The following is a 54,693-nucleotide window of genomic DNA, read 5'->3' on the forward strand; positions in this document are numbered from 1 at the left end:
CGTCGGGCCGGGTGTCGTCGGTCCGGGTGTCGTCGGTCCGGGTGCCGCCGTACGGTGTCCTGCGGGCCGGGGCGGCGATGACGCAGCCGGATTCGCGGGCCTTCTTCTCGGCCTCGTCCGCCGCCTCGTCGGCCTCCTTCGCGGCCTTCTCGGCGCCCTTGACGTCACCCGCCCCGGCGGCCTTCCGTGCGTCCTCCGCCGCGTCGGCCGCCTTCTTCGTGAGCCTGCCCAGATCACCCAGCTTGCCGAGTTTGCCCAGCTTGCCGAGTTTTCCGGCGAGCTTGGCCTCGCCGTAGCCGGGGATGAAGAGGGAGCCGACGTTCCATACGACCGTGGTGACCGCGCGGGTCTCGTTGCCCTGGTTCCACTGGTCGCGGACGTCGTCCCCGATGAACACGTCGTCGAGGATCTTGCCGCCCGAGTTCACGGTGGCGCCGCCCCAGTCGGTGAGCGCGTCGAGGTAGTCGCCCTTGGCCCACTTGTCGCCCGCGTCCTTGGAGTCCTGCGACCACTGGTCGGCGATCACGCCGCCGTAGTCCTTCAGGCCGTCCAGGGTGTCGAGAGGGCTGGTGACGGTGTCCCAGATGCCCTTCAGGTCCCCGCCGATGCCGTCCACGACGAGGCCTTCGCCGACCTGCTTCAGCTGGTCGCCGGCGCAGCCGAAGAAGGCGCCGACGCCGGAGAAGCAGCCGTCGTCCTGGTCATCGGGGGCCTTGGGCTCGCCGTTGTCGTCACCGTCGTCGGCGGTGTCGCCACCGTTGTCGCCACCGTTGTCGGCGCTGTCGTCGTTGTTTGCTTCGGTGTTCTTCCCGCCGGTGCCCTGCGGCTTCGGGTCGCTCCCGGGCCGGTCGCCCTCGCCGGCTTCCGGCTGGGTGCCCGGGCCGTCCGCGGTGTCCGGGCGGGTGGCCGTCACGTCCGTACCGCCGTCGGCGGCCGGGGACGGGCAGGCCGTCCCGGTGACCTTGCAGACCGCCGCCTGGAGCCCGCCGTAGATCTGGGTGCCCAGGCCGCTGACCAAAAGGGCTGTGATGACCGCCGCGACGACCGCGATCAGGCCCGCGTACTCCACCGCCGTCTGGCCCTCGTCGCGGCGCCAGCGGATCATCCGGGGAAGCGAGAAGGGGCGGCGCTCGGCACGGTCGAGGGCCGGGAGGCGGTACCAGTCGCGGCTGTCCGTGCGGGTGAGGAAGTAGACGATGAGGAGGGGGAGGAAGAGCTGGCTGTAGCCGCGCGTCGATCCGTCGGTGATGTTGGAGATCGCGCCGGCGATCAGCCAGGCCTGTACGGCGATCAGCCCGGCCCGGACCCCGTTACCGCCCTGCCATGTGCGCCGGGCGAGCCACCAGCCGAGAGTGCCGGGGGCTGCCGCGTAGGCGGTGAGGGCGAGGACGCCGCCGTCGACGGCGTCGTACGAGGACGCGGTGAGCAGGACGCCGAGTCCGCCCAGGACCGTGACGGCGAACAGGACGTGGACGAGGACCAGCGCGATGGTGAGCGAGCCGGGCATCTCCCGGCGCCCACCGTGTCCCGACGGCCGGCCGCTCCAGGCCCCCGGCACTCCCCCGATCGAGGTCATGCCCCCTCCTCCCCCTAGGTCCATGACACGGCCTGAGGTTAGGGAGGGGCCGACGGGGCGGGATGGGTCCGTGGCCCCAAATCGGGGCCCAATCCGAGAGGGCCACGCCGTGCGCGTGCCGCACGCCGCCGAGTCCGGCCGCGGGGCCGGGCTCGGCAGCCGGGCTCGGCGGCCGGGCTCGGCGGTGTGCGGTTCAGTCGCCGCGCGCCCGGAGGGCTCGGGCTCCTGCTCAGCTCTCCGAGCGGGGGAAGGAGACCTCGACCCGGCGGTTCTTCTTGCGGCCGGATTCGGTGGAGTTGTCGGCGATCGGGTACTGCTCGCCGTAGCCCCGCACCTCGTAGGTGACGTCGGAGTCGGTCAGTTCCTGGTCCAGGACGTTCTGTACGGCGTCGGCGCGCTTGCGGGACAGGACGTCGCCGTGGGCGGAGGAGCCGAGGTTGTCGGTGAAGCCGAAGACACGGATCCGTGTCGCGTTCTGCGTCTTGATCTCCTCGGCGATCGCGGCGATACGGGACTTCGCCTCGGCGCTGAGCTTCGCGCTGTCCTTGCCGAACAGGACCTCGGCCTGGAGGGCGAACTTGACGTCGGCGTTGGTGTCCTCGCGGCGTTCGTCGCCGCTCTGGTCCTCGACGACCTGCTTGATGTCGAGGACCTTGGGCTCGGCGAGGGTGGCGCCCTCGGGGAGCTTGAGATCGGGGTCGTTGCGGTCGACCTCGACGGGGGCGGAGGCGGACGTCTGGCTGCCCGGCGGGACGCCGGGGGTTTCGTCGGCGCGGGCCGAGACGGCGCCGTAGAGGTTCGTGGCGGTCATGAGGGCGGCGGTGGTGAGGACCAGGGCGAGGCGTGGTGTCGCCGTCCGGGTGCGCGTGGGGGTCGTCATGGCCGGCCTCACCCGGAGATCTTGATGGTGCCGCTGGAGAAGGTCGGTACCTGGAGAGTGACGTCGGTGGCGCTCGGCGGCGGGGCGGGGAACTGCATGAATACCGGGAGCGTCTGACCGGCATCGAGCGTCCCGAAGCCGGTGGTGGTGAGTGGCCGCCCGTCCGTGTCGCGCAGGACGTAATAGCGCTTCTTTCCCTTTGGATCCACGAGGGTAGCCCCGCCCAGCGAGGGGCCGTGCTTGATGACCTCGGTCTCGTCTCCACTCATCTGGGAGGGGATGACCACCGACTTCGCCCCGTCATTTTTCAGGTTCCCGCTCACGGTGACAAAGCCGCCGCCGTCCTTTTTGGCAGAGGTGATTTGGAGGAGCAGCCCTTCGGTTCCTTTGACCTCAGCCAAAGGCGTCTCCGCCTCGCCCTCTTGAGCACTCGGCTGGGATCCGCGATTACCGGAGGAGGGCGCCGTGGCGTTCGGCTTCTTGTCCTCGCCGTCGCCTCCGCCGCCGCAGCCGGCCACACCGAGGGCCAGTCCGGCCGCAACGGTCAGCGCGACCATCCCCCTGCGCGCCTTCGCAGTGAACCGCATGCTCATCTCTCTGCTTCCTTCATCACTCGTCGTTCGCTTGTGGGTCGGCCAGATGGACGTCGAAGAGGTCTTCGGGTTCCGGCAGGACATCGAGATCGTCCGGTGTCAGCTCCCAGTCCGTACCGTCTTCGCACCGGAGCGCGGGCAGGATGTCGGGATCGGCGTCGCCGGTGGGCAGCTCGAAGTCGCAACGAGGCTCGATCACGGCCCTGGCGGTCGCATTGGACTTCCGGTTCTCCGTGCCGGGGACGATGGACTCACCTACGGACTTGTTCGTCTCGACCTCGACCGTAAAGCTCAGCGGGCCGTCCGGAGTGCATTCGGCACCGACCAGCCGGGCGTCGTTCTGTGCGGCCAGCTCATGGGCACGCCAGCACGAGGGATCGATACCTTCCGCGGTGCCTTGGAAGATCTGCCGCCACTTGGCCGGGTCGAGCACGTCCTTCACCCACGCGCCCGCGAGTTGGTCGCGCCTGTCCTGCGCCGCCGCGAGGGCCGCCGCGTCGGCGGCCGTCTGGGCGCCGTTCCTGTTCGCCGCGGCCTGGCCGACCGCGAAGTAGGCGAACGCGAGAAAGAGCAGGCCCCCCACCACCGTGATGTAGATGGGGAAGGCCTGCCCTGCGTCGCCGTACCGGCGAGATGGCATCAAGGAGCGACCTTGGCGATCTGCGCTTGGATCTTGTTGAGAATCGTCTGACCGATGTTCGTACCGGTGATCGCCAGCACGATCGCCACCACCACCGCGATGATGCCCAGGTACTCGACCGCCGTCTGCCCCTTGTCGCCGGCGCGGCGCTGCATCGCCTCGACGGTGGTGTTCTTCCAGCCGTTCACGCGGACCTTGGTCGCGACGGCGGTCTTCAGCATCAGGTCGCTCATGGTGTTCCCCTCCGGTTTCGGCTGTGCCGTTTTCGGCACGAGGAACGTACGGCGGAACCGGCTGTCCGCCAGAGGGCCCGTGGGCCCAATTCCGGGCCCAAGCGCGCGGGTCCCGCCGGTTGCTGTCACCCCGTCGCGTCACCGTCGGTCACCCCAGTCCCCGGTGTGAGTCCGGTGCCGTCCCGATCCACTTGGCGGCGGCCTCGGAGCGGCTGGTGCTGTGGAGCTTGGCGAAGATGCGGTTGATGTGGTTCTTGACGGTCTTCTCGCTGATGAAGCACGTGGCGGCGATCTGCTGGTTGTTCATGCCGGACGCGATGAGGTCCATGATCTCCGCCTCCCTCGTGCTGAGTTGGAACCGTGCCCTGTCCGGAGCGGCCGGGCGACCGCCTGTCCACCCGGACGACGACTGTCCCACAGTCGGTTGCATCTGCGAAAGGTTTTCCGGAGAAGTGGGCGAGGGTGGGACCTGCCCGAGCGGTAAGTTCGCAGGTAGTGGCGGTCGTTGAGCTTTAATATACGGGTGGGTGGGCTCGGAAAGGTCGTATGCAGTCGCACCTGACGACTGGCCCAGGCCCTCGGGAAGAGGGCGGGCAGCGGGTTCCCGGGTCTGGCGGAGCTGGGTCAGGAGCGCACCTGCCGCCGTCGGGGTGAAGTGGGCCCTGCCCTCCTTGATGTCCCGTACGGCCTGGACCAGTTGGTCGGCGGTGAACTCGCCGTGGACCAGGTAGCCGCCCGCTCCCCGGCGCAGGGCCTCCTGGACGATCTCCGACTCCCTGCTGTACGTCAGCATCACGACCGGCGCGATCCGCACCAGGTACGGCAGGGCCGAGATGCCGTCCACGCCGGGCATGCGGACGTCGAGGAGGACCACGTCCGGCTGGTGCTGCAGGGCCGCCTCGCAGGCCTGGCGGCCGTCCGCCGCCTCCGCCACGACCGTGATGTCCGCGCGCCCGGACAGCAGGGCCGTGAGGCCCGCCCGGACCACCGGGTTGTCGTCCGCGACGACGACACGGAGGCCGGCGGTCTGCCGCACCGGCTGTGGCAGGTCGGCGAACGGGTTCTGGGGCGGTGGGCCGGGGTGGTGCGGTGTGGGGTCCGGTGCGGGTTCCGGTGTGGGGTCCGGCATGGGTGGCCTCCTCTCGGGTCGTGGGTCAGACCGTGGGCGTGGTCAGGGCTGCCAGCGGGAGTTCCAAGCGCACCTCCGTGCCCTCGGGGTGACCGCCGCGGCCGATCCGGATGCGGGCACCCACCGACGCTGCGCGTTCGACCATGCCGACCAGGCCGAAGTGGCCCGCTCGGCGCAGCTGTTCGAGCGTGGTGCCCGCGGGCAGTCCGCGTCCGTCGTCGTAGACGCTGATGCGGAGCAGGTCGCCGTGGACGCCCGCGCTGACGTCCACGCGGGTGGGCCCGGCGTGGCGGTGGGCGTTCTCCATGGCCTCCGAGGCGATCGTCAGGAGCTGGCGGGCCACGGCGGGCGGGACGGGGGGTACGGCGTGCGCGCCGGTGGGGCGGTAGACCGCGGGCAGCCCGGTGCGCGTACTGAAGTCGCGGGTGCGGGCCGCCAGTTCGACCAGGACGTCCGTCGCCTGGGACGGGTCCGACTCGCGGCGCAGGTCGGCCAGGAGTTCCCGGGACTCCGCCGCCGCCCGGCGGGCCGAACGGGCGACCAGTGCGGCCTGCTGCCTGACCAGGACCGGATCCATGCGCTCGGCGTTCGCCGAGGTCGTCAGGCCGTCCGCGGCCAGGGCCACGCCGTGCAGGGTCTTGGCGACGGAGTCGTGCATCTCGCGTGCCAGACGGGCGCGTTCCGCGCTGACCGCCTCGGTGACGGCGAGGCGGGCCTGGACGGTGGTGAGGGCCTGGGTCGCCGTGCCGAAGCGGAGCATGAGGTTGCGGAGGCTGGAGCCGACGGCACCCGCGATCACACACAGGCCGGGCAGGAGGGTCGCCTCGGCGATGCCAGGGGGCGGGTTCTCCTGCGCCGCGTGGATGAGGAGGAGCAGGAGCCCCTGCAGGGAGGCGAACCCCGCGGCTCCCCGCCAGCCGTAGACGAGCCCGGCGAGCAGCGGAGTGCAGACGCTGACGTACGCGAGGGTGCTGCCGGGGCCCGCGGAGATGAGCAGGAGGGCGCCGAAGAGGGTGTCGGCGGCCAGGAGGGTGGGGTGGCGCAGGAGGAGAGGGCCGAAGCGCTCCCAGTCCCTGAACAGGACGTAGGAGGTCATGAAGGTGACGACCACGGCGGCACCGACGAGACGCGTGGGGAGGCCCTCGTGTGCGTTGATCAGGGCGGACGGGGTGGCGAGCGCGATCATCGCCAGCCGGAAGCCGAAGACCTGGCGGCACATGGCCTGCAGGGCGTTGATCTGGATGTCCAGCGCCGGGCCGCCGGGGGATGGGGTGGCGGCCGCTGGAGGGTCGACCGGAGGGGAGGAAGCGGGGGAAGGAACGGCGGGTTCCGGGTTGGCGGGGGGCAGCGCCGCGAGGGCCGGACTCCCGGCCGCAGGGACAGCGGAGCCGGACGTGCCGGCCGCAGGGACAGCGGAGCCGGACGTGCCGGACACCGGGACAGCAGAGCCGGACGTGCCGGACACCGGGACAGCAGAGCCGGACGTGCCGGACACCGGGACAGCAGAGCCGGACGTGCCGGACACCGGGACAGCGAAGCCCGACGCAGCCGAGCCAGCGTCACCCGACGCCGATTCGGCAGACCCCGGGACCACCGCACCCCGACCGCCGGACGGCACGTCGGAGGCCCCCCGCCCAACAGGCGCCGACGCGGCGGAAGCAGCAGCCCCCCGGCCTCCGCCCCCGCCCCTGACCCCGGCACTGGCCCCGCTCCCGGCCCCGCCCCCGCCCCCGCCCCCGGAGATCCGCAACGTCGGCTCGCCGCCCACGCCTCCCCCCGCCGCCTCCCACCCGGGCGGCAGTGCGGGGGTCACGGAGGTCACCGGGACGTCCGGCGCGCCCGTGCGGACGTGGGGCGGCAGTACCGTGCCCGCCGGCGGTGTCGTGATCTCCGGGTGCCTCTCGCCGGCGCGGCGGCGGCCGCGGCCCAGCAGGCCTCTTCGTTCCCCGGTCAACGCCATGCCGTCACCCCTCTCCGTGCTTCCCTTGCTTCCGCTTGCCTGCCTGCCTGCTACGGCTTGCTTCCCCTCGCTCCCTGCCGCCGACTCACCTCACTCCCCCTCCGCCGCTCCCCCCTCTGCACTTCCCCTCCGCCACTTCCCCTCTACCGCTCCCCTCTCCGCCACTCCCCCCTCTTCCGCTCCCCCTCACTTCCCCGTCACCTCGCTGAAGTCCGTCCCCGAGCCGAGGATCAGGCCCGCGCCGAGGAGGAGCATGGTCGCGGGGACCATGAAGGTCGTGATCATCATCGTGGCCTTCGGCACGGCCCGGGCCGCCTTGCGGCGGGCGTTCTGGGCGTCCGTGCGCCGCATGTCCTTGGCGAGCGACACGAGCGTGTCGACGATCGGCGCGCCCAGTTCCTCGCCCTGCTGCAGGGCGGTGACGAACATGGCGACCTGCTCGGAGTCGTTGCGCCGGCGCAGTTCCGCGAAGGCCTGGCGGCGGCTCATGCCGAGGTCCATCTGGCGCAGGGTGATGCGCAGTTCGTCGGCCCAGGGGCCCTCGTACTTGGACGCGACCCGGTCCAGTGCCTGGCGGAAGCCGAGGCCCGCGCTGACCACGACCGCGAGGACGTCCAGGAAGTCCGGCAGGGTCCGTTCGATGACGTCCTTGCGGATGCGGATGGCCGACCAGATGCCGACCTCCGTCCAGAACGCTCCGAACGCCAGCAGGAGCAGCGCCACCAGGAGCTGGCCGCGCATGAGGAAGACCAGGAAGCCGACGCCGCCCAGAGCGCCGTAGACCGCGCGGCGTGCGGCGTAGCGGTCGATCGTCAGGCCGCCGGGGTTGCCCGCCAGGTCGATCTTGCGGCGGTACTTGGCCACCTGCTTGGGGCCCATCAGGCGGAGCACGGCGGGGGCGTACCGCATGCCCATGCGGTCGATGAGGGAGTCCACCGCTCCCGTGCGCGTCGAGCCGACCTCCAGGGCCAGCGCGAGGTCGCCGGGGAGTTTCGCCTCGGCGCGGTACATGCGGACGCCGGCGAAGACGCCCCAGACGCCGAGGGCCATCAGCAGGGCGAGAAGCAGTCCCATGGTTGCCTCCTGGCTCTCAGACGTCGATGCGGGACAGGCGGCGGATGAGGACGAAGCCGACGGCGTAGAGCGAGAAGGCGATGATGACCGCCGCCTGGCCGAAGGGGGAGCCGGTCATGCGGTCAAGGGCGCCGTCCTTGACCCCGTTCATGAGGAAGAGCGAGCCGACGCCGAGGACCGGCACCGCGTAGGACGTCATGTTCACCTGCGACAGCTGGGTCCGCACCTCCCGCCGTGTCTCCTTGCGTTCCTCCAGCGTCTCCGTCAGGTTGCGCAGGGCGCCGACCACCTGGCCGCCCGCCCGGTTCGACAGGACCAGCGTGGTGACGAGGACGACCAGTTCGCGCGACGGGAGGCGGTCGGCGAGTTCGTCGAGGGCGTCGTCCAGGGACGCGCCCACGGCCAGCTGGGCCGCGACCTTGCCCAGTTCCTCGCCCGCCGGGGCCTCCATCTCCTCGGCGGCCATGCCGATCGCGGTGCGCAGGGCGAGGCCGGCCTGGGTGGCGTTCGCGAGGATGCGGGACATCTCGGGGAGCTGGTTGATGAACTTCTCGATGCGCTTCTGGCGTTGCCAGTTGAGGAACTGGACGGCGACGCCGATGCCGAGCAGGCCGGCCAGCGGGCCGAAGAACGGGGCGAGCGCCGCCTGGCCGATCAGCCACAGTCCGGCGACCATGGCGAGCATGGCGACGAAGAACTCGCCCGGGGTGATGTCCAGGCCGGTCGCCGCCAGGCGGAGCTCCAGCTTCTTGCCCAGCCTGGTGCGGCGCAGCCGGCGGTCGATGCCCCGGAAACTGCGGCGCCGGCCTGCGACCGGGATCTGGCCGGTGGTGGAGAGGCGGTCGACGAGCGCCTGGCGGTGGGCCTTGCCCGCGGCGTAGGAGTGCAGGCCGGCGACGGCGAGGACGCACGTCAGCAGGGTGACGCCGGTGGTGAGCGAGATGAGCGTGTGCAGTTCCATCGGGCGGTCCTACCTGGCTTCTCGGGTGGCTAGCTGGTCCGCGCTCCGGGCGATGCCGAAGGCCTGCGGGATGGGCTGGCTCGCCATGTAGAGGCGGTCGGCGGTGCGGCGTGGCAGCGGGAAGTACTCGAAGGCGCCGTGGATGCGGCCGTCGGCGGCCATCGGCCGGGCCTGGAAGCGGGCGACCGTGACCAGGCGGTACGGGTCGCTGCCGTGGCTGTCCATCAGCGCGATCTCGGTGATGCGGCGGGCGCCGTCCGCGAACCGGGTCAGCTGCACGATGACGTCCACCGCGCTGTTGATCTGGTCGTGCAGCGCCACGAAGGGGATCTCCACGTCCGACATGGAGGCGAGGGTCTGCAGCCGCATCAGGGCGTCCTCGGCGCTGTTGGCGTGGACGGTGGCCAGGGAGCCGTCGTGGCCCGTGGACATGGCCTGGAGCATGTCGAGGGACTCGCCGCCGCGGACCTCACCGACGACGATCCGGTCGGGGCGCATGCGCAGGGAGTTGCGCACCAGGTCGCGGATGGTGACCTGCCCCTTGCCCTCGACGTTCGGGGGCCTGGACTCCAGGCGGATCACATGGGGCTGCTGGAGCTGGAGTTCGGCGGAGTCCTCGATGGTGATGATGCGCTCGCCCTCGGGGATGAGGCCCGACAGTGCGTTGAGCAGGGTCGTCTTCCCCGTGCCGGTGGCGCCGGAGACGATGACGTTGAACTTCGCCTGCACCAAGCCGGCCAGCAGGTAGAGCATGTGCTCGTCGAGCGAGCCGAGGCCGATCAGCTCCTGGAGCGTGAAGGAGCGCGGGAAGCGGCGGATGGTGAGGGTGGCGCCGGTCAGGGACAGCGGCGGGATGATGACGTTGACGCGCTCGCCGGAGGGCAGGCGGGCGTCGACCATCGGGTTGGACTCGTCCACGCGGCGGTTGACGGTGGAGACGATCCGCTCGATCGTCTGCATGAGCTGGTCGTTGGAGGCGAACCGCAGGGGCAGTTGCTCGACCCGGCCGCCGCGCTCCACGAAGATCGCGTCCGGGCCGTTGACCATGATCTCCGTGATGGAGGCGTCCTCCAGCAGCGGCTCCAGGATGCCGAGGCCCAGCGCCTCGTCGACCACCCGGCGGATGAGCTGCGAGCGCTCCACGGTCGACAGCACAGGGCCCTCGCGGCTGATGATGTGCCCGAGGACGCGCTCCAGCCGGGCCCGGCGCTCGGCGGCGGCCAGCGAACTCATCTCCGCGAGGTCGATCTCCTCCAGGAGCTTGGCCCGGTAGGAGGCGACCATGTGGCCGTCCTCGCCCCGGTTGCCGTTCTCCTCGGGGGAGTTGATGCGTGCTCGCAGGCTCATGAGTCCGGTGCTCCTCGCTCGTTGCTCAGTGGTCGCGCGGCATCGTGGCGGTCTTCACGGCCGGGTCGAAGTCCCAGCCCGGCACGAGGGACGGGATCCGCACGGTGGCGGTGACCGTGACCACGTCCCCGCCGTACGCGGCGGGGCAGCTGGTCCCGTCGGCCAGCCAGCCGCTCACCGCCGCCCGGCAGTCCGCCTCGTGCGGCCCGTCCAGCGAGGCGCTGCGGGCCCCCGCCCGGGCGGCGGTGCCGGCCTGCTGGGCGGTGTAGGCGATCAGCCCCAGCTGCACGGCCGCCAGGGCGACGATCAGCAGGATCGGCAGGAAGCCGATGTACTCGATGGCGACCTGGCCGCGGTCTCGGCGCTCGGTGTCACGGGGCACCCGCATCCGCCTCCTCCACCGCACCGGCGTGTCCCCGGACCTGGATGGGCACCGACAGCGTGCCCGGAAAGAGGACCGGGACGTCCAGGCGCACGTCGGCCGTGATGTAGCCGGAGCCGCCGCAGGTCACGTCGGCGCCGGAGCGCCACGCCTCCGACAGGTGCCTGAGCCCGGCCTCCCGGCACGCGGCGTCGCGCGCCCCGCCCGGTTCCGCCGCCGTCGCCTCGCGCACCGCCTCGTCCGCCGCGTTCCCCGCGAGGATGAAGGTGTAGCCCACGAGGACGGCCTGCCACAGCGCGATCAGCGTGACGATGATCGTCGGTGTCATGCCGAGGAACTCGATGGTCACCTGGCCCTTGTCCCGCTGTCTTGCGAGCACGCTCACCCCTCCCTTCGCCGTTTGAAGCTGACCGGCGCCCGGTCCCCGCCCCGGAACCGGCCCGCCTTCTGGGCGCCGCCGGGGGTCTTGACCAGGCCCAGTTCCGCCGCCAGGCCCCACAGGGCCTGCTTCACCACGCTCTTGTTCTCCAGCTCGTGGATGCGTCCGGCGTCCACGACGCTCTGCAGTTCCTTGAAGTTGGCGGGGATCGCGGTGGCCGCGACAGCCGTGCCGGTGATCTTCTGGATGAGGGCCGGCTGGATCTCCGTGCCGCGGCTGTGCCGGTTGACGACGACGGTGGTCTCCTCGGCCTTGCGGATCTGCAGCCGGTCCCACATCCGCACCGCCCGTTTGGCGCCCCGTACGGCGACCACGTCCGGCGTGGTGACCAGCAGGGCCCGGTCGGCCATCTCCACGGCCGCCGCGCCCGCGCCGCCGAGCTGGGCGCCGCAGTCGATGACGACGACCTCGTAGCGGGAGCGCAGGGCGCTGACGATCTGGCGGGCGGAGCGGTCGGTGACGTCCTCGCCGCGTTCCCCCTCGGCCGGGGCGAGCAGCAGGGCGAGGCCGCTGTCGTGGCGGAAGACCGCGTCGGCCAGGACGCGCGGGGAGATGTCGTTGATGGCGGCCAGGTCGACGACGGAGCGGCGGAACTGGACGTCCAGGTAGGAGGCGACGTCGCCGGTCTGGAGGTCCATGTCGACCAGGGCCGTGCTGCGGCCGGAGGCCTGGGCGGCCAGGGCGAGCTGGATCGCGGTGAGGGTCGCTCCGGCGCCGCCCTTGGCGCCGCTGACGGTGACGACGGTGCCGCCGACGCCGGTGAAGACGTCGCCGCCGGCGCCGAGGTGCCGTCGTACGCCGGTGGACCACTGGGCGACGGCCTGGACGCGGCTGGCGAGTTCCTCGTAGCTCAGCGGGAGGGCGACCAGGCCGCGGGCGCCGTAGTCCATGGCGGCCTGGAAGAGGCCGGGGCTCGCGTCGGAGGTGACGAGGATGACGCCGACGGCCGGGAAGCGCAGGGCCACTTCACGGATCAGCTCCAGCGCGGGGACCGGCCCGATCCGCTCGTGCACGACCACGACCTCGGGCAGCTCGTCGACGGACTCGGCGGCGAGCCGGGCGAGGGTGTCGATGAGCTGGGTGGAGTCGGCCACCGGGGCGACCGGCTCGGCGTCCGGGAGCTGGCTGAGCAGGGTGGTGACGGAACGGATCGCGTCCGCGTCACCGACCGCCGGGAGGATCCTCGTGGGCATGCGGGCCTCTCACTTGTCCTTCGCGAGTTCGTACGTCCGGTCGCGCTCCGGGACGCTGGTGTCGCTGCCGGGCGCGACGAGGGCGAGGCGGACGCGCTTGGCGAACGACTCGGCGTAGGTGATGCGCTGGGCGTCCAGGGCGGACAGCGCGAAGGTGATGGGCACGGCGTCGGTGGGCTGCTGGGTGCGGTTGCCCTCGTCGGGCCGCAGCGCGGTCAGTTCGCCGACGTCGAGGACCTTGGCGTTGGTGACGATGATCTTCGACTGGTCGGGGTCGCCCTCGCGGGCGCCCTCGAAGGTGGCGTAGACGTTGACCGAGGCGCCGGGCGTGATCTTGCCGGCCACGCCGGTCGCCGCGTCGATCATGATGGCGACCTCCTGCTGCCCGGGCTGGAGGGCCGGCCGGCTGACGATCATGTCGGACTGGAGGAGGGAGCCCGCCTTCAGGGTGGTGACGGCGATCTTGCCCTGTATCTCGCGCAGGTCGGTGACGGCGTTGTCCGACAGCCACCGCTCGGGCATCTCGATCTTCTCGAACTGGCCCGTGCTGAGCGTGGTGTAGGGCGGCACGTCGGATTTCAGCCGGTAGGCGGTGACCTCGGGGCCGACCTTGGACTTCACGTCGCTGATGACGGACAGCACGCCGGCGAAGGCGCCCAGGGCGCAGACGATCGACAGGAGCAGGAGGATCACGCCGCGGCGCTGACGGGAGTTCATGAACCGTGCAACCTCGTTCGGGATATCGGTCGAGCGGGATCGGAGCGGTGCCGGCGAGGGGTGTCAGGGCTCACCCGACGGCCGTTCGGTTCTCGAGCTGGGGCGGGCTGTCGTGGACGGGCGGGGTGGCCGAGCAGAAGACGCAGCGGTCGCCGATGACGTCGATGCCGCACCAGTGGCAGCGGCTGCGCCGCACGGAGGTGACCAGCTGGTAGAGGACGGAGAGGTCGGGCAGGTAGCTGCAGAACTCGACGAGCCTGCCGGTGCCCCACCAGTGCGGTGACGCGGCCGGCAGCGGGACCTCGCGCAGCCCCTGCACCTTCCAGGCGGGGGCGAGGGTGCCGGTGACCCAGTCGGACGGGAGCTGCCCCTTGGCGACCAGCATCCAGGTGCCGAACTCCGGTCCGGGCAGCCGCGCCTCGGGGGTGATGCGCACGAGCTGCGGCTCGGGGTGGGCGAGGACGCCGAACTGGCTGCCGGGCACCCAGGACTTGGCGTGCGACTTCAGGCCGACGGGGACGTGGTCGAGCCGGGCCACGGAGTTGAGCAGCGCCCCGGCGTGGATGTAGTGCACGAGCAGCCGCCCGGCTGAGGCGAGCACGCCGGGGCTGAGGTCGCAGGAGGCGAGCTGCCTGAGCTGCCGTGCCAGCACGGCCAGTCCGAGGGGTGGCAGCTCCGGCCGGAAGAGGGCGACCCGGTCGGTCTCCATGAGGGAGCGCAGGGTGTGCAGCCGGCGCTGCAGGGCGGTCGGGGCGGCCGGTGAGCAGACCACGATCACATGCCCGTGGTGCTCGACCAGGGCCTGCAGATCGGCCAGCGCCTGTTCCAGGGGGCGTTGTTCGATGTCCCGGAGCACGGCGGCGGGCAGGGTGCGTTCGTCCTGTGGCGGCAGCGCCAGGTCGGCACTGGTCACGGCAATGGCAGTTGGCACGCGCAGCTCCCCGTTTCCCCATGCCCGTCGGAACGCCGGGTGTCACTCCGGCGCACCGTGTCGACTTCACTGCGTGACTACCTCAGCACTGTATCCACGGCTCTGTGACCGGAGAACAGCGTTTGTGTAGCTGAGGAGCAACTGTCGTTGCACAAGACGCGCCAAAACGGGGCACGTTGAGCATCTTGCCGGTCGTCGGCGGGCCCAGGGGCGGGCCCACGGCGGTCCCGGGCGGTGGGCCCAGCGGGCCCGGAGTTGACGGTGGGCCTGCGTTTGGGCCCTGAGACCCACGCCTGACGGGGCGTCGCGTCCCTACGCTCGCCGTCCACGGGCACACGCTTCGGGCAAGGAGGGGTGCCGTATGGCTGGCGGGGGCGGCATACGGACGTACGGGCGCGGACCGGTCCTCGACGACCGCGGCGCGACGGGCACCGAGTACCTCGGGATGGTCGTCGTCAGCGCGGCGATCGTCCTCGCCGTCTCGGCGACCGGGGTCGGGCAGCTGGTCTACGACAGGATCGCCGCGCAGGTGTGCAGGGTCGCCGGCGGCGGCGACTGCGGCGCGGGCGGCCCGGGGACGGGCAGGCCGCTGACCGACGCCGACTTCGAGCCGGCGCTGTGCCAGGTCTCCGCCGTCACCGACAAGGCGGGCTCCAAGGCGAAGGTCCTGTTCTGGGAGATCGGCAAGGAGTACGGCTTCCAGGAGCAGCGCCTGAAGGCGAAGACGGACGTGAACGGCGACGGCAGGGTCGACGACCGTGACCAGCTGGTCTACCTGACCTTCACGGACGCCGCGTCGGTCGCCGCGAAGAAGGACTTCAAGCCGGGCATGAAGGTGGGCCGGTTCGGCGCCGACAAGGTGGAGCTGGGACTCGGCATCAAGGTCACCAACGGCGACACCTGGGTGTTCCAGAGCCCCGAGGAGGCCGAGCGGTTCCGCGACGACGTCGAGAAGCTGCAGATGTACGAGATGCGGCGGACCATGCCGGGCGGCGCGGAGGCGAGCCTCGGCGACAGCATCCTCTACCTCTTCGGGACGGGCCCCCTGAAGGACGAGGAGGACACCGAGAACCGCGTCAAGGAGCACCTCGGCGACAACCGGAAGATCACCTACGGCAAGGTCGGGCTGGAGGCCTCGGCGTCGGCGGGCCTGCAGATCTCCGCTGGCGACGAGAGGAAGCTGAGCGCCGCGCTCGGCGGCACCTTCAAGTACGCCCCCGAGGTGACCTGGACCGACAACGCCTACAAGAACACCAAGTCGTACACGTACTCCTCGTCCGTCGAGTTCGGCTCCAAGGTGGGCTACGAGGCGGGACCGCTCAGCGGCGAGTACACGGCGAACACCACACAGACCGGCACCATCACGGTCACCTACGACAAGAAGACCGGCAAGCTGGTCCGGATCGACATGACCCGCACGGTGGAGGAGGGCGGGCAGCGGGACGGTGCCAAGGCCGGCGGCGACAACGGCGGGAAGGGCGACGCGAAGCGCGGCGGCGGCGCCGGGGCGAAGGGCACCGACTCGGGGACGGGCATCGAGATCGTCACCAACAGTGTCGCCTTCGACCCGGGCCCGGCCGGCGACCGGGACCGGGCGGTCGCCGAGCGCTGGCTGGACAGCGGCAACGAGCAGGTCGCCCTGCCGTTCGCGTACATGTTCTCCGACCACGCGCCGACGACCCGGCCGGGCGCCGACGACCCCTTCGGGCAGCTGCTGTTCGACCGGGGCACGTCGAGCCGGATGACGTACACCGGTGAGGTGAACGCGGCCGAATACGGCTTCGAGTTGAATCTGGGGCTCAGTCTGGGCATGACGATCAGCACGGAGAAGAAGGCGGAGACCCTGACCGACGCCCGTTTCCTGGGGGCGCCCCGCGGGGACGGCCGCTCCTATCTTCCCTACAGCTACTGTGCGAACTGACGAGACGGAGCCCCAGCCGATGAAGACCCGCCGTGCCTGCCTGGCCGCCGCCCTGCTGACGACCGCCGTGGCCCTGACCGGCTGCGGGAGCTCCGGCTCCGGCGCGGACTCGGTGCCCGAGGGCTGGGGCACGCTGACGACGAAGGGCGTGGACGTGTCGTACCCGAAGGGGTACGAGCCGCAGAGCGCCGCCGAGCGGGGCCGGCACAACGCGGCGGCTGCGGTGCGCACCCGGGACGGGAGGAAGGTCTCGGTCCTGACCGTGCAGCTCGGCTTCACCGAGGCGGACTCGGCGGAGCAGGCCGGGATCGCCGCCGAGGCGGGCATCCAGATGGGCGCCGACGTCAAGGGGAACAAGGACGTGGAGCTGGCCGGCACCGACGAGGCGAGGCGGATCGACTTCTCCTTCCGGGCGACCGGCGAGGACGGCGGCCCGGCGAAGGGCACCCCGGTCGACGGCGTGATCCTGGCCGGTCTCGACTCGGCCGACACCGCCTTCGCCGTCCGGATCGACGCGCAGCGCGGCACCCTGCCGGACGAGGACCTGGACCGGATCGTCGACTCGGTGCGGGTGCACTGACCATGGAGGTGCCGGGCGCCGGATACGCCGTCCTCACGCTGCTCGTCCTGCTGTTCGGGGTGCCGGCGTGGCGGTACGCGCGACCCGGAGGGCACGGCGACGGTCGCGTGCCGGGGCGGCCGGTCCCCGGTGCTCCGGGCGCCGGCCCTGGTGGCGGGCTGCGGGACGGCCGCGCCCCGCCGGCCTTGGTGGCGGGCTGCGGGACGGCCGCGCCGGGCTTCGCGATCCTGCTGTACGTCGAGATCTCAGGGGGCAGTCGATGACGTTCGTCCGCTGCTGGGCCGTCGGCATCGTGGTGCTGGTGGCCGCCGAGTACCTCCAGATGACGCTGGTGTACGGGCCGCTGACCGGCCCGGAGGGGGTCGGCTCGTTCGGGGGCGCGCTGGCGCTGGTGCACCTGCCGAACCTGGTGTGTGTCGCGCTCGCGACCTGGGCGGCGGCGCGGGTGCATCCGCAGCCGTGGCGGGAGGTGCCGGCGCGGCATCTGGCGGCGGCGTGCGCGGTTCCGGTGGCGGCGCAGCTGCTGCTGTTCGCGCTGCGGCCGGGCGTGCTGGACCCGGCGGGGGTCGCCTTCTGGATGTCGGCGGGGGTGCTGCTGGCGGGCTGCGCGGTGGGGCTGCTGCTCGACCGGTTGGTCTGGACCTCTTGACAGTCCCGTTGGTCTGGACCATTTTCTTGTCATGTCCAGACACAGACGATCCCTGCGGCTGTGGTCGGGCGCCCTCACGGCTGCCCTGGCCCTCACTGTCACGACCGTCGGCCAGGCCTCGGCCGCCGACGTCAACAACGTCAGGAACGCCGGCTTCGAGGCGGGCCTGAGCGACTGGACCTGCTCGGCGGGCAGCGGCGCTGCGGTGTCCTCCCCGGTGCGCTCGGGCACGGCCGCGCTGCGGGCGACCCCGTCGGGGCAGGACAACGCCCGCTGCAGCCAGACCGTGCGGGTGCGGCCGAACTCCACGTACACGCTGGGCGCCTGGGTGCGCGGCGGCTACGCCTACCTGGGCGTCACGGGCACCGGCACCACGGACGTGTCCACCTGGACACCGGACTCCTCCTCCTGGAAGCAGCTCTCGACGACCTTCACGACCGGCTCGTCGACCTCGTCGGTGACCGTGTACACGCACGGCTGGTACGGCCAGGCCGCCTACCACGCGGACGACGTGTCGGTGTTCGGCCCGGACGGGGGCGGCGGCACGGACCCGGGCCCGTCGGTCCCGGCCGCGCCGGGCGGCCTGAGCGTCTCGGGCACGACGTCCTCGTCGGTGTCGCTCGCCTGGAACGCGGTCTCCGGGGCGACGGGCTACACGGTCTACCGCGACGGCACCAAGGTCACGGCCGTCTCGGGGACCTCGGCGACGGTGACCGGGCTCGCGGCCTCGACGGCGTACTCCTTCCAGGTCACCGCGACGAACGCGGCCGGTGAGTCGCCGAAGTCGGCGGCGGTGACGGGCACCACGAACAAGCCCAGCGGCCCCGGTCCCGCCCTGCCCAGACACGCGGTCACGGGCTACTGGCAGAACTTCGACAACGGCGCCACGGTCCAGAAGCTCGCCGACGTCCCGTCCCAGTACGACATCATCGCCGTCGCCTTCGCGGACGCGACCACGACGCCGGGCGCGGTGTCCTTCACCCTCGACTCGGCGGGGCTCGGCGGCTACACGGTCGACCAGTTCAAGGCGGACATCAGGGCCAAGCAGGCGGCCGGCAAGAAGGTCATCATCTCGGTCGGCGGCGAGCGCGGCACGGTCACCGTCAACGACGCCGCGTCGGCGGCCAACTTCGCCGACAGCGTCTGGTCCGTGATGCGGGAGTACGGCTTCGACGGCGTCGACATCGACCTGGAGAACGGCCTCAACGCCACCTACATGACACAGGCGCTGCGCTCCCTGTCGGCGAAGGCGGGCTCCTCGCTGATCATCACGATGGCACCGCAGACCATCGACATGCAGTCGACGTCGAACTCCTACTTCCAGACGGCGCTGAACATCAAGGACATCCTCACCGTCGTCAACATGCAGTACTACAACAGCGGTTCGATGCTGGGCTGCGACGGCAAGGTCTACAGCCAGGGCTCGGTGGACTTCCTGACGGCCCTGGCCTGCATCCAGCTGGAGGGCGGCCTCGCCCCGTCCCAGGTCGGGCTGGGCCTGCCCGCCTCCACGCGCGGCGCGGGCAGCGGCTACGTCTCCCCCACCGTGGTGAACAACGCCCTGGACTGCCTGACCCGGGCCACCGACTGCGGCACCTTCAAGCCGCCGCGGACGTACCCCGACCTGCGGGGCGCGATGACCTGGTCGACCAACTGGGACGCGGCCGCGGGCAACGCGTGGTCGAACGCGGTCGGACCGCACGTGCACGCGCTGCCGTAGCCGGCACCGCCGCCGGGGTGGGGCAGACGGCCTGCCTCACCCCGCCGGCCGGTAGTGGCCCAGCACCCACGCGAGCTGCGGGAACCACTCCTGCAGCCGCGTTCTGGGCTTGGCCTCCACCACGCACTCGAAGAACCGGCCGTCCAGGGGGATCACGGCGACCATCAGCGCCTTGCCGTCGGGGCTCGCCCGGTAGTGGACGCTGCGGATCTCCGCCCAGTGGAACTCGACCGTCAGGCCGTGCGACTCGAAGGCCACGCCCGCCGCGTCGACGACGACCGAGTTGCGCTTGTCGACGGCCAGGAACTCCGGCCCCGCGGGCACCGGCTGCGGCGGGGCCTGGCCGTACGGCGGTGGCACCGGCGGGTACGGGCCCGGGGCGGCCGGGTAGGGCCCCGCCGCGGGCCCGGCGGCCGGAGGCGCCGGGGCGTACTGCGGCGGGGGCGGGCCGAAGCCGGGGCCGGGTGGTGGGTAGGGCTGGCTCATCCGTCAGATCCTCGGTCCTCGTGCTCGCGGGAAACGTCTCGGTGCTGCGGCGAGCCATTCTCCGCCCGCCCCGCCCTTAGAAGAACTCACCCCACGGCTGGTCCCAGATCTGCTTCACGCACAGGACCAGGAAGAGGAGCCCCGCGACGGCCAGCATGGCGTTGCTGAGCGGGCCGTTGCGCCACTCGCGGGGCGTGCGGGCGGAGTTGAGGAGCCAGATGAGGGTGGCCGCCAGGAAGGGCATGAAGGCCGCGCCGAGCACGCCGTAGACGATGACCAGGCGGAACGGCTGCCCCTCGAAGAGCAGGATCATCGGCGGGAAGGTCAGCCAGAGCAGATACGCGCGGAACGGCCAGGAGCGTTCCCGCGCGCCCGAGGCGACCTCCTCGCCCTTGGCCCGGCCCCTGCCGGTCAGCCGGGCCACGAAGTCGGCGAACATCAGGGACACGCCGTGCCAGACGCCGATCAGCGAGGTGAAGGACGTGGCGAAGAAGCCGATCAGGAAGAACTTCGCCGTGGCCGTGCCGTACTCCTCCTCCAGGATGTCGCCCAGCTGGACCAGGCCCTTGTCGCCGGAGGCGAGGGCCACGTTCGCCGAGTGCAGGAGCTCCGCGCCGACGAACAGCATGGCGATGACGAAGACGCCGGTGGTGGCGTAGGCGACGCGGTTGTCCAGGCGCATCACCTTCATCCAGCCGGTGTCGGTCCAGCCCTTGGCGTTGACCCAGTAGCCGTACGCGGCCAGCGTGATGGTGCCGCCCACGCCGCCGATCAGGCCCAGCGTGTTGAGGATCGAGTCCTTCTCGTCCGGCAGGACCGGCAGGAGCCCGGCGAAGGCGCCGGGGATGTTCGGGGTGACCCGGATCGCCAGGTACACGGTGACCACGAACATGACGCCCACCAGGACCGTCATGACCTTCTCGAACACCGCGTACTTGTTGAACCAGACGAAGACCAGACCGACCAGACCGCAGGCGATCCCCCACCACTTGAGGTCCATCACGTCCGGGAACAGCGCCTGCAGCGGCAGCGCGCTCGACGACATCGCGGCGGCGCCGTAGACGAAGCCCCAGACGACGACGTAGACCGCGAAGAACCAGGTCGTCCAGCGGCCGAGGCTCGCCCAGCCGTCGAACAGGGTGCGGCCGGTGGACAGGTGCCAGCGGCCGGCCGCCTCGGCGAGGGAGATCTTCACCAGGCAGCCGATCACCGCCGCCCACAGCAGGGTGTAGCCGAAGTTGCTGCCCGCGATGAGCGTGGCGACCAGGTCACCGGCGCCGACCCCGGTCGCCGCGACGACGATCCCCGGCCCGATGTACTTCCAGCTGCCCTTGCGGGGCGGGGGTGCCTGTGCGGCCGTGTTCTCGGTGGTGTTGCCCGTGGTGTCCGCCATGCAGATCAAGAAACCGCAACCGGCCCGGGTCGACAAGAGGGCCTGCGCGCAGACGCCCCCTGGGGGCGCGGGGAACGGCGCGCCGGGCCCCCACGGACCCGCGGACGGGAACGGCCTCCCGGAGGCAGGACGAACCCCGGGGAGGCCGAACCCGGCGGCAGCGTCACGGCTGTCGCCGACCGCAGCCGTCCGCCCCGCAGGTGCCGAGCTCGAACCACACGGTCTTGCCCGGCCCGTCCCGATGCCAGCCCCAGCGCTGGGCGAGCGCGTCCACCAGGAACATCCCCCGGCCGCTCTCCCCGGTGCCCGCCTCCACCACCCGGGGCACGCGGCGCTCCTGGTCGGCGACCTCGCAGCGCAGCACGCCGTGCGCGGCGAAGAGGGTGAGCCGGAAGCGGCTCTCGGCGTGCACCAGCGCGTTGGTGGCCAGTTCACCGACGAGCAGTTCGGCCACGTCCGCGACCTCGCCGCGCTCCGCGAGGCCCCAGCCCTCCAGCTGCCGGCGGACCTCCGCGCGTGCCTCCCGCACGGCGCAGGGGCGTGGCGCGTACTCGACGCTCAAGCTGCCCGCTCCCAGGGGTGGTTGCGGGAACGGGCCGTGCGGGGCGTCGGGGTCCGGGAAGTGGGGCCCGGAGAGTTGCGGCATGGGTCCAGAGTGATCCCTGGGACCGGTCCGGCGCAGGGGGAGGACTACCCGTATCCCTACCTGCTCGTGCAGGTAGGGGGCTAGGCGTACTGGAGGCGGACCGTCGCTCCCGCGCTGTCGTCGCGGACGTCCACGTACGCGCAGACCTGACGCGCGTACCACAGGCCGGGGCCGGGCTCCGGACCGTCGGCGGGCGGTGGGACGAAGCCGGCGAGCGGGTCGGCGACGGGGCGGGCCGAGCGCAGTTCGCAGACGAGGGAAGGGCTTTCGCCCCACAGCAGGGCGGTGCCGTCGAGGGGCGCCAGGGCGGCCGCGGTCTCCGCGACGGCGGTGGCGAACAGCTCGGCGTCGGCGGCGGGCAGCCCGCGGTCCTCCGCCCAGGTCCGTACGGCCGCCGCGTCCGGCCCGGTGAGGGGCTCGGCGCCGGCCGGGGGCAACGGCAGCGGGACGGCGTCGAGTTCGGCCGTGAGCCGCGCCGGGTCCTCGTACACCTCCGTGCCGGGGTGGGCGCGGCGGGCCGCGGCGACGACGGCGGGCCCGGCCGTGCGGGTGTCGTAGGCGCACAGGGCGGTCGTGGCCAGGGGGGCGAACAGGAGGTTGGCCAGGGCCTCGTAGCGGATCCACTCGGTGGTCTCGCGGGCCGAGCGACCGGCCCGGCCGCTCCAGACGGGCTCCATGAGCAGGTGGATCCGGCCGCCCGGCCCGGCGTGCGCGGCGAGGTGGGCGGCGGCCCGGGCGACGGCGTTGGCGGCGGAGCCGGTGTACCAGTCGGTGTGCGGGACGCAGGTGACGCGTTCGGCGTCGCCGCCGAGGGCGTCGCGCAGGAGGTCCAGGTTGCGGGGGGCGGTGATGGCCACGGGAGGTGGTTCGCCCAGGGCGGCGAGGCCTTCGCCGAGGAAGGGCAGGGCGGCGGCCAGGAAGGCCTCGTCGGTGTCGTAGACGGCCATGCGGTGGTCGAACGGGGTGGTGGGTGCGGCGGGTGGTGAGGTGGTCACGGGTTTCCCTCGGGTGTGGGTGCGGGCGGGGGCGGGTCAGCGCTGTGCCGTCATCCAGGCGGCGATCTGGCTGCGGTTGGTGAAGCCGAGCTTGCTGAGGATGCGTTCCACATGGCCTTCGGCGGTGCGGCGGGCGATCACCAGGCGGTCGGCGATCTGCTGGTTGCCGAGCCCTTCGGCGACCAGCCGGGCGACCTCCTGCTCGCGGCGGGTGAGCGGGCCGGTCGTGCCGTCGTGCGGCGGCGGCGTGGCGGGGCCGGCGGGCTCCTGCAGCGCGTGGGCGACCAGTTCGGCCAGGCCGAGGACGCCGCCGCGCCGGTGGGCCCGCTCGAAGGCCTCGCGGCCCAGGGCCCGGCAGACCTGCTCCTCGCTGTCCCGGCGGGCCGAGGTGAGGCTGCGCGAGCCCCAGCGGCCGGTGTCGATGTCGGCCCAGACGCGGTCGGAGCCGCCCAGCAGTTCGGCCGCGTGCTCGTGGGCGCCGCGCGCCACGGCGATCGACGCGAGCAGGTCGAGGGTGAGGGCGATGCCGGTGATGTCGTGGACGGCGAGTTTCAGCCGCAGCGCCTCACGGGCGTGCCGTTCGGCCCGGGGCCAGTCGGCGCGCACGCTGTGGGCGAGGGCCAGCATGCGCAGGACGTACGAGCGCACCCACTGCTCGCCGTGCCGCTCGCACAGCCGCAGCGCCCGCTCGCACACCTCGACGGCCCGGTCGGCCTCGCCCAGGAAGCCCAGCGCGCAGGCGAGTTCGACCTGGTCGAGACCGACCAGGCTCAGGTGCTGGCCGGGGACGGGGCCGCGGGCGACGGTGGCCTCGAAGTGCCGCAGCGCGCCCGGCAGGTCGTCGCCGAACAGCCGGATGACGCCGATGACGTACTCGGCGTGTGCGGCCTCGGCGGCGACGCCCAGGGCACGGGCGAGGGCGAGGGCCTCCGTGGCGTGGGCCAGGCCCCGGGAGAGGTTCTGGGTGGCGGCGGCCAGCAGCCCGGCGACCCACAGGCCGCGGGCCCGTTCCCTTGTCGGCTCCGGGTGGGCGGCCAGGGCCCGGTCGAGCCAGTACAGGCCTTCGCGGAGGGCGCCGCAGGCGTGCCAGTGGAACCAGAGCGTGCCGGCGAGGTGCAGCCCGGTGCGTGCCTCGCCCGGGGTGGAGAGGCTGTGGTCGAGGGCGGCGCGCAGGTTGTCGCGGTCGGCGCGCAGCAGGGCGACGGTTTCGGGCTGCCCGGGCCCGAACCAGCCGCGTTCCCACGCCTCGACGCGCCGCACCATCCAGTCCCGCTGCCGCCGCCGCGCCGCGGCCTCCTCCCCCGCCCGGTGCCGCAACTGCTCCAGCCCGTACTCGCGCAGGGTGTCCAGCATCCGGTAGCGCACGCCCCCGGGTCCCGGCTCCCGGCAGAGCACGGACTTGTCCACGAGCCCGGCCACGGCGTCCAGCACGTCGTCACGCCGCAGGGCGGGCCACGACCGCCCGACCGACGCACCGCCCGCGCCGACGACGGTGTGCGGGCCGGGGCCACCGGGCCGGGGCGGGGACGACGCGGGGCCGCCGGGCCTGAGCGATGCCGGGCTGCCGGAGCCGGGCGGGGGCTGGACAGGACCGCCGAGCCCGGACGGCAACGGCGCACGGCCGCCGGGGCGGAGATGAGCCGGTCCACCGGGACCGGACGCGGGCTGGGCGGGATCGTCAACGCCGGACGAGGACATCCCACCGCCACCGGCGCTGAGCCGAGCCGGACCACCGGCACCGGACGAGGAGTGGACGGGGTCCTCGACACCGGACGAGGACATCCCACCGCCACCGGGACTGAGCCGAGCCGGACCACCGGCACCGGACGACGGCTGGGCGGTGCCACCGGACCACGGCGAGGACACCGCCGGACCACCGGGACCGGACGACGGCCGGGCGGAGTCCTCGACGCCACACGGCAACGGCCCACGGCCGCCGGGACCGAGCCAGACCGGACCGTCGGAACCCGGCGAAGGCTGGGCGGTGCCACCGGAACCCGGCGAAGACCGGGCGGTGCCCCCGGAGCCCGGCGAGGACAGCGCCGGGCCGCCGGGGCCGAACGGGAGCGGGGACTGGGTGCCGAGGCCGTGCGGGGGCGGCGGGGCACCGCGGCGGGGCAGGGCCGGCGAGCCACCGGCGACGGAGGCGGACCGCGGGATCAGCACGCCGCCCGGCGCCACGTCCCCCTCACCGCCGGCCGGTGGAGGCAGCGTCAGCGTCCCTCCGTGGGCCTGTGCGGAACGCGCGCCTTCGCTGGACGCCGATGCCCGCAAGGCCCCCTCGGCCCACTGCGCCGCGCCCTCCGCCAGGCTCCTGGCCTGCCCCACCATGGCCGCCCCCGCCGCCCCCGCCGCCTCTTCCGGCAGGAGGCCCCTCGATACCGCCTCCGCCCCCCGCGCGGCGTCCTCCGCGCCCGCGGCGTCCGCGTCGGCGGCGTCCGCGCAGACCGCCTCCGCCGTCTCCAGGTCGAAGCTCCCCGCCAGCACCGACAGCCGGGCCCACACCGCCTGTTCCGGGCCGGTGCACAGGTCGTGGCTCCAGGCGACGGCCGCGCGCAGGGTCTGGTGGCGGGGCAGGGCCGCGGGGCTGCCGGTGGTGAGGACGCGGTAGCGGTCGTCGAGACGGTCCAGGAGCTGGTCGACGTCGAGGACGCGCATCCGGACCGCGGCCAGTTCGATGGCGAGGGGCAGGCCGTCGAGGCGGCGGCAGAGCCGGGCCACGGAGGCGAGGTTGGCGGCGGTGAGGCGGAAGTCGGGGGCGACGGCGGCCGCCCGGTCGGCGAAGAGGGTGAGGGCCGGGTAGCCCTCGGCGGCGCCCAGGTCGCCGTCCGGGTCGGGCACCGGCAGCGGCCGCACCTCCAGCAGGTGTTCCTCGGTGAGGCCGAGCCGGTGCCGGCTGGTGGCGAGGATCCGGACCCCCTCGGTGCCGTGCAGCAGCGCCGCGGCCAGCCGGGCGCAGGCACCGGCCAGGTGCTCGCAGTTGTCGACGACCAGGAGCAGCCGCCGGTCGCGTACCTGCTCGACGAGGGCGGTCAGCGGCGGCTGGGCGGAGTGGTCGTGCAGTCCCAGCGCGTCGGCGGCGGCGAGCGGGACGAGCGCCGGGTCGTGCAGCCCGGAGAGGTGCACGAAGCGCACGCCGTCCGGGAAGGCGCGCCGCACCCGGGCCGCGATGCGCGCGGCGAGCCGGGTCTTGCCGACGCCGCCCGGGCCGGTCAGCGTCACCAGCCGTGCGCGGGCCAGCAGTTCGCGGCCCGCGGTCAGTTCGCCACGCCGGTCGACGAAGCTGGTCGTCTCGACCGGCACCTGGTGGTCCCGTCGTGGCGCTGATCCGCCCATGATCAGCCAGTCCTCTGGGGTGTGGTCCAGGGATCCGGGCGCTCCGGCTCCCCTTGCGCGGATCCTCACCCTGACCCGGTCACGTACATATATGCACGCGCGCGTCACCCCCACGGGTGCACTTCACCCGCCGCCTCTCGGCCGCCGCGCCGTACGCGTACACTGCGCGGCCACTTTCAGTCTTGACCTGCTCATGCCATTAGCAGAACGATATGCGCCACCCGCACACGTACGTCGCACGGAACAACCCCACCTCCCACAAGGAGATTTCATGCGACTTCGCATCCGAGGCTCCGGTGCGCGCACCGGCAGACGCACCGCCGCCCTCGCGGCACTGCTCGCCCTCGCCCTCGCGGCACCCCTGTCCGCGACGACGTCCGACGCCACCGCCGACAGCGCTCCCCGGTCGGCCCCGTCGGCGGACGACGTCCGGCAGTACGAGATCCATCTGCACTCGACGGCCGCCGACCGCACGGCACTTCAGCGCACGGGCGTGACCGTCGACGAGGTGCACGGCCACGGTGTCGTCGTCTCCGGCCGCGCGGACCAGATCAAGAGACTGCGCGCGCTGGGCTACGAGGTCACCCCGCTCGGCGCGGTGCCCGACCGGTCCGCCGGCGAGGACGACGTCCGGGTCTTCGACTTCCCGTCGGGCGACTCGAAGTACCACAACTACGCGGAGATGACGAGCGAGATCAACGCGGTCGTCGCGGCGAACCCGTCCATCGCGAGCCGGCGCGTGATCGGCAAGTCCTACCAGGGCCGCGACATCGTCGCCATCAAGATCAGCGACAACGTGGGCACCGACGAGTCCGAGCCGGAGGTGCTGTTCACGCACCACCAGCACGCCCGCGAGCACCTGACCGTCGAGATGGCCCTCTACCTGCTGCGCGAGCTGACCTCCGACTACGGCTCCGACTCCCGCGTCACCGGCATGGTGAACAACCGCGAGATCTGGATCGTGCCGGACATGAACCCGGACGGCGGCGAGTACGACATCGCCACCGGCTCGTACCGCTCGTGGCGCAAGAACCGGCAGCCCAACTCCGGTTCCTCGTACGTCGGCACCGACCTGAACCGCAACTGGAACTACCGCTGGGGCTGCTGCGGCGGCTCCTCGGGCTCCCCGTCCTCCGACACCTACCGGGGACCGGCGGCCGAGTCGGCGCCCGAGGTGAAGGTGGTCGCCGACTTCGTGCGCAGCCGGGTCGTCGGCGGCAAGCAGCAGATCACCGCCGCGATCGACTTCCACACGTACAGCGAGCTGGTGCTCTGGCCGTTCGGCTACACGTACTCCGACACCACGACCGGGATGACCGCCGACGACCACGCGGCGTTCAGGACGGTCGGGCAGAAGATGGCCGCGAGCAACGGCTACACGGCGGAGCAGTCCAGCGACCTCTACATCACGGACGGGTCGATCGACGACTACCTCTGGGGCGCGCACAAGATCTTCGGCTACACCTTCGAGATGTACCCCCGCTCCGGTGGAGGGGGGTTCTACCCGCCCGACGAGGTGATCGAGCGGGAGACCTCCCGCAACCGGGACGCGGTGCTGCAGTTGCTGGAGAACGCGGACTGCATGTACCGGTCGATCGGCAAGGAAGGGCAGTACTGCGGCTAGTCCGCGTCCTGCTCGCCTTCTTCCTTTGCCTCTTCCTCTTCCTCGAAGTAGGCGTCCAGCACCGCGTCCAGCTGTTCGTCCCACTCCGTGAAGCGGCTCCTGGCCGGCGCCTCGATCTCGATCGGGTACCAGCGCCGGTCAGGGGTGTGGACGGTGACGGTCCAGCGCTTGCCGAAGCGGGCCGTCGCCGTCTCCACCGCGCCGATCTCGTCCCAGCGGAACTCGCACTCCTGGTCGTCCAGGCAGAGCCGGACGCCTCTGTGGTCGGCGACGATCCGGGCGCGGCGGTCGGACGCCTCGAAGACGGGACCGTCGACGGCGGTGTCCTCCTCCGGCTCGGAGGGGGACACCGTGCCCTCCTCCGCCGCCTCGGGGGCGGCCTCCTCGGCCTCGGCGACCTCAGGCTCCTTCTCCGGCCCGTCCTCCTCCGTCCGTCCGGACGCGGGTGACGTGAGCCCGGGGATGAAGGCCGGGTCGAATCCGGCGCCTTCCAGGGGCTGGCTGCTCGAACCTATGCGCTGCTCCACAGCGGAGCAGTATGGTCGACAAACCTGTGCCGCACACAGCCAGCCCCCAACTTCGTTATCGGACGCCTACATCAGGGCGCCCGCATGGGGCGCCCCTACACGAACAGGCTCAGGACCGCCGCCACCGCGAACCCGGCCACGGACAGCACGCTTTCGAGCACCGTCCACGTCTTGAGCGTGTCGCGTTCGCTGATGCCGAAGTACTTGGCCACCATCCAGAAGCCGCCGTCGTTGACGTGCGAGGCGAAGATGGAGCCCGCGGAGATGGCCATGATGACCAGGGCCACGAACGCCTGGGAGTGGTCGCCCTCGGAGAGCAGGGGCGCCACGATGCCGGCCGTGGTGACGATCGCGACCGTCGCCGAGCCCTGGGCCACGCGCAGCACCACGGAGATCAGGTACGACAGCACGATCACCGGCAGGCCGACGCCGTTGAAGGTGTCCGACAGGGCCTGGGCGACGCCGCTGGCCTTGAGCACGGCGCCGAAGACGCCGCCCGCGCCAACCACCAGCAGGATGTTGCCGACCGGCTTCAGGGACGCCGTGGACACCGTCTCCAGCGACCTGCGCGACCAGCCGCGGCGGATGCCCAGCAGGTAGTACGCGAGGAACAGGGCGATGGTGAGTGCCACGAAGGGGTTGCCGAAGAACTCGATGACCGAGCGCGGGGTGGAGGGGTCCAGGGCGATCGAGGAGAAGGTCGCGGCGAGGATGAGGACCAGCGGGGTCCCGATGATGCCGAGGACCGTGCCGAGGGACACCGGCTGCTCGCTCGGCGCCACCCCGGCGGCCCGCTGCTCGTCGACGACGGCCTGCTTGGCCTCCGCCGCCGCCTCGACCATGTCCTGCGGCACGGGGACGAAGATGCGCCGGCCGATCCACGCCGAGTAGCCCCACGCGGCGACCACGGCCGGCAGTCCGCACACGACGCCCATGAGGATGACCCAGCCGAGGTCGACGTGGAGCAGACCGGCCGCGGCGACCGGGCCGGGGTGCGGCGGCAGGAACGCGTGGGTGACCGACAGGCCCGCCAGCAGCGGCAGGCAGTAGAGCAGGATCGACTTGCCCGAGCGCTTGGCGGCGGCGTAGACGATGGGCGCCAGGACGAAGATGCCGACGTCGAAGAAGACCGGGACGCCGAAGATGAGGCCGGTCAGGCCCATGGCGAGCGGGGCGCGCTTCTCGCCGAACAGGCCGAGCAGACGGCCCGCCAGCACCTCGGCGCCGCCGCTGACTTCGAGGATCGCGCCGAGCATGGTGCCCAGGCCGATGATGATGGCGACGTGGCCGAGGATGCCGCCCATGCCGGACTCGATGGTGGAGACGGCGTCCGACTTCTGGACCGTGCCGAAGAGTTCGGTGACCGACAGGCCGGCGGCGAGGCCGACGGCTATGGAGACCGCGAGCAGCGCGACGAACGGCTGGAGTCTGGTCCTGATGATGAGGAACAGCAGCAGCGCGATGCCGAGCGCGGCGGTGAGCAGGAGTCCGGCCGTGCCGTCGACGAGGAGGAGCAGTCCTCCCGTGTGGGGCGGGGTCTCGGCGGGCGCGGACGCGGCGAGCGAAGGGGACATTCGGGGGTCCTCTGGGTAAATGCATGCGGCTTCTGGGTAGGGGGGAGCGCGGCGCGGCGCATCGAAGGCGCCGCACCTGACAGGCGTGCGGGTGACGGGGGGTGTCAGCCGAGGACGGCGAGCGCGTCGATCTCGATGAGGAGGCCCGCGGGGAGACCGACGTAGACGGTCGTGCGCGCGGCGGGCGGCTGGGTCAGGCCCTGCTCCTCGAAGTACGCGTTGTAGATCTCGTTCATCTCGGCGAAGTGGTTCACGTCCGTGAGGTAGACGCGGATCATCATGGCGTCGTCCCAGGTGGCGCCGCCCTCCTCCAGGACGGCCCGGACGTTGGCCAGGGTCTGCAGGGTCTGCTCGCGCAGGGTCGGCCCGGCGGGCGTGGGGGGCTTGCCCTCCTCGGCGGGCAGGAAGCCGACCTGGCCGGCGACCTGGAGGATGTTGCCCTTCCTCACACCGTGGGAGAACCGCGCCGGCGGGGTGGTGTGGGTCTTGGGGGTGAGCGCGGTCTTGTCCGTCATGTGGTGCCCTTCACTGGTGTCCTGCCGGAGTACTCGCCGCTGATGGCGTCCGCCGTACGGCGCACCAGCGGCAGGAGGGTGAGGAGTTCGTCGGCGGTGACGACGACGTTCGGCGCGGAGACCGACATCGCGGCCACGACCCGGCCGTCGGCACCCCGGATGGGCGCCGCGACGCAGTTGATGGACTCCTCGTGGCCGCCGAGGTCGGTGGCCCAGCCCTGTTCGCGCACCTTCTCCAGCTCGCGCAGGAACGCGCTCGCGTTGGGGGTCGAACGGGCCGTGTACGCGGGGTAGTCGAGCTTCTCGGCGACCGCGCGCCGCTCGTGCTCGGGCAGGTCGGCCAGGAGCAGCTTGGCGACCGCGGCGACGGTGATGGCGACGGGCTTGCCGATGCGGGAGTACATCCGCACCGGGTAGCGGCTCTCGACCTTGTCGATGTAGAGCACCTCGTTCTCCTCGTACACGGCGAGGTGGACGGTGTGCCCGCAGCTCTCGTTGAGGCGGACCAGGTGGGGATGGGCGATCTCGCGGACGTCGAGGTTCTCCATCGCCTCCTGGGCGAGGGCGAAGAGCCGGGCGCCGAGGCGGTAGCGCTGGTCGGACTGGCGGTAGACCAGGCCGTGCTCGTGCAGGGTGCGCAGCAGGCGCAGGGCGGTGGACTTGTGGACGCCGAGGCGGTCGGCGACCTGCCCCAGGTCGGCGGGGCCCTCGGCGAGCAGCGGCAGGATGCTGAGCGCGCGGTCGACGGTCTGGCTCATGGCGTTCGTACCTCCTCGTCGGCCCGCTGGGTGTCCTCGGTCCAGCCCGGGCCGAGTCGCAGTCTCCCCCATGCGGTGTCGTCCAGGGCGGCGAGCCGGTCGGCGTGCTCCCGGGCGGGCGGCGCGGCGAGGTCGCCGGGGACGGTGAGGGCGGCGGCGGCCGTCAGGTGCCCGTGGCGCAGCCGGTCCCGGACGGGCAGTCCGCGCAGGGTGGCGGAGAGGAACCCGGCGGCGAAGGCGTCGCCCGCGCCGACGGCGGCGACGACGTCCACGCGCGGGGCGCGGACGAGGGTGGCGGTGCCGTCCGCGTCCTCCGCGTCGCCGGGGTCCTTGCCGAGGGCGACGGCGCCGCCCGGGCCCATCTTGACGACGACCAGCCCGGGCTCGGGCAGCGCGTCCCGGACGGCGGACGCGCCGTGCAGCCCCCACGCGTCGAGGGCCTCGTCCGCGCCGACGAAGACGAGGTCGGCGCGGCGGGCGAGGTCCAGCAGCACCCGCGGTCCGTCCGGGTCCGCCCACAGTCCCGGCCGGTGGTTGACGTCGAAGGAGACGAGGGGCCGCCGCGGCCCCGGCTCGGTCAGCTCCCACAGCAGGTCGAGGCAGCTGCCGGAGAGCGCCGCCGTGATCCCCGACAGGTGCAGCACCCGGGCGGCCCGCACGGCCGCCAGGTCCACGGTGCCGGCGGACATCGCGGAGGCGGCCGATCCCGCCCGGTAGTAGGCGACCTCGTGGGCGTCGGTGGCCCGGTCCCCGGCCGTGCGGAAGTAGATACCGGTCGGACGCGCCGGATCGCGCCGCACGGAGGCGACGTCGACGCCGTAGGACCCGATCTCCTCGACGAGGTGGTCGCCGAAGCCGTCGGCGCCGACCGCGCTGACCCACCGCACGGAGTGCCCCGCCGCCGCCAGCACGCACGCCACGTTGGACTCCGCCCCGCCGATGCCCCGCTCGAACGACGGCACGTCGGCGAGGCGGCCCGGCCGGGAGGGCAGGAACGTGACCATGGACTCGCCGAGCGCGACGACGTCCACGACGCCGGGGTCGTCGCTGGGTCCGGTGGGGGTCACGATGCTCGTAGCTCCTCGGCGGTTCGGTGGGTGGCGGTTTCATTGACCGGCGGTGGCCGAGATGTTAGACAGCGTTGAGCGATATACGCAATGAAGGTTGCAGACAGTGCAACACTGCTGATCAGGAGGCTCCATGCCAGCCGACACCGCAGCCGAGTCCCTCGCCCGGCTCGCCGCAGAGCGCGTCGACCACCGCTTCAAGGGCCTCCCGCCGGACGCGGACGGCCTGACGGTCGGCGAGCTGGCCGCCCAGCGCCGCAACCTCTTCGACGGCGGCTTCACCACCCCCGTGCTCGCGCTGTCCGCCGAGCGCCTGGAGCACAACCTGAGGCTCATGGAGACGTACGCGGCCCGGCACGGCCTGGCCTTCGCGCCGCACGGCAAGACCTCCATGGCCCCGCAGCTGTTCCACCGGCAGATCGAGCACGGGGCGTGGGGCATCACGCTGGCGGTGCCGCACCAGGTGCAGGTGGCGCGGGCCTTCGGCACCCGGCGCGTGTTCCTCGCGAACGAACTGGTCGACGCGGCGGCCCTGCGCCGGCTCTCCGGCGAGCTGGACGCCGACCCGGACTTCCGGTTCGTCTGCTACGTCGACTCGGTGCGCGGCGTCGAGTTGATGGACGCGGCCCTGCGCGGAGCCGCCCGGCCGGTGGACGTCGTGGTCGAGCTCGCCGCAGGCGAGGGCGCCCGGACCGGTGTCCGCACGGAGGCGGAGTGCGCGGCGGTCGCGGACGCCGTGGCCGCCACGCGGACGCTGCGGCTGGCCGGTGTCGCGGGCTACGAGGGCGAGGTGCCGAAGGCCGACCCGGAGCGGGTGACGGCGTGGCTGCGGCGGCTGGTCGCGCTCGCCGCCGACTTCGACGCGGCGGGGCGCTTCACCGGCCTGGACGAGATCATCGTCAGCGCGGGCGGCAGCGCCTGGTTCGACGCGGTCGCCGGCGTCTTCGCGGAGATCCCCGAACTGTCCCGGCCCGTGCTGAAGCTGCTGCGCTCGGGCGCCTACGTCTCGCACGACGACGGCCACTACCGCAAGCTGACCCCGTTCAACCGGGTCCCCGAGGAGGGCGCCCTGGAGCCCGCGTTCCGGCTGTGGACGCAGGTGGTGTCCCGCCCCTCCCCCGAGCAGGCCTTCGTCAACGCGGGCAAGCGGGACGCCGCCTACGACCTCGACCTGCCGTTCGCGCAGGTGATCCGCCGCGGCGGCGCCGAGCGCCCGGCCACCGGCGTGGCGGTGACGGCCCTGTCCGACCAGCACGCCTGGCTGAGCACCACGCCGGAGGCGGACCTGGAGGTGGGCGACTGGGTCGGCCTGGGCCTGTCCCACCCGTGCACCTCGTTCGACAAGTGGCAGCTGATCCCGGTCGCCGAGGCGGACGGCACGGTCGTCGACTACGTCCGCACGTTCTTCTAGGAGGCGGGAAGCGATGGAAGAGCTCGTCATCCGGGACGCCGAGGTGGTCGACGGCTCCGGCGCCGACTCCTACCGGGCCGACGTCGTCGTCGACGGCGGCCGGATCACCTCGATCGTCAAGGAGGCCGCGGCGGCCGGCTGCCAGCGGCCGAAGGCCCGCCGGGAGCTGGACGCCGAGGGGCTGGTCCTCTCCCCCGGGTTCGTCGACATGCACGCCCACAGCGACCTGGCGCTGCTGCGCGATCCCGACCACAGCGCCAAGGCCGCGCAGGGCGTGACGCTGGAGGTGATCGGCCAGGACGGGCTGTCGTACGCGCCGGTCGACGACCGCACGCTCGGCGAGGTGCGCCGGGCGATCGCCGGGTGGAACGGGCCCGGGGACGACATCGACTTCGACTGGCGCACGGTCGGCGAGTACCTGGACCGGCTGGACCGGGGGATCGCGGTCAACGCGGCCTACCTGATCCCGCAGGGCACGGTCCGGGCCCTCGCCGTCGGCTGGGAGGACCGCCCGGCCACCGCGCGGGAGCTGGACCGGATGCGGCAGTTGGTCGCCGAGGGCATGGAGCAGGGCGCCGTCGGCATGTCGTCGGGGCTGACGTACACGCCCGGCATGTACGCCCGGGACGCCGAACTGACCGAGCTGTGCCGGGTCGTGGCCTCCTACGGCGGCTACTACTGCCCGCACCACCGCTCCTACGGCGCCGGTGCCCTGGAGGCGTACCGGGAGATGATCGCGCTGACGCGGGAGGCGGGCTGTTCCCTCCATCTCGCCCACGCCACCATGAACTTCGGCGTGAACAAGGGCCGGGCGCCCGAACTGCTGGCCCTGCTGGACGAGGCCCTGGCCGCCGGGGCGGACATCAGCCTCGACACCTACCCGTACACGCCGGGCTGTACGGCGCTGGCGGCCGTGCTGCCGAGCTGGGCGGGCGAGGGCGGGCCCGAGGAGACCCTGAAGCGGCTGGCGGACCCGGGGACCGCCGAGCGGATCCGGCACGACCTGGAGGTCACCGGCTCGGACGGCTGTCACGGCGTGCCCGTCGAGTGGGACACCATCGAGATCTCGGGCGTGAACGATCCGGCCCTGGCCGATTTCGTCGGCCGGACGATCGCGGAGTCGGCGGCCCTGCGGGGCGAGGAGCCCTGGGTGACCGCACGGGGGCTGCTGCTGGCCGACCGGCTGGCGCCGACGATCCTGCAGCACGTCGGGCACGAGGAGAACGTCCGGGAGATCATGCGCCACCGGGTGCACACGGGCGGCTCGGACGGCATCCTCCAGGGCGCCAAGCCGCACCCGCGCGCCTACGGCACGTTCCCGCACTATCTCGGGCACTACGTCAGGGAGTTGGGGGTGCTGACGCTGGAGGAGTGCGTCGCGCACCTGACGTCGCGCCCGGCGGCGCGGCTGGGGCTGCCGGACCGGGGCCTGGTCCGCGAGGGCCACCGGGCGGACTTGGTCCTCTTCGACCCGGCGACGGTCGCGGCGGGGTCCACCTTCGCGGAGCCCCGCACGCTCCCGACGGGCATCCCGTACGTCCTGGTCGACGGCCGGTTCGTGATCGAGGACGGCCGGCGCACGGACGTGCTGGCGGGCCGGGCGGTGCGCGGGACTCCTCCCGCGTGACCGCCCGGCCGGCACCCTGCCCTACGGCTTGGGCAGGGTGCAGCCGCTCGCGCTCAGGTCGAGCTTGTTGTCGATCCCGAAGCAGGCCGGGATCTGGTACGTCTCCTGGGCGTAGTTGATGCCCTGACGGACGGTCACGTTGCCGTTCGCGTCGACCTCGCACGGGTTGTTCACCGTGCAGCGCTCACCGTCCTCGTTGCCGGTGTTGTTGACGGCGACGACCTTGTTGGTGGCCTGGTCGACGACGGGCGAGCCGGACGTGCCGCCGATGGTGTCGCAGGCGGAGGTGTAGCGGACCGAGTCCTTCCAGGTCCAGTCGCCCTCCTTCAGGGTGGGCACGAACCCGTCGATGGAGCAGCTGTAGATCCGCTTCCAGTAGCCGGAGGGGATGCTGATGGCGGTGCCGGCGACCGGGTGCGTGTCGTTCAGGGTGAGCGCGTTGATGTTGTACGAGCTCTTGATCTGCGCGTACGTGGTGGTGAGCTGGTACAGCGCGACGTCCGTGTCGGTCATCGTGCCGTACGCGAGCTTGGCGGCGCGCAGGGTGGCCACGCGCGAACCGGAGGCGTTCAGCAGGCTGAAGGTGCGGCTGGAGGCCTTGTCGACGAGGACCTCGCCGGGGCCGGGGAAGCCGGACTCCAGGCAGTGGCCGTTGGTCATCACCAGCGCCGGGTCGTTGTCCTCGGAGTCCGGCATGCGGACGACCGAGCCGGAGCAGTTGCTGAGCGCGACCGTGCCGGCGAAGTTCACCGCCTTGGCGGACGGGTTGAGTCCGGCCAGCGTCTGCTCCACGGACGTGACCACGTCCGAGACGGCGGACGTGGCCGAGCCCGTGTCCGCGACCTTGCCGACGCCCGTGGGGGCGGCCTCGGCAGCGGTCGCGGGAGCCGCGCCGGCCCCGGCTATCGCCAGGGCGAAGAACGCGGCGGCGAGAGGTTTTCTCATGGGGGGTCCCCTCTTGCGACGGAGGCGGCCGGAAATCCTCCGGCCGCCCGCACTATTGTCATGTGCATTGTGATCGTCGCAGAGGGGATGGCACAAGAACCTGTTCCACGAACGGAACCTCAGATTCCCTTCCGGCTCCCCCCAACCCCCTTCACAAGAGGGTCACTTGGGCCCTTTGGTGCCGCCGGGACCGTGCCCGGGCTTTCCGTCGGCCCGGCCGGGGGGCGCCGCCGTGGTGGTGGTCGTGGGGGCGGGGGCCGCCGGGGCGCTGGTCGTCGGTTCGCCGGACGGAGGCGGCACGGCGTCGTCCGAGGCCGAGGGGGACGGGGACCGGCTCCCCTCGGCCGACGGGCTCGCGGAGGCGCCGCCGGACGGCTCGTCGGAATCCTCCGGACCGGCGACGAGCGGCGCGTCGGAGGCGGCGGCCGTACCGGTGCCGGTGGGCGTCACGGCCGGCGACTCCTTCGACGACGAACCCGTACGGCCGTCCTCGCCGCCCCGCGTCCCACCGGAGGACGAGTCGGAGAAGGAGAACCCGGCGATGAGCACGGCCGCCGACAGGGCGCCCACCGCTCCGGCAGCGACCGCCACACGGCGCGAGTGCCACGGGCGCGGTTTGCGCCGCGCGCCGCGCCCGGCACCGGACCGGCTCGGCGCGGGCGCCGCCACCGCCCCCGGCACCCCAGGCACCACCGGCACCCCCGCCACCACCGGCAACTCACGGGTCTCGCCGATGCCGTCCGCGCCGGTCCCGCCCGAGGCGGCGCCCGGGTCGTCCGGGCCGCCGGGGTGCGGGTACCCGGGGGCGCCGGAAGGCAGGGGGGCGTGGGGGTGCCCGGGGGCGCCGGAATACGGGGAGGCGTGCGGATCCCCCGGGGCGCCGGGATACGGGAGGGTGTGCGGGTCGCCCGCGCCGTCCGCGCCGTGCGCACCGCCGCCCGGGTGCGCGGCGCTACCCCCGGCCGCCGGGTCCGCGCTGTCGTACACGTCCTGCCACCCGTGCGCCGCCGCCGGATCCGGGTAGGCGTCGTACGCCGGAGGAGGAGCACCCTGCGGCAGGTACACGTTCGGCGGGCCCTGCGGCTCGCCGCCCGTCGCTCCGTCGGCGTAATCGAATGGCTTGGACATGGCGGCGAATTCTAGGGACCGAAGGTGCTGGTGGGACAGCCGACGGCGATATCGACGCAATTCGCCTTGTCTCACGTGGCGGAAAACACGACCCGCGAGCCATTACCGGGCCGTAAGCTCCCAGACATGCAGGTGATCCAGTCGACCAAGCTCGCCAACGTCTGTTACGAGATCCGGGGCCCGGTGCTCGAGGAGGCGATGCGGCTGGAGGCTGCCGGTCACCGGATCCTCAAGCTGAACACCGGCAACCCGGCGGCGTTCGGCTTCGAGTGCCCGCCGGAGATCCTGGAGGACATCCTCCGCAACGTCTCCTCGGCGCACGGCTACGGCGACGCGAAGGGCCTGCTGGCCGCCCGCCGCGCGGTCGTCATGCACAACCAGACCCTCGGCATCGAGACGGACGTCGAGCACGTCTTCATCGGCAACGGCGTCTCCGAGCTGATCGTGATGGCGATGCAGGGCCTGCTGGACGACGGCGACGAGGTGCTCGTCCCCGCGCCCGACTACCCGCTGTGGACGGCCGCCGTCTCCCTGTCCGGCGGCACCGCCGTGCACTACCGCTGCGACGAGCAGTCCGACTGGATGCCGGACCTGGCCGACGTCGAGCGCAAGGTCACCGACCGCACCAAGGCGATCGTGATCATCAACCCGAACAACCCGACCGGGGCCGTGTACGACGAGGCGATGATCAAGGGGCTCACCGACATCGCCCGCCGCCACAACCTGCTCGTCTGCTCCGACGAGATCTACGACAAGATCCTCTACGACGAGGCCGTGCACACCCCGACCGCCAAGGTCGCCCCCGATCTGCTCACCCTCACCTTCAACGGCATGTCGAAGGCGTACCGGGTGGCCGGCTACCGGGTGGGCTGGATGTCGATCTCCGGGCCGCGCGCCCACGCCGACTCCTACATCGAGGGCCTGACGATCCTGGCGAACATGCGCCTGTGCGCGAACATGCCGGGACAGCACGGGGTCGTCGCCGCGCTCAGCGGGCGCCAGACGATCAACGACCTGGTGCTGCCGGGCGGGCGACTGCGCGAGCAGCGGGACGTCGCCTACGAGCTGCTCACCCAGATCCCCGGCGTGACCTGCGTGAAGCCCAAGGGGGCGCTGTACCTCTTCCCGCGCCTCGACCCCAAGGTCTTCAAGATCAAGGACGACCGGCGGATGGTCCTCGACCTGCTGCGCCGCGAGAAGATCATGGTCGTCCAGGGCACCGGCTTCAACTGGCCGGAGCCGGACCACTTCCGGGTCGTGACCCTGCCCTCGGTCACCGACCTGCGGGACGCGATGGGCCGGATCGGCCGCTTCCTCGACGGGTACGGCCAGCCCTGACCCACGCCGATACCGACACCGCCCGCTCACCCTTCGTGCGCGGGCGGTCCGGTTTTGTGAACAACTCAACTTTAGACGAAATCTAAGCTAGGATGGCTTCCGGTAAGAATTCAGGAGGCCCTCCCATGTACGAACCGATCCGCACCAAGTCGGTCCACAGCACGGTGGACGGCCCCAACCCCGACTTCCCGCACCGCTCCCGGGAGGAAGAGCTGGACATCCAGCTCGCGGGGCACCTCGCCGCCCTGCTCGCCGTCACGGACGAGCTGCGCGCGACGGAGGCCTCCGCCGACCTGGACACCGCGGCGGAGCGGCTCGCGGAGCAGGTGGGGCGGCTGCGCGGGGGACGGGCACCGGCCCGCGCCCCGCTGAGCGGCACCCGGCGCGAGCGCGGCGCCGCGGCCCTGCACCGGCGGGCGCACGCCCTGGCGGGCCGCGCGCTGGTCGTCGCCGCCTCCCGCGCCGACACGGCGGCCGCGATCCTGGCCGCCGAGCGGATGGACGCGCACACGGCGGCCCTGGACCCGCGCGAACTCGCGTCCCGCTGAGCCCAGGAGGGCTCCCCTTGACGGCCCCGGTCCGCGCGCACCCGCAGCGACGCGCGGACCGGGTGCCACGTACTCGGTACCGCTGTCGCCCCGAGCGACCTCCACCCGGCCGTCAGGCATCAGGAACCGCGGTACAGCCGTTGCAGGTCGACGAGGACCACCTCGCCTCGGCTCTCGGCCGCCCTTAGTTCCGGGTCGAAACCGGCGCCGCTGTAGCAGGCGGGTCCGGCCTGACTCGTGTCGACGCCTCTCGACTTCAGCAATTCCAGGATGCGGTGCAGGCGTTGCAGGTGCCCGAGGTGCATGACCTTGTGCCACTTGGCCTCGCCGACGGACAGCAGGATGCCCTGATCCTGACCGATCGCCCCGAGCACCACGACATCGGCCTCCAGGGAGGTCCGGTTCACCGGGTCGGCCACGGTGCCGGATGCGACCTGGATCTGGCGCACGGATCTCACCCGGCGCCGACTGGCCCCGCGCGTCGGGGTGTCGAAGTCGGCCGCCAACCGTGTCTTCGACCACCTCGGGCCGTCGCTCGCGCTCCGCGAACGCAGCAGGTTCCGCCAGGACGCCGTGCTGATCGTGGACCGCACCCTGGTCCCGGCCCGCGACCACGCCATCGCCGAGCAGTCGAAGAGTTACCGGTACTCCACCAACCACCAGGTCGTCATTGACGCCGACTCCCGACTCGTCGTCGTTGTCGGCCAGCCGCTGCCCGGCAACCGCAACGATGCGCAACTTGCCTGGGTGATGTCGGGTGGCGTGGGCCATCGGTCACCGGCGCTGGTGGCCGCCGACCCACATGGGCCGACCCTCGGTGCGCATACTGTGACCGGCAGAGGGACCGTCGTCCGACCGAACGGCGATGGATGGAGCCGATAGGCCACGGGCCCGGGCCCGACGATCAAGGAGGCCAGCGATGGATGCCAGGGAAAGCTGGCGCCGCTACGGGCCTCGCCCCGTCGGCGCGGACCTCGACGAGATCCGTGCACTCCTCAGAGAGCACACGGCGCGTGAACGACGCGCCCAGGGCGAGGGCGACACCGAGCTGATGAGGCTCTGCTGCTTCCAGCTGTTCAACAGCGGCGACCTCGACGACGTGCTCCTGATCTGGAGTGCGAAGCAAGCCAGCTTCGACGCAGCGTGCTCGATCGACATCGAATTCCTGCTCGGGCACGGGCTCGACGCGACGAAGGCCCACCTCTCGGCCAACCGCGCACCTTCTGCGACGGCAGCACTGGATCGTCTGCGCGAGCTCGAGGCATACGGTGAATTCGAGGGCTTCTCAGTGGAGGAGCGCTCCGCCGGCTACGACCGGTACTACGTCGACTGACGAATCTGCAGCGCCGGTCAAGATCCGGGCAATGTTGCCGTTCCGGGCCGGGAACGGCCGCACGCGGCCGCGTTGTCAGCGGCCGACTCTAGGATCGCCTCGCACAGTGATCACGGGTCGGGACATCTGCCGACCAGCCCATCTGCGGACCGGAGAGCACCGTTGTCCTCGATACATGACGTCGCCACCTGGGAGCCGTTGCTCCACCTCGTGCGGGCTTCCCATGCGGACCGCCTCGCCGCGCCGGGTGGTTGCGTGACGGGCCAGATCGGTCACGGCAGTTGGAGCGTCCCCGTCCACCGGCCGCGCCCGGCACCTGGGCGGGCCGCCCAGGTGGAGGACATGCAGGACGAGTTCACCGCCGTGCAGCGTGTGCAGGCCGCTCTCAAGGCCGACGGCGCGGCCGACGTCTCGTTCATGGTGGAGACGGCGGCGGACGGGCGGACGCTGCTCCATCTGGTCGACCGCGGCCCGGCCGTGGAAACCGGCTTCACCAGCCCCTACCTGGGAGCCCTCCTGCTGGTCGAGGGCGCCGTCCCCGAGCCCTGGCGGCGTCTGCCCGAGGCGGTGCCGGGTGCGGCACCCGCCCCGTCGGCCGACCCGGCGCTGCTGGAGCGCACCCTGCGCGAGCGGCTCCCCGACGCCGTCGGCGCCACCGAGGCGGAGATCGCCGAGGCGGAGGCGCGCCTCGGTGTCACGCTGCCCGAGGAACTCAAGGCGCTGTACCGCGTGACCCGGGCACGGTGGCAGGACTGGGGGGACGACTACGAGGCGGCGGACCGCGTCGGTGACGCCGTCGGCTGCGAGCTGTTCTCCCTGGACGGGCTGTACGTCGCGGACGCGGAATCCCGGCCCTGCCCCTGGCAGTTCGCGGCCAAGGACGCCGTCGTCACCGCGCCGGACGCCGCCGTGCAGGGCCTGGTCGGCTCACCGGGCTGGATCGTCTTCGGCGACAACGGCGGCGGGGACCGGGTGGCCCTCGACCTGACTCCCGGCCCGGGCGGGCACACCGGGCAGGTCATCATGATCGACCACGAGCGGACCATCGGCGCCTCGTTGCGCGCCGACTCCCTCACCGACATGGTGGTGAACCGCCGCGACGACTGGTACACGGGGCGCGAGCAGGAAAGCCCCGTGGTGGCCCGGGTGAACGTCCGCGCCCTGGACAGTGTGGAGGCCGCCGCCCATCCCGACCTGGAGGTGCTCGGCATCGGAGTGTGGGACGGCGAGCCGATCGGCCTCGCCCCGGTCGTCGGCCTCCCCCGTCTGCGGACCCTCAGCGCCTACCCCGGCACGCTGGCCGACCCCCTGGAGATCGCCGGCCTGACCGGCCTGGAGTACCTGAGCCTCGGCCCGGACGAGTGGCGCGCCCTGCTCGACGCGGGCGCGGTCCCGCGGGGCCTGTCGGCGGCCTCCATCACGGTGCACGGCGAACGCCACCCGCTCCCGGTCCTGGACCTCGCCAACGAGCTCCTCGCTCTGTGGGACCGGCCTTTGATCACCCGAACCGTCATCGAGCTGTGAGCCGGGCGGAGGGAGGGCAGCAGATGGCGACGACACTCGCAGCGATCCGGGCCCGGTTGGGCGAACCCCGGTTCAACTGGTCCGATCCGGCTCCCTGGACCGAACTGGAACAGGAACTCGGCATCGCGTTCCCCGCGGACTTCCGTGAGGTCGTGGACGCCTACGGTTCGATCCAGATCAACGGGCAGTTGTATCTGACGCACCCCGCACCTCACCTGCTGCACAGTCTGGGCGACGACATCCGCGGGGATCTCGAACTCTGGCGCGAAGAGGACATGGCGGAGTTCCTGCCGAGCCCGGTGGGCGCGAACCCCGGGGAACTGATACCCGTGGCGACGGCCACGACCGGCGAGGCGGTCTTCCTCCGCGTGCCGGGCAGCGCGTCGCCCTGGCGCGTCGTCGTCCAGGAGTTCGACAGCCCGGCCTGGACCCTCTATGAGATGACGTTCGGTGAGTGGCTGCTGGACTATCTCAAGGGCAGGGACGTGACGTTGTGCGCCCGGGACCGGGCGCCTGACGGCCCGTTCTGGGAATTCCTGCCCTGATGATCCAGCCGTGCGCGGGTCCGGTCTTCGTCAGGGGGAATGACCGAGAGGAGCTGAGCCCCGGGACGCACGAGGTCGTGCCGTCGCGCGCGGGCCGAGGCGGCCCTCCGGGACGCGGAGGGCCGGGTAGCCGGCCGGCGCGTCGGACAGGTCGTCGGCGTTCAGCAGCCGGGTGACGAAGGCCGCGTCGGCCACGGCGACCCTGGTGCCGTCCGGGGAGAACGCCATGTCCTTGAAGTCCAGCGCGCAACAGCTGTGAAGATCACACGGGCAAGGAGGACACGCCGACCGTGGGGCGCCGAGGTGCCGACTTGAGGGACGTGACGAAGGCCGTCCAGGCCGGGGCCGTGACGGTGAGGACCGGGCCGTGGGGCACCTTGGAGTCACGGACGGGGACGACGGCGGTGTGGGCGTCGCAGACTTCGAGGCAGTTACCGCCGTCGCCGTTGCTGTAGGTGCTCTTGCGCCAGCGGGCGGCGCCGGGGAAGGCCTCGGCCACCTCGACGCAGTCGCCGCCAGTCCCGTTGCTGTAGCTGCTCTTGCGCCAGACGGCAGTGCTCAAGTCAATTGCGCTGCATGCCATTTCGTACATCCTCAGCCGTTTGTTGAATCAGGGCGAGGGACGCCTCGGGTGGCAGTGCGGCGGCCCTGAGCAGATCGTACGACCGGCGGTACTCCTCCACGAGAGCCGGATCGTCGATTGTGTCTCCGCTGTGCTGAGACTCCAAGTAGACCAACGGTGGGGCGTCGAGGAAGGTCATGACCTTCGCCATCCCCATCATGAGTGGGTGCGGCCCGCAGTTCCACGGAAGAACCTGGGGAACGATCCGACGGCGACGCGCCAGAGCAGCGATGTGCTCCAACTGTTCGGCGGTCTGCTCCGGGGGAAGAACCGGTTGCCGCAGCAGCACCTCGGAGAGGATCGCCCAGTACATGGGCGTCTTGTGGTTGTCCTCGAAGAGGCGGGCCCGCGCCAGTCGGGCGCTGACCTTCTCCTCCACCTCCTCGTCTTGAGCCAGCGGCATCGCCGCGCGAACCAGCGCCCGGGCATAGGCGTCCGTCTGCAGGAGGCCGGGGATCAGGGTCGGGCACCACTCCTCGATCGACTTGGCGTGCCGCTCCGCCTCCAGCACCCGCTCGAAGTAGCTCGCGTGCCCCCGCCGTTTCGCCCGCCGCACGTCCTCACACCGCCGCCGGAAGAAGCCGTCCGTGCCGAGCACCTTGTCCACGTGCTCGGCGAGTTCCGCCGGCATCCGGCGTGTGCCGCGTTCGATCTCGCTGAGGTGGCTCGGGCCGTAGAAGCTGCCCTCGACCAACTGCTGGAGGGTGAGTCCCGCTTCCTCCCGCTTCCAGCGCAACTCGCTGCCGTAGAAGGTCGGGACGCCCGTCGAACCGTCGATGTCCTTGCGCTGCCCCATCGTTCACCGTCCTTGGTGTGCCGTTACCACCCGCTACCGAAGCCCGCGGCGCGTACGCGCAGTTCAGGCGCGGGATGCCGATGGGCTGTCACGCTACGGCGGTCGGCGCCAGAGTGTGAGGAGTTCGTCACACAGCGCACTGGAAGGTGTGAACCCCATGCACAGCCCCGCCGAAGCCGACGCCCGCGTCGAGGAGTTGCGAGCCGCGCTCGCCGCACACGGCATCACCCTGCCGTCCCTCGGCATCGATCTCCCGGCCTTCGCCGCCCGCTGCCCGGTCCGGCCGCTGATCGCGCTCGGCAACTGCAATCTCCTCACGGCCCAGGCGCTGACGGCAGCCCTCCGCAAGGGGGCGGCGTGATGCGGCCGGCGGTGACGCTGGAGTTGCTCGCGGCACCGGCCGAGGTGTCCGGGGTCCGGCACGCCCTGCGCGACTTCGGCGCCGACGTCCAGCTCTGCGCGAGCGAACTCGTCACGAACGTGATCCGGCACGTCGGGGAGGGCGTCCCCGTCACCGTGCGGGTGTGGTGCGACGGCTGCGGTGGCACGCGGCTGGAGGTCAGCGATCCCGATGGGCATGCACGGCCCGTTCCGCGCGCGACGGTGAGCGCCGACGAGGAGTCGGGGCGAGGGCTCGCCCTGATGGACGCGCTGGCGCTGAGGTGGGGTGTGGCACACGGCCCCACAGGCAAAACCGTCTGGTGCGAGCTGGGATCGGCGGCACCGGAAGACGGTGTCGCCCCGGGCTGTGGTGTCGCGTCGGTGGCGTCCGCTTGAACGGCGCCCGTGATCGGCTTGGAGGAGCAGATGTCGACCGCCAGGCATTTCCTCAAGATCGACGAGTATGTCGGACTGCTGGCGGAGCACGCTGCCGAGCTCGGTGAGCCCTGTGCCCGGCACCTCGGCGACGGAGTCCGGGAACTGCGCCCGACGATCGATGGCGCCGCCATGCGCATCACCTACTGGCGCGCCCCCAGCCGCACCGCAGTCCTGCTGACCGTCTTCCGCAAGACGAGGACGCGGGAGGACGCTGAAGTCAGGCGGGCAAAACTCGCACAGAAGGTCTGCGAGGCGGAACACGAACGGGCCCACGAGGAGTTCATCCGCATCATCGACGAGGGAGAGGTGGAGAGATGAGCCACAGCCGGTGGAAGAGCCTGCGCGAACGGAAGCTCGTGGAGGGCTTCACCGAGTCCGAAGACGTCACCGAGGCGCGGCGAGAGATCCGGCTGTCCATGGCGCTGGCGAAGGCTGTCTACGACCGCCGGACGGAGCTCGGGCTCACCCAGACCGAGCTGGCCGAGCGCTCCGGACTCACCCAGGCCAAGATCTCCCGGATCGAGGGTTCCGACACCATCCCCACACTGCCGCTTCTCGCCAAGCTGGCGAAAGCTCTGGACGCGACGCTGAACATCGCCCTGGACAGCGACGACACCCAGGTGACCTTCACCGCTCACCACACCGACGCGGCCTGAAGGGCCGCAGGTCGCCCGGGCGCGCAGGTCAACAGGCCCGCGGCACCAGGGCCTGCCTGACACAGGTCAAGGCCGAGTGCTCCGGCCGGCCTGCAGAGGCCGGCCGGAGCACTCGTTCAGCCCTCGGCACGTTCGTGAGCCCGACGGGCGGGCCGTGCCGAAGGGGCGGGGTGAGCCCGTCGCCGCGGGTCCCGTCGGGGCGGACGGAGGGCGGCGCCGGTCCCGGAACCCCGCACGCCGTTGTGCGGGGCCCCGCCAATGCGTCCCGCGGCCGGTCGTGACGTGACGATCGCTGGTCAGGGCATATCCCGGTCCTGACCGGCCGCGGAGTTCGGGGGTGGGGCTCAGCCCAGGCGCTTGACCAGCGCGTGGTACTGGTCCCACATCTCCTTCGGCGTGTGGTCGCCGAAGGTGTTGAGGTGCTCGGGGATCAGGGCGGCCTCCTCGCGCCAGACCTCCTTGTCGACCGTGAGCAGGAAGTCGAGGTCGGAGGCGGCGAGGTCGAGCCCGTCCGTGTCGAGGGCCTCGCGCGTCGGCAGGACGCCGATGGGGGTCTCGACGCCTTCGGCCTTGCCCTCCAGGCGCTCCACGATCCACTTCAGGACGCGGCTGTTCTCGCCGAAGCCGGGCCAGACGAACCTGCCCTCGTCGTCCTTGCGGAACCAGTTGACGTAGTAGATCCTCGGCAGCTTGGACTGGTCCTTGTCCTTGGCCACGTCGACCCAGTGGGCCATGTAGTCGCCCATGTTGTAGCCGCAGAACGGCAGCATCGCGAACGGGTCGCGGCGCAGCTCGCCGACCTTGCCCTCGGCGGCGGCGGTCTTCTCGGAGGCCACGTTGGCGCCGAGGAAGACGCCGTGGTTCCAGTCGAAGGACTCCGTCACCAGCGGGACGGCGGTGGCGCGGCGGCCGCCGAAGAGGATCGCCGAGATCGGCACGCCCTTGGGGTCCTCCCACTCCGGCGCGATGATCGGGCACTGCGAGGCCGGGACGGTGAAGCGGGCGTTGGGGTGGGCGGCCGGGGTGCCGGACTCCGGCGTCCAGTCGTTGCCCTTCCAGTCCGTCAGGTGGGCCGGGGTCTCCTCCGTCATGCCCTCCCACCACACGTCGCCGTCGTCGGTGAGGGCGACGTTGGTGAAGACGGAGTTGCCCCAGAGGGTCTTCATGGCGTTGGCGTTGGTGTGCTCACCGGTGCCCGGCGCGACGCCGAAGAAGCCGGCCTCGGGGTTGATGGCGTAGAGGCGGCCGTCCTCGCCGAAGCGCATCCAGGCGATGTCGTCACCGATGGTCTCGACGGTCCAGCCGGGGACGGTCGGCTCCAGCATGGCGAGGTTGGTCTTGCCGCAGGCGCTCGGGAAGGCCGCGGCGACGTACTTGGCCTCGCCTCGCGGCGGGGTCAGCTTGAGGACGAGCATGTGCTCGGCGAGCCAGCCCTCGTCACGGGCCATGACGGAGGCGATGCGCAGGGCGTAGCACTTCTTGCCGAGCAGGGCGTTGCCGCCGTAGCCCGAGCCGTAGGACCAGATCTCGCGGTCCTCGGGGAAGTGGGAGATGTACTTGGTCCGGTTGCAGGGCCAGGGGACGTCCTCCTGGCCGGGCTCCAGCGGGGCGCCCAGGGTGTGCACGGCCTTGACGAAGAAGCCGTCGGAGCCGAGCTCGTCGAGGACCGCCTGGCCCATCCGGGTCATCGTGCGCATGGACACGGCGACGTACGCCGAGTCGGTGATCTCCACGCCGAGCGCGGACAGCGGCGAGCCGAGCGGGCCCATGCAGAACGGCACGACGTACATGGTCCGGCCGCGCATCGAGCCGCGGAACAGGCCGCCCTGCCCGCCGGAGCCCTGGAAGATCTCCCGCATCTCGGCGGGGGCCTTCCAGTGGTTGGTCGGGCCCGCGTCCTCCTCCTTCTCGGAGCAGATGAAGGTCCGGTCCTCGACGCGGGCGACGTCGGTGGGGTCGGAGGCGGCGTAGTAGGAGTGGGGGCGCTTGATCGGGTCGAGTTTGCGGAAGGTGCCCTTCTCTACGAGCTCCTCGCACAGTCGCTCGTACTCGGCCTCGGATCCGTCACACCAGACCACGCTGTCCGGCTGCGTCAGTTCTGCGATCTCGTTGACCCACGAGATCAGTCCCTGATGAGTGGTGGGGACGGTGGGAGCCGCGATGTCGCGCGCCACGATTGCTCCTAAATGAGGGTTTTTTTGTTGAGGTGGAGGCCCCGTGGGGGCTGCGACCCGGATGCTTCACGGAGATCTTGGCGCTCATCCGGTGCCGACCGCACTCATTTGATCATCCGACGCCCGCGCCCATCTGTCCAGAGGAGCGCACAGGTGAGCGACGTGAGGATCGCCACGGTTTCTCCGCGCTTCTTTGCGTGCACGTTGCGTTCACCATGCGAACCGTTTGCGTAACCATCGTTCGGCCAGAGTGAGAGGCCGGCCACTCTTCGTCGACCAAACGGCAGGACTGATACGTCACTTACGGTTCCGTAGCTACCATTCGGCCATGACTGCGTTCGCCCCCGACGCGCCCGAGGACCCGCCGGTCGACGGCCGCGGCCCGCAGGCGCTCTCCCTGCCGCACCCGGTCAAGCCCAAGTTGCGGGGCTGGCTGCACCTCGGCATGTTCCCCGCCGCCCTGGTGGCGGGCCTGGTGCTGACCGCCCTCGCCGACTCGACCAGAGGGCGGATCGCCTGCGGCATATACGCACTGACCGCCTGCCTGCTGTTCGGCGTGAGCGCGCTGTACCACCGGGGCAACTGGAGCCCCCGCATGGACGGCGTCCTGCGCCGCCTGGATCACGCCAACATCTTCCTGATCATCGCGGGCACGTACACGCCGCTGACCATGCTGCTGCTGCCCGGCGCCAAGGGTCAGTGGCTGCTGTGGGGCATCTGGGCCGCGGCGGCGGCCGGGATCCTCTTCCGCGTCTTCTGGGTCGGCGCCCCGCGCTGGCTGTACACGCCCTGCTACATCGCGATGGGCTGGGCGGCGGTCTTCTACCTGCCGGACTTCATGCGCACCGGCGGCATCGCGGTCCTGGTCCTGGTCATCGTCGGCGGCGTGCTCTACAGCGCGGGCGGCGTGGTCTACGGGATCAAGAAGCCGAACCCGTCCCCGCGCTGGTTCGGCTTCCACGAGGTGTTCCACTCCTTCACCCTGGCGGCCTTCATCGCGCACTACGTGGGGATCTCGCTGGTGGCGTACCAGCACGGCTGACGCCGATCGAGCACAGCACCGGGTCACGGCCGACGGGCCGTGGCCCTTTTTTTGCGCCCTCACACCTGGCGGTGACTCTCTTTTGAGAGTTACTTTCATTTCATGGTTGCTGTCACTCCAACGGTCGCCGCTCCCCCCGACCCCCGACGCTGGTGGGCGCTGGGCGCCCTGGTCGCGAGCATGCTGGTGCTCGGCTTCGACCTGACGATCCTCAACGTGGCCCTGCCGGCCCTGGCCGGGCAGCTCGGCGCCGGCACCGGCGAGCTGCAGTGGATCGTGGACTCGTACGTCGTGGTCTTCGCGGCGCTGATGCTGCCCGCCGGACTGCTCGGCGACCGCTACGGGCGGCGCCGGATGCTGGTCGCGGGGCTCGCGGTGTTCCTCGCGGGCTCGCTGGGCGGCACGCTCGCGGACTCCCCCGCGCTGGTGATCGCCGCGCGCTCCGTGATGGGGCTGGGGGCCGCGCTGGTGGTCCCGCTCGGCCTGTCGGTGCTGCCGTCGATGTTCGGCGAGGAGGAACGCGGCAAGGCCGTCGCCGCGGTCAGCGCCGCCATGGCCGCGGGCCTGCCGCTGGGACCCCTGGTCGGCGGGCTGCTGCTGGACCACTACTGGTGGGGCTCGGTCTTCCTGATCAACGTCCCGATGGCCGCTCTCGGCATCGCGGCCTGCCTCCTGCTGCTCCCCGAGTCCCGCGACCCCTCCTCGCCCCGGGTCGACCCGCTGTCCGCCGCGTGCAGCGCGCTGGGGCTGGGCGCCCTCGTGCTCGGCGTCATCGAGGCGCCGGAGCGGGGCTGGACGAGCGCCCCGGTGCTCGGCGCGTTCGCGGTGGCCGCGGTGCTGCTGACCGTCCTGGTGAGGCGGCAGCGCCGGGAGACGCGCCCGATGCTCGACCTGGGGCTGCTCGCCCGCCGCGCCTTCCTGTTCCCCACCCTGGCCGCGACGCTCGGCACGTTCGTCTTCTCCGGCCTGCTCTTCCTGCTGCCGGTGTACTTCCAGGAGGTCGGCGGCGCCGACGCGTTCGGCACCGGGCTGCGGCTGCTGCCGATGATGGCCGGGCTGATGGTGTCCGCACGGGCGAGCACGGCCCTGGTGGCACGCCTGGGCGCGCGCCCGGTGGTCACGGCGGGCCTGGCGGTGCTGAGCTGCGCCGCGCTGCTCGGCTCGCGCACCGGGCCCGGCACCGGGTACGGGTTCACCGCGCTGTGGCTGACCGTCGCCGGGCTCGGCTTCGGGCTGGCCATGGTGCCCGCCATGGACACGGCCCTCGGCGGCATCCCCGCCGAGCAGGCCGGCAGCGGCTCCGGCCTGCTGATGACACTGCGCCAGGTCGGCGCCGCCCTCGGCATCGCCCTGCTCGGCAGCCTCGCCGCGGGCGCGTACCGCGACGGTCTGGACACCACCGGCCTGCCCGCTCCCGCGGCCGGCGCGGCCCGCGAGTCGGTGAGCGGGGCGCACGCCGTGGCCGAGCGGCTGGGGCTCGCGGGCCTCGCCCGGTCCGCCGACGCCGCGTACGTGGCCGGCATGGGCAGGATCCTGCTGGTCTGCGCACTGGCCGCCCTGCTGACCGCGGTACTCACGGCACTGCTGCTGCCCGGCCGCCGCGGCGTCCCGGCGCCGGAGGCCTGAGCCGTGGTCCCGCCGGAGTCCGATGACCGACAATGAACAGCATGACCACGGCGCGAACCCCTGTTCCCGAGGCCGGCCGCCCGCTGGGCCTGCGCGAGCGGAAGAAGATCAAGACGCGGCACGCGATCAGGCAGGCCACCTACGCCCTGGTCCGGGAGCAGGGGTACGAGAGCACCACCGTCGAGCAGATCGCCGAGCGCGCCGAGGTCTCGCCGAGCACCGTCTTCCGGTACTTCCCCACCAAGGAGGACATCGTCCTCACCGACGAGTACGACCCCATGGTGGAGGACCTGCTGCGCGGGCGCCCGGCCGACGAACCGGTGCTGGAGTCGCTGCGGTGGGCCATCCGCGAGTCGATGGTCCTGGCCCTCGCCGACAACCCGGACTTCGGCCCGGAGGAGATGATGCTGCGCGTCCGGCTGATGGCCGAGGTGCCCGCGGTGCGCTCCCGTCTGATGGAGAGCATGTCCGTCACCGGACGCCTGCTGTGCCGGGCCCTGGCCGAGCGCACCGGGCGGCACGAGAACGACCTGGAGGTCCGGACCTACGCCATGGGGCTCATGGGCGCCCTGCTGGAGGCCACGCTGTACTGGGCCGAGGGGGACTTCCGCGAGGATCTTCCCGAACTGGTCGACCGCACCCTCGCGACCTTCCGGAACCTTCCTCACCGCTGAGGCCCGCACCCGTCACGGGCCGGGCGAAACCCACCGGCGTGCGGCCGCGCCCCGTGGCATCCTGACCGGGTGAACGGTCCCGAGATCCACGTCGAGTTCGCCCCCGAGCTGCACGTCTTCGTCCCCCGGGCCCGGCGCACGGGCACCGTGCGGGCCACCACCGACGGCGCCTCCAGCCTGGGCCATGTCGTCGAGTCGCTGGGCGTGCCGCTGACGGAGGTGGGCGCGCTGCTCGTGGACGGCCGCGAGGTGCCCGTCTCGCACGTCCCCACGGCCGGCGAGTCCGTGACCGTGCGGACGGTCGAACGCCCCCAGCGGGTGCCGGGAGCGCCCCTGCGCTTCCTCCTGGACGTCCACCTCGGCACGCTGGCCCGCCGGCTGCGGCTGCTCGGCGTGGACACCGCGTACGAGTCGACCGACATCGGCGACCCGGCGCTGGCCGCGCGTTCGGCGGCCGAGCGGCGGGTCATGCTGAGCCGCGACCGCGGCCTGCTGCGGCGCCGGGAGCTGTGGGCCGGGGCGTTCGTCTACAGCACACGCCCCGAGGAGCAACTGCGCGACGTCCTCGACCGCTTCCGGCCCGAGCTGCAGCCGTGGACGCGCTGCACCGCCTGCAACGGAGTGCTGCGCGAGGCGTCCAAGGACGAGGTGGCCGACCAGCTCGAACACGGCACGCACGCCACGTACGACGTGTTCGCGCAGTGCGCGCAGTGCGGGCGGGCGTACTGGCGCGGCGCGCATCACGAGCAGTTGGAGGAGATCGTGGAGCGGGCATTGGCGCTGCGTCCCGAGCGCCGTTGACCGTGCGGCGCCGCGGGGAACCGCGGGACCGTCGTGGCCGGTCGCGCAGTTCCCCGCGCCCCTTCGGGGCGCCGTTCAGCGCCCGGTCCGATCCCCCCTGCCACAGGCGACGCCGTCGCCATTGCGGTCCAGGCCCAGCGGATCGTCCTTGCCATTGAGCCTCAGCCGGCCGTAGTCGTTGGCCCTGAGCCACTCGCAGCGGGCGGCCGTCGTCTTCTTCACCTCCGCCGGGAAGTGCGTCGGCACGCAGACGTTGACCGAGCCGTAGTGCCGGTCGCAGCCGGAGATCGTCGGGCTGACCTTCTGCGCGGTGCGCTTCTTGCCGGGACCCGAGGCCTTGCCCTCCGGGGCGTCGGCGAAGTCGTGGACGTGCGCCGCCGCGTCCGTCGCCTTCAGGGCCCGCGGGCCCTGGAGGTGCACCCACTTCGCCACCGACGGCACCCCGTTGGCGTCGACCGCGAAGAGCATGTACCAGCCGGGCGGGGCCAGGTTGGGGTTGCTCGTCACGTTCAGGTCGACGTTGCCGCCGTCGACGGACAGCGGCAGGTCGACGAACCGCTGGTTCGGGTCGGAGGCGTGCGTGACGGCGGCCGGGCGGATCAGCTCGGCCTTGGCGATGGGCCGGTCGACGGTGATGCGCTGGGTGTCGCCGTAGGTCCACTCGGTGTCGATGACCGAGGTGATCCGCGGACGCGGGCCCTTGAACAGGTAGGGCGGGCTGTAGACCGACACGTCGTGGTTCCAGGAGCCGTTGCCCGGGTTGTCGCCGGTGGCCATCACGCGGCCGTCGGGCAGCAGGAACGCCGAGGAGTGGTAGCCGCGCGCCTCGGGGTCGACGGCCACCGGGTCGAACGTCTCCGACTGCGGGTCGAAGAGCGACGTCTCGTAGACCGGGTTGGCGCGGTTGTGCAGCGCGCCGCCCGTCTCCAGCACCTTGCCGTCGGGCAGGAGCACGGCGGAGAGGTACATCTTGCCCTGGTCGCCGGTCTGAGGGACGGGTCCGTCGCCCAGGTCGACCGTCCCCTGCGGGATCGGCGGCCCGGCCACGTACGACGGGTTCGGCTGCTTGAGGTCGATGATGTCGGTCAGGCGGTTCGCCTCCGGGTTGGAGTCGATGTTGCCGCCGCCGAGGGTGAGGACCTTCTGGTCCTGCGCCGGGGGCAGCAGCACGCTGGCCGACTGGTCGCGCTCGTCCTTGTCCCGCAGGCCCGGGACCTGGGTGATGGTGTTGGCGTCGTAGTCGTAGATCGCCGAGCCGGTGCCGGGGATGTTGTTGCCGAAGACGTGGCTGCCCGAGTAGAAGAGGCGGCCGTCCTGCATCAGGATCATCGAGGGGTACAGGCCCCAGTACGACCAGGTCTGGTTGACCTTCCACAGCGGCTGCCACTGCTGCTCGGCCTCGGAGAACCGCTCGGCGGTGACCGAGCCGGTGGAGTCCTCGCGCAGCCCGCCGAAGGAGAGGACGTCGCCGTTGCCGAGGATCGTCGCCGACGGGTACCAGTGGCCGTCGTTCATGTCGTTGGTCCTGGTGTAGGTCTCGGTCTCCGGGTCGAAGACGTACGAGTCCTTGAAGCCCTGGTAGCCGATCCGGCCGTCCGCCGTGGGGTAGCCCTTGTTGCCGGACATGATCAGCACGCGGCCGTCCTGGAGCTGGACGTGCCCGGCGCAGAACATGTCCTTCGGCGTGGGGATGATCTTGTACGAGCCGTCCGCCGGGTCGTAGACGGCCGAGGTGAAGGTGCCCGCCTCGAACATCGACTCGTCGTTGCCGGAGCCCGCGATGAGCAGCACCTTGCCGCCCGGCAGGACGACGGAGTGCATGGAGCGCACCGGGTTCCGGGTGGGCAGCACGTCCCACTCGCCGTTCGCGCACTGCTCCGCCGTGCCCGTGCACTGCGGCGGCAGGACCGGGTCGGGGACCTGGTCCATGGTGTAGTCGTCGGTGGTGGCGGAGCCGGTGCCGTAGACGGAGACGCCCCAGGCGATGCGGTCGGTGCCGGCCGGGACCTCGGGGGTGCGGACCGTGGCCTCGGTCCAGTCGCCCGCCAGGTCCAGGGTCTTGAGGTCGGTCCAGTACTGCCAGCCGGCCGTCGTGTCGTGCCGGAACAGCGTGATCGCCGCGTCGGGCGTGGTCGTCCTGTACCAGAGTCCGAGGTCGTACTGCTTGCCCGGCGACACGACCGGGGCGCACTCGGCGGACTCGGTGATCAGGGCCTTGCGGTCGCCGTCGACGCGGCGGGTCAGCTCCACCTTCATGGCCCTGGAGCCGGAGTGCGCGTCGGTCGTGGTGGTGAAGGTGAAGTCGTTGTCGCCCCAGCCGGACTGCTTCCAGCAGTACGGCATGTCGCCGGTGCCGGCGGTCTCGAAGCCCGGGTTCTTGATGAGGTTGGCGGCCGAGGCCGGCTGGGGTGCGGTCATCAGCAGGCCCGCGGTGAGGCCCGCCACGGACAGCAGTGCGGTCGTTCTGCGACGAAGGTTCACGCGGTTCTCCTCGCGGTGCGGCCGTCGCGCCCGGGCGTCCCACGGCCCCGGCGCGGCAGGTAGACCAGCGCTTCGGTCCCGGCGAAGCGCAGGACGAACGTCGTCACCAGCGCGAGCGCGGTGGCGGACAGCACGCCCAGGTGCAGCTGGTGCACGAACAGGGCGATCAGCGGGATGCGCAGCACCAGGTCGGCGTTGGCGAGCAGCGCGAACCGCCCGGCCCGGTCCCACCAGCGCCGGTGCCGGCGCCGTTCACGGAACAGCAGGTGCTCGATGAACAGGAAGTTCCAGGCGACGCCGAGCTGGTTGGCGAGGATCTCCGCCGGGACGTAGTGCATGCCGAGCGCGGTCAGCGCCCACAGGCCCAGCAGGTTCGGCAGGAAGCCGGTCAGCCCGATCAGGCCGAAGCCGACCATGCGCGCGGCCGGTGAGGCGCTGCGCAGCCCGGCCAGATGGCGCAGGAAGCGCAGGCCCTCCCGTGCGGTGGACTTGGACTCGCCGGCGAACCGGTCCTGGAAGACGAACGGCACCTCGGTGACCGTGCGGGGGCGGCTGCGGACGGCGAGTTCGAGGAGGATCTTGTAGCCGAGCGGCTGGAGCACCTCCGCCGTGACCGCGCTGCGGCGGATCGCGAAGAAACCGCTCATCGGGTCGCTGATGCCCTTCAGCCGGCGCGGGAAGAGCCCCTTGGCCAGCCAGGTCGCCCCGCGCGAGACGGCCACGCGGTAGCTGCCCGCCAGCCCGGCCCGGCTGCCGC

55 protein-coding genes and 1 pseudogene (2 of these 56 running past the window's edge) are annotated in these 54,693 nt (G+C 72.1%); 22 read left to right on the plus strand and 34 right to left on the minus strand.

The genetic code is table 11. From position 1 onward, the window contains the following. From ABZY20_RS05335 to ABZY20_RS05405, 15 genes are all read right to left on the minus strand, one after another. Positions 1-1,576 carry the 5' portion of a hypothetical protein gene (locus tag ABZY20_RS05335; RefSeq protein ID WP_356436830.1) on the minus strand. 995 nt of this gene lie to the left of the window's left edge, so only the first 1,576 of its 2,571 coding nucleotides appear in the window; it begins with the start codon at positions 1,574-1,576; the stop codon falls past the left edge of the window. 229 nt (positions 1,577-1,805) lie between these two features. Continuing rightward, positions 1,806-2,456, minus strand: coding sequence for an OmpA family protein (locus ABZY20_RS05340; RefSeq protein ID WP_356436833.1), 651 nt, complete (start codon positions 2,454-2,456; stop codon positions 1,806-1,808). An 8-nt stretch (positions 2,457-2,464) separates the two neighbouring features. Next, positions 2,465-3,049, minus strand: a complete 585-nt coding sequence (locus ABZY20_RS05345) for a hypothetical protein (RefSeq protein WP_356436835.1) — start codon at positions 3,047-3,049, stop codon at positions 2,465-2,467. A 16-nt stretch (positions 3,050-3,065) separates the two neighbouring features. Further along, complete coding sequence (locus tag ABZY20_RS05350; RefSeq protein ID WP_356436838.1) at positions 3,066-3,689, minus strand: pilus assembly protein TadG-related protein; 624 nt, start codon at positions 3,687-3,689, stop codon at positions 3,066-3,068. Continuing rightward, positions 3,689-3,922, minus strand: coding sequence for a hypothetical protein (locus tag ABZY20_RS05355; protein ID WP_356436841.1), 234 nt, complete (start codon positions 3,920-3,922; stop codon positions 3,689-3,691). The genes ABZY20_RS05350 and ABZY20_RS05355 overlap by 1 nt, the downstream gene beginning before the upstream one ends. A gap of 148 nt (positions 3,923-4,070) precedes the next feature. Then, positions 4,071-5,051, minus strand: a complete 981-nt coding sequence (locus ABZY20_RS05360) for a response regulator transcription factor (RefSeq protein WP_356436844.1) — start codon at positions 5,049-5,051, stop codon at positions 4,071-4,073. A gap of 25 nt (positions 5,052-5,076) precedes the next feature. Then, a complete protein-coding gene (locus ABZY20_RS05365; protein WP_356436846.1) occupies positions 5,077-6,270 on the minus strand; it encodes a histidine kinase in 1,194 nt (397 codons plus the stop codon). 927 nt (positions 6,271-7,197) lie between these two features. Further along, positions 7,198-8,085, minus strand: coding sequence for a DUF5936 domain-containing protein (locus tag ABZY20_RS05370; protein ID WP_356436848.1), 888 nt, complete (start codon positions 8,083-8,085; stop codon positions 7,198-7,200). Positions 8,086-8,101: 16 nt separating this feature from the next. After that, positions 8,102-9,046, minus strand: a complete 945-nt coding sequence (locus ABZY20_RS05375; RefSeq protein ID WP_356436850.1) for a type II secretion system F family protein — start codon at positions 9,044-9,046, stop codon at positions 8,102-8,104. Positions 9,047-9,055: 9 nt separating this feature from the next. After that, entirely contained in the window at positions 9,056-10,393 is a 1,338-nt protein-coding gene (locus tag ABZY20_RS05380) for a CpaF family protein (protein WP_356436852.1), read from the minus strand. Positions 10,394-10,418: 25 nt separating this feature from the next. Next, a complete protein-coding gene (locus tag ABZY20_RS05385; protein ID WP_356436855.1) occupies positions 10,419-10,781 on the minus strand; it encodes a TadE/TadG family type IV pilus assembly protein in 363 nt (120 codons plus the stop codon). Further along, entirely contained in the window at positions 10,765-11,103 is a 339-nt protein-coding gene (locus tag ABZY20_RS05390; protein ID WP_356437406.1) for a pilus assembly protein, read from the minus strand. Before ABZY20_RS05390 ends, ABZY20_RS05385 begins: the two co-directional genes overlap by 17 nt. A 53-nt stretch (positions 11,104-11,156) precedes the next feature. Beyond that, on the minus strand, positions 11,157-12,407 hold the full coding sequence (locus ABZY20_RS05395) for an AAA family ATPase (protein ID WP_356436858.1): 1,251 nt from the start codon (positions 12,405-12,407) through the stop codon (positions 11,157-11,159). Positions 12,408-12,416: 9 nt separating this feature from the next. Beyond that, positions 12,417-13,124, minus strand: coding sequence for a Flp pilus assembly protein CpaB (gene cpaB / locus ABZY20_RS05400; RefSeq protein WP_356436861.1), 708 nt, complete (start codon positions 13,122-13,124; stop codon positions 12,417-12,419). A 70-nt stretch (positions 13,125-13,194) separates the two neighbouring features. Beyond that, entirely contained in the window at positions 13,195-14,055 is an 861-nt protein-coding gene (locus ABZY20_RS05405) for a hypothetical protein (protein WP_356436864.1), read from the minus strand. Between the two features lie 361 nt (positions 14,056-14,416). Here ABZY20_RS05405 and ABZY20_RS05410 point away from each other — a divergent pair, with 361 nt between their 5' ends. From ABZY20_RS05410 to ABZY20_RS05430, 5 genes are read left to right on the plus strand one after another with little or no spacing between them, the layout of a single operon-like run. Continuing rightward, positions 14,417-15,976, plus strand: coding sequence for a hypothetical protein (locus tag ABZY20_RS05410; RefSeq protein ID WP_356436867.1), 1,560 nt, complete (start codon positions 14,417-14,419; stop codon positions 15,974-15,976). A 19-nt stretch (positions 15,977-15,995) separates the two neighbouring features. Continuing rightward, a complete protein-coding gene (locus ABZY20_RS05415) occupies positions 15,996-16,556 on the plus strand; it encodes a hypothetical protein (RefSeq protein ID WP_356436869.1) in 561 nt (186 codons plus the stop codon). Positions 16,557-16,558: 2 nt separating this feature from the next. Continuing rightward, positions 16,559-16,819 (plus strand): hypothetical protein, encoded by a 261-nt coding sequence (locus ABZY20_RS05420; protein WP_356436872.1) that lies wholly within the window; start codon positions 16,559-16,561, stop codon positions 16,817-16,819. Then, positions 16,816-17,205: a hypothetical protein gene (locus ABZY20_RS05425; RefSeq protein ID WP_356436875.1), complete on the plus strand. Its 390-nt coding sequence runs from the start codon at positions 16,816-16,818 to the stop codon at positions 17,203-17,205. Before ABZY20_RS05420 ends, ABZY20_RS05425 begins: the two co-directional genes overlap by 4 nt. Before the next feature lie 31 nt (positions 17,206-17,236). Next, the gene (locus ABZY20_RS05430; protein WP_356436878.1) at positions 17,237-18,925 is read left to right on the plus strand and encodes a glycoside hydrolase family 18 protein; all 1,689 of its coding nucleotides are present in this window, start codon (positions 17,237-17,239) and stop codon (positions 18,923-18,925) included. 36 nt (positions 18,926-18,961) lie between these two features. On the opposite strand, the gene ABZY20_RS05435 is transcribed toward ABZY20_RS05430, so the two are convergent. From ABZY20_RS05435 to ABZY20_RS05455, 5 genes are all read right to left on the minus strand, one after another. Beyond that, positions 18,962-19,411 carry a hypothetical protein gene (locus ABZY20_RS05435; protein ID WP_356436880.1) on the minus strand — a complete coding sequence of 150 codons (450 nt, stop codon included), beginning with the start codon at positions 19,409-19,411 and terminating at the stop codon, positions 18,962-18,964. Between the two features lie 76 nt (positions 19,412-19,487). Beyond that, on the minus strand, positions 19,488-20,804 hold the full coding sequence (locus tag ABZY20_RS05440) for an Nramp family divalent metal transporter (protein WP_356436882.1): 1,317 nt from the start codon (positions 20,802-20,804) through the stop codon (positions 19,488-19,490). A gap of 163 nt (positions 20,805-20,967) precedes the next feature. Beyond that, positions 20,968-21,450 carry an ATP-binding protein gene (locus ABZY20_RS05445; RefSeq protein ID WP_356436884.1) on the minus strand — a complete coding sequence of 161 codons (483 nt, stop codon included), beginning with the start codon at positions 21,448-21,450 and terminating at the stop codon, positions 20,968-20,970. 80 nt (positions 21,451-21,530) lie between these two features. Then, entirely contained in the window at positions 21,531-22,445 is a 915-nt protein-coding gene (locus ABZY20_RS05450; RefSeq protein ID WP_356436886.1) for an MEDS domain-containing protein, read from the minus strand. Between the two features lie 36 nt (positions 22,446-22,481). Beyond that, positions 22,482-25,781: a LuxR C-terminal-related transcriptional regulator gene (locus tag ABZY20_RS05455; RefSeq protein ID WP_356436889.1), complete on the minus strand. Its 3,300-nt coding sequence runs from the start codon at positions 25,779-25,781 to the stop codon at positions 22,482-22,484. 271 nt (positions 25,782-26,052) lie between these two features. Between ABZY20_RS05455 and ABZY20_RS05460 the strand changes: the two genes are divergently transcribed. Continuing rightward, a complete protein-coding gene (locus tag ABZY20_RS05460) occupies positions 26,053-27,405 on the plus strand; it encodes a M14 family metallopeptidase (RefSeq protein WP_356436891.1) in 1,353 nt (450 codons plus the stop codon). Here the strand turns inward: ABZY20_RS05460 and ABZY20_RS05465 are convergent. The 5 genes from ABZY20_RS05465 to ABZY20_RS05485 all read right to left on the minus strand — a co-directional run bounded on the left by ABZY20_RS05465 (position 27,402) and on the right by ABZY20_RS05485 (position 31,846). Continuing rightward, complete coding sequence (locus ABZY20_RS05465; RefSeq protein WP_356436893.1) at positions 27,402-27,932, minus strand: hypothetical protein; 531 nt, start codon at positions 27,930-27,932, stop codon at positions 27,402-27,404. The genes ABZY20_RS05460 and ABZY20_RS05465 overlap by 4 nt on opposite strands. 95 nt (positions 27,933-28,027) lie before the next feature. Then, on the minus strand, positions 28,028-29,506 hold the full coding sequence (locus tag ABZY20_RS05470) for a gluconate:H+ symporter (RefSeq protein WP_356436895.1): 1,479 nt from the start codon (positions 29,504-29,506) through the stop codon (positions 28,028-28,030). Between the two features lie 104 nt (positions 29,507-29,610). Next, complete coding sequence (locus tag ABZY20_RS05475) at positions 29,611-30,021, minus strand: RidA family protein (protein WP_356436897.1); 411 nt, start codon at positions 30,019-30,021, stop codon at positions 29,611-29,613. Then, positions 30,018-30,779, minus strand: coding sequence for an IclR family transcriptional regulator (locus tag ABZY20_RS05480; protein WP_356436900.1), 762 nt, complete (start codon positions 30,777-30,779; stop codon positions 30,018-30,020). Before ABZY20_RS05480 ends, ABZY20_RS05475 begins: the two co-directional genes overlap by 4 nt. Further along, positions 30,776-31,846, minus strand: a complete 1,071-nt coding sequence (locus tag ABZY20_RS05485; RefSeq protein WP_356436903.1) for a sugar kinase — start codon at positions 31,844-31,846, stop codon at positions 30,776-30,778. Before ABZY20_RS05485 ends, ABZY20_RS05480 begins: the two co-directional genes overlap by 4 nt. 133 nt (positions 31,847-31,979) lie before the next feature. Between ABZY20_RS05485 and ABZY20_RS05490 the strand changes: the two genes are divergently transcribed. Together ABZY20_RS05490 and ABZY20_RS05495 are read left to right on the plus strand one after the other, a co-directional pair. Beyond that, a complete protein-coding gene (locus ABZY20_RS05490) occupies positions 31,980-33,257 on the plus strand; it encodes an amino acid deaminase (protein WP_356436906.1) in 1,278 nt (425 codons plus the stop codon). Between the two features lie 13 nt (positions 33,258-33,270). After that, complete coding sequence (locus tag ABZY20_RS05495) at positions 33,271-34,884, plus strand: D-aminoacylase (protein ID WP_356436909.1); 1,614 nt, start codon at positions 33,271-33,273, stop codon at positions 34,882-34,884. 21 nt (positions 34,885-34,905) lie between these two features. Here ABZY20_RS05495 and ABZY20_RS05500 read toward each other — a convergent pair whose 3' ends face one another. Both ABZY20_RS05500 and ABZY20_RS05505 read right to left on the minus strand, forming a co-directional pair. Further along, positions 34,906-35,829 (minus strand): serine protease, encoded by a 924-nt coding sequence (locus tag ABZY20_RS05500; RefSeq protein WP_356436912.1) that lies wholly within the window; start codon positions 35,827-35,829, stop codon positions 34,906-34,908. Between the two features lie 162 nt (positions 35,830-35,991). Next, the gene (locus ABZY20_RS05505; RefSeq protein ID WP_356436915.1) at positions 35,992-36,957 is read right to left on the minus strand and encodes a hypothetical protein; all 966 of its coding nucleotides are present in this window, start codon (positions 36,955-36,957) and stop codon (positions 35,992-35,994) included. 126 nt (positions 36,958-37,083) lie between these two features. Here ABZY20_RS05505 and ABZY20_RS05510 point away from each other — a divergent pair, with 126 nt between their 5' ends. Beyond that, the gene (locus ABZY20_RS05510) at positions 37,084-38,295 is read left to right on the plus strand and encodes a pyridoxal phosphate-dependent aminotransferase (RefSeq protein WP_356436918.1); all 1,212 of its coding nucleotides are present in this window, start codon (positions 37,084-37,086) and stop codon (positions 38,293-38,295) included. Between the two features lie 125 nt (positions 38,296-38,420). Further along, positions 38,421-38,843 carry a hypothetical protein gene (locus ABZY20_RS05515; RefSeq protein WP_356436921.1) on the plus strand — a complete coding sequence of 141 codons (423 nt, stop codon included), beginning with the start codon at positions 38,421-38,423 and terminating at the stop codon, positions 38,841-38,843. 119 nt (positions 38,844-38,962) lie between these two features. Here the strand turns inward: ABZY20_RS05515 and ABZY20_RS05520 are convergent, their stop codons facing one another. Next, entirely contained in the window at positions 38,963-39,250 is a 288-nt protein-coding gene (locus tag ABZY20_RS05520; protein WP_356436924.1) for a hypothetical protein, read from the minus strand. Between the two features lie 34 nt (positions 39,251-39,284). Between ABZY20_RS05520 and ABZY20_RS05525 the strand changes: the two are divergent. The 4 genes and pseudogenes from ABZY20_RS05525 to ABZY20_RS05540 all read left to right on the plus strand — a co-directional run. Further along, positions 39,285-39,725, plus strand: a pseudogene (locus ABZY20_RS05525) (transposase); the annotation flags it as partial. A 37-nt stretch (positions 39,726-39,762) separates the two neighbouring features. Continuing rightward, complete coding sequence (locus ABZY20_RS05530; RefSeq protein WP_356436927.1) at positions 39,763-40,176, plus strand: hypothetical protein; 414 nt, start codon at positions 39,763-39,765, stop codon at positions 40,174-40,176. Positions 40,177-40,338: 162 nt separating this feature from the next. Continuing rightward, positions 40,339-41,700 (plus strand): SMI1/KNR4 family protein, encoded by a 1,362-nt coding sequence (locus ABZY20_RS05535; protein WP_356436930.1) that lies wholly within the window; start codon positions 40,339-40,341, stop codon positions 41,698-41,700. Between the two features lie 23 nt (positions 41,701-41,723). Next, the gene (locus ABZY20_RS05540) at positions 41,724-42,245 is read left to right on the plus strand and encodes an SMI1/KNR4 family protein (protein WP_356436933.1); all 522 of its coding nucleotides are present in this window, start codon (positions 41,724-41,726) and stop codon (positions 42,243-42,245) included. Between the two features lie 30 nt (positions 42,246-42,275). On the opposite strand, the gene ABZY20_RS05545 is transcribed toward ABZY20_RS05540, so the two are convergent. From ABZY20_RS05545 to ABZY20_RS05555, 3 genes are read right to left on the minus strand one after another with little or no spacing between them, the layout of a single operon-like run. Beyond that, positions 42,276-42,473 (minus strand): hypothetical protein, encoded by a 198-nt coding sequence (locus ABZY20_RS05545; RefSeq protein WP_356436936.1) that lies wholly within the window; start codon positions 42,471-42,473, stop codon positions 42,276-42,278. A 34-nt stretch (positions 42,474-42,507) separates the two neighbouring features. Then, positions 42,508-42,828 carry a DUF397 domain-containing protein gene (locus ABZY20_RS05550; RefSeq protein WP_356436939.1) on the minus strand — a complete coding sequence of 107 codons (321 nt, stop codon included), beginning with the start codon at positions 42,826-42,828 and terminating at the stop codon, positions 42,508-42,510. Further along, positions 42,809-43,663 carry a helix-turn-helix transcriptional regulator gene (locus tag ABZY20_RS05555; RefSeq protein WP_356436942.1) on the minus strand — a complete coding sequence of 285 codons (855 nt, stop codon included), beginning with the start codon at positions 43,661-43,663 and terminating at the stop codon, positions 42,809-42,811. The genes ABZY20_RS05550 and ABZY20_RS05555 overlap by 20 nt, the downstream gene beginning before the upstream one ends. Positions 43,664-43,820: 157 nt before the next feature. Here ABZY20_RS05555 and ABZY20_RS05560 point away from each other — a divergent pair, with 157 nt between their 5' ends. Genes ABZY20_RS05560 through ABZY20_RS05575 form a run of 4 tightly spaced genes read left to right on the plus strand, consistent with a single transcriptional unit; the run spans position 43,821 to position 45,138 of the window. After that, positions 43,821-44,024, plus strand: coding sequence for a hypothetical protein (locus tag ABZY20_RS05560; protein WP_356436945.1), 204 nt, complete (start codon positions 43,821-43,823; stop codon positions 44,022-44,024). Further along, a complete protein-coding gene (locus ABZY20_RS05565) occupies positions 44,024-44,440 on the plus strand; it encodes an ATP-binding protein (protein WP_356437408.1) in 417 nt (138 codons plus the stop codon). The genes ABZY20_RS05560 and ABZY20_RS05565 overlap by 1 nt, the downstream gene beginning before the upstream one ends. Before the next feature lie 30 nt (positions 44,441-44,470). Then, complete coding sequence (locus ABZY20_RS05570) at positions 44,471-44,800, plus strand: type II toxin-antitoxin system RelE/ParE family toxin (RefSeq protein WP_356436948.1); 330 nt, start codon at positions 44,471-44,473, stop codon at positions 44,798-44,800. Further along, positions 44,797-45,138: a helix-turn-helix transcriptional regulator gene (locus ABZY20_RS05575; RefSeq protein WP_356436951.1), complete on the plus strand. Its 342-nt coding sequence runs from the start codon at positions 44,797-44,799 to the stop codon at positions 45,136-45,138. The genes ABZY20_RS05570 and ABZY20_RS05575 overlap by 4 nt, the downstream gene beginning before the upstream one ends. Before the next feature lie 344 nt (positions 45,139-45,482). Here the strand turns inward: ABZY20_RS05575 and ABZY20_RS05580 are convergent, their stop codons facing one another. Then, positions 45,483-47,312, minus strand: coding sequence for a phosphoenolpyruvate carboxykinase (GTP) (locus ABZY20_RS05580; RefSeq protein WP_356436954.1), 1,830 nt, complete (start codon positions 47,310-47,312; stop codon positions 45,483-45,485). Positions 47,313-47,640: 328 nt separating this feature from the next. On the opposite strand from ABZY20_RS05580, the gene ABZY20_RS05585 reads away from it, so the two are divergent. From ABZY20_RS05585 to ABZY20_RS05600, 4 genes are all read left to right on the plus strand, one after another. Beyond that, complete coding sequence (locus ABZY20_RS05585) at positions 47,641-48,354, plus strand: hemolysin III family protein (RefSeq protein ID WP_356436957.1); 714 nt, start codon at positions 47,641-47,643, stop codon at positions 48,352-48,354. A 102-nt stretch (positions 48,355-48,456) separates the two neighbouring features. Next, positions 48,457-49,980 carry an MFS transporter gene (locus ABZY20_RS05590; protein WP_356436960.1) on the plus strand — a complete coding sequence of 508 codons (1,524 nt, stop codon included), beginning with the start codon at positions 48,457-48,459 and terminating at the stop codon, positions 49,978-49,980. A gap of 41 nt (positions 49,981-50,021) precedes the next feature. Next, complete coding sequence (locus ABZY20_RS05595; RefSeq protein WP_356436963.1) at positions 50,022-50,654, plus strand: TetR family transcriptional regulator; 633 nt, start codon at positions 50,022-50,024, stop codon at positions 50,652-50,654. A gap of 69 nt (positions 50,655-50,723) precedes the next feature. Continuing rightward, positions 50,724-51,455: a Mut7-C RNAse domain-containing protein gene (locus ABZY20_RS05600; RefSeq protein WP_356436966.1), complete on the plus strand. Its 732-nt coding sequence runs from the start codon at positions 50,724-50,726 to the stop codon at positions 51,453-51,455. Between the two features lie 75 nt (positions 51,456-51,530). Here the strand turns inward: ABZY20_RS05600 and ABZY20_RS05605 are convergent, their stop codons facing one another. Both ABZY20_RS05605 and ABZY20_RS05610 read right to left on the minus strand, forming a co-directional pair. Then, complete coding sequence (locus ABZY20_RS05605) at positions 51,531-53,873, minus strand: galactose oxidase-like domain-containing protein (RefSeq protein WP_356437410.1); 2,343 nt, start codon at positions 53,871-53,873, stop codon at positions 51,531-51,533. Between the two features lie 59 nt (positions 53,874-53,932). Next, positions 53,933-54,693: the 3' portion of a glycosyltransferase family 2 protein gene (locus ABZY20_RS05610; protein WP_356436969.1), read on the minus strand. The gene runs 433 nt beyond the window's last position; only the last 761 of its 1,194 coding nucleotides appear in the window; its start codon lies off the right edge, out of view; the stop codon is at positions 53,933-53,935.

Source organism: Streptomyces sp. NPDC006624 (assembly GCF_040611555.1).
Lineage (GTDB): Bacteria > Actinomycetota > Actinomycetes > Streptomycetales > Streptomycetaceae > Streptomyces.

Bases quoted from the DNA above. Each gene is read 5' to 3' on its own strand.
- ABZY20_RS05340 (WP_356436833.1), bottom strand. From the start codon at position 2,456: ATGACGACCCCCACGCGCACCCGGACGGCGACACCACGCCTCGCCCTG.
- ABZY20_RS05345 (WP_356436835.1), bottom strand. From the start codon at position 3,049: ATGAGCATGCGGTTCACTGCGAAGGCGCGCAGGGGGATGGTCGCGCTG.
- ABZY20_RS05350 (WP_356436838.1), bottom strand. From the start codon at position 3,689: ATGCCATCTCGCCGGTACGGCGACGCAGGGCAGGCCTTCCCCATCTAC.
- ABZY20_RS05355 (WP_356436841.1), bottom strand. From the start codon at position 3,922: ATGAGCGACCTGATGCTGAAGACCGCCGTCGCGACCAAGGTCCGCGTG.
- ABZY20_RS05360 (WP_356436844.1), bottom strand. From the start codon at position 5,051: ATGCCGGACCCCACACCGGAACCCGCACCGGACCCCACACCGCACCAC.
- ABZY20_RS05365 (WP_356436846.1), bottom strand. From the start codon at position 6,270: ATGTGCCGCCAGGTCTTCGGCTTCCGGCTGGCGATGATCGCGCTCGCC.
- ABZY20_RS05370 (WP_356436848.1), bottom strand. From the start codon at position 8,085: ATGGGACTGCTTCTCGCCCTGCTGATGGCCCTCGGCGTCTGGGGCGTC.
- ABZY20_RS05375 (WP_356436850.1), bottom strand. From the start codon at position 9,046: ATGGAACTGCACACGCTCATCTCGCTCACCACCGGCGTCACCCTGCTG.
- ABZY20_RS05380 (WP_356436852.1), bottom strand. From the start codon at position 10,393: ATGAGCCTGCGAGCACGCATCAACTCCCCCGAGGAGAACGGCAACCGG.
- ABZY20_RS05385 (WP_356436855.1), bottom strand. From the start codon at position 10,781: ATGCGGGTGCCCCGTGACACCGAGCGCCGAGACCGCGGCCAGGTCGCC.
- ABZY20_RS05390 (WP_356437406.1), bottom strand. From the start codon at position 11,103: ATGACACCGACGATCATCGTCACGCTGATCGCGCTGTGGCAGGCCGTC.
- ABZY20_RS05395 (WP_356436858.1), bottom strand. From the start codon at position 12,407: ATGCCCACGAGGATCCTCCCGGCGGTCGGTGACGCGGACGCGATCCGT.
- cpaB (WP_356436861.1), bottom strand. From the start codon at position 13,124: ATGAACTCCCGTCAGCGCCGCGGCGTGATCCTCCTGCTCCTGTCGATC.
- ABZY20_RS05410 (WP_356436867.1), top strand. From the start codon at position 14,417: ATGGCTGGCGGGGGCGGCATACGGACGTACGGGCGCGGACCGGTCCTC.
- ABZY20_RS05415 (WP_356436869.1), top strand. From the start codon at position 15,996: ATGAAGACCCGCCGTGCCTGCCTGGCCGCCGCCCTGCTGACGACCGCC.
- ABZY20_RS05420 (WP_356436872.1), top strand. From the start codon at position 16,559: ATGGAGGTGCCGGGCGCCGGATACGCCGTCCTCACGCTGCTCGTCCTG.
- ABZY20_RS05425 (WP_356436875.1), top strand. From the start codon at position 16,816: ATGACGTTCGTCCGCTGCTGGGCCGTCGGCATCGTGGTGCTGGTGGCC.
- ABZY20_RS05430 (WP_356436878.1), top strand. From the start codon at position 17,237: ATGTCCAGACACAGACGATCCCTGCGGCTGTGGTCGGGCGCCCTCACG.
- ABZY20_RS05435 (WP_356436880.1), bottom strand. From the start codon at position 19,411: ATGAGCCAGCCCTACCCACCACCCGGCCCCGGCTTCGGCCCGCCCCCG.
- ABZY20_RS05440 (WP_356436882.1), bottom strand. From the start codon at position 20,804: ATGGCGGACACCACGGGCAACACCACCGAGAACACGGCCGCACAGGCA.
- ABZY20_RS05445 (WP_356436884.1), bottom strand. From the start codon at position 21,450: ATGCCGCAACTCTCCGGGCCCCACTTCCCGGACCCCGACGCCCCGCAC.
- ABZY20_RS05455 (WP_356436889.1), bottom strand. From the start codon at position 25,781: ATGGGCGGATCAGCGCCACGACGGGACCACCAGGTGCCGGTCGAGACG.
- ABZY20_RS05460 (WP_356436891.1), top strand. From the start codon at position 26,053: ATGCGACTTCGCATCCGAGGCTCCGGTGCGCGCACCGGCAGACGCACC.
- ABZY20_RS05470 (WP_356436895.1), bottom strand. From the start codon at position 29,506: ATGTCCCCTTCGCTCGCCGCGTCCGCGCCCGCCGAGACCCCGCCCCAC.
- ABZY20_RS05475 (WP_356436897.1), bottom strand. From the start codon at position 30,021: ATGACGGACAAGACCGCGCTCACCCCCAAGACCCACACCACCCCGCCG.
- ABZY20_RS05480 (WP_356436900.1), bottom strand. From the start codon at position 30,779: ATGAGCCAGACCGTCGACCGCGCGCTCAGCATCCTGCCGCTGCTCGCC.
- ABZY20_RS05490 (WP_356436906.1), top strand. From the start codon at position 31,980: ATGCCAGCCGACACCGCAGCCGAGTCCCTCGCCCGGCTCGCCGCAGAG.
- ABZY20_RS05495 (WP_356436909.1), top strand. From the start codon at position 33,271: ATGGAAGAGCTCGTCATCCGGGACGCCGAGGTGGTCGACGGCTCCGGC.
- ABZY20_RS05500 (WP_356436912.1), bottom strand. From the start codon at position 35,829: ATGAGAAAACCTCTCGCCGCCGCGTTCTTCGCCCTGGCGATAGCCGGG.
- ABZY20_RS05505 (WP_356436915.1), bottom strand. From the start codon at position 36,957: ATGTCCAAGCCATTCGATTACGCCGACGGAGCGACGGGCGGCGAGCCG.
- ABZY20_RS05510 (WP_356436918.1), top strand. From the start codon at position 37,084: ATGCAGGTGATCCAGTCGACCAAGCTCGCCAACGTCTGTTACGAGATC.
- ABZY20_RS05515 (WP_356436921.1), top strand. From the start codon at position 38,421: ATGTACGAACCGATCCGCACCAAGTCGGTCCACAGCACGGTGGACGGC.
- ABZY20_RS05530 (WP_356436927.1), top strand. From the start codon at position 39,763: ATGGATGCCAGGGAAAGCTGGCGCCGCTACGGGCCTCGCCCCGTCGGC.
- ABZY20_RS05540 (WP_356436933.1), top strand. From the start codon at position 41,724: ATGGCGACGACACTCGCAGCGATCCGGGCCCGGTTGGGCGAACCCCGG.
- ABZY20_RS05545 (WP_356436936.1), bottom strand. From the start codon at position 42,473: ATGGCGTTCTCCCCGGACGGCACCAGGGTCGCCGTGGCCGACGCGGCC.
- ABZY20_RS05550 (WP_356436939.1), bottom strand. From the start codon at position 42,828: ATGGCATGCAGCGCAATTGACTTGAGCACTGCCGTCTGGCGCAAGAGC.
- ABZY20_RS05555 (WP_356436942.1), bottom strand. From the start codon at position 43,663: ATGGGGCAGCGCAAGGACATCGACGGTTCGACGGGCGTCCCGACCTTC.
- ABZY20_RS05560 (WP_356436945.1), top strand. From the start codon at position 43,821: ATGCACAGCCCCGCCGAAGCCGACGCCCGCGTCGAGGAGTTGCGAGCC.
- ABZY20_RS05565 (WP_356437408.1), top strand. From the start codon at position 44,024: ATGCGGCCGGCGGTGACGCTGGAGTTGCTCGCGGCACCGGCCGAGGTG.
- ABZY20_RS05570 (WP_356436948.1), top strand. From the start codon at position 44,471: ATGTCGACCGCCAGGCATTTCCTCAAGATCGACGAGTATGTCGGACTG.
- ABZY20_RS05575 (WP_356436951.1), top strand. From the start codon at position 44,797: ATGAGCCACAGCCGGTGGAAGAGCCTGCGCGAACGGAAGCTCGTGGAG.
- ABZY20_RS05585 (WP_356436957.1), top strand. From the start codon at position 47,641: ATGACTGCGTTCGCCCCCGACGCGCCCGAGGACCCGCCGGTCGACGGC.
- ABZY20_RS05590 (WP_356436960.1), top strand. From the start codon at position 48,457: ATGGTTGCTGTCACTCCAACGGTCGCCGCTCCCCCCGACCCCCGACGC.
- ABZY20_RS05595 (WP_356436963.1), top strand. From the start codon at position 50,022: ATGACCACGGCGCGAACCCCTGTTCCCGAGGCCGGCCGCCCGCTGGGC.
- ABZY20_RS05605 (WP_356437410.1), bottom strand. From the start codon at position 53,873: ATGACCGCACCCCAGCCGGCCTCGGCCGCCAACCTCATCAAGAACCCG.